At 42.2% G+C, this 57,671-nt stretch carries 26 protein-coding genes and 1 tRNA gene (2 of these 27 cut by a window edge); 15 read left to right on the forward strand and 12 right to left on the reverse strand.

Annotated elements, in window-relative coordinates; all coding sequences use genetic code 11:
- From V7K61_RS19420 to V7K61_RS19445, 6 genes are all read left to right on the forward strand, one after another.
- Nucleotides 1-8: the 3' portion of a PspA/IM30 family protein gene (locus V7K61_RS19420; RefSeq protein ID WP_335055698.1), read on the forward strand. It extends 652 nt beyond the left edge of the window; the window shows 8 of its 660 coding nt (coding positions 653-660); its start codon lies beyond the left edge, outside the window; the stop codon is at nt 6-8.
- A 133-nt stretch (nt 9-141) separates the two neighbouring features.
- Nucleotides 142-1,881, forward strand: coding sequence for a DnaJ domain-containing protein (locus V7K61_RS19425; protein ID WP_335055700.1), 1,740 nt, complete (start codon nt 142-144; stop codon nt 1,879-1,881).
- Nucleotides 1,882-1,938: 57 nt separating this feature from the next.
- On the forward strand, nt 1,939-2,577 hold the full coding sequence (locus V7K61_RS19430; RefSeq protein WP_335055702.1) for a Uma2 family endonuclease: 639 nt from the start codon (nt 1,939-1,941) through the stop codon (nt 2,575-2,577).
- 665 nt (nt 2,578-3,242) lie between these two features.
- Entirely contained in the window at nt 3,243-4,694 is a 1,452-nt protein-coding gene (locus tag V7K61_RS19435; protein ID WP_335055927.1) for a glycoside hydrolase 100 family protein, read from the forward strand.
- Nucleotides 4,695-4,791: 97 nt separating this feature from the next.
- Nucleotides 4,792-6,249: a 16S rRNA (cytosine(967)-C(5))-methyltransferase gene (locus V7K61_RS19440; protein ID WP_335055703.1), complete on the forward strand. Its 1,458-nt coding sequence runs from the start codon at nt 4,792-4,794 to the stop codon at nt 6,247-6,249.
- A gap of 57 nt (nt 6,250-6,306) precedes the next feature.
- Nucleotides 6,307-6,729 (forward strand): tellurite resistance TerB family protein, encoded by a 423-nt coding sequence (locus V7K61_RS19445; RefSeq protein ID WP_334841380.1) that lies wholly within the window; start codon nt 6,307-6,309, stop codon nt 6,727-6,729.
- A gap of 350 nt (nt 6,730-7,079) precedes the next feature.
- On the opposite strand, the gene V7K61_RS19450 is transcribed toward V7K61_RS19445, so the two are convergent.
- Nucleotides 7,080-7,571, reverse strand: coding sequence for a GNAT family N-acetyltransferase (locus V7K61_RS19450; protein ID WP_335055704.1), 492 nt, complete (start codon nt 7,569-7,571; stop codon nt 7,080-7,082).
- A 233-nt stretch (nt 7,572-7,804) separates the two neighbouring features.
- Between V7K61_RS19450 and V7K61_RS19455 the strand changes: the two genes are divergently transcribed.
- Nucleotides 7,805-8,149, forward strand: coding sequence for a hypothetical protein (locus V7K61_RS19455; protein ID WP_335055706.1), 345 nt, complete (start codon nt 7,805-7,807; stop codon nt 8,147-8,149).
- A 165-nt stretch (nt 8,150-8,314) separates the two neighbouring features.
- Here the strand turns inward: V7K61_RS19455 and msrA are convergent, their stop codons facing one another.
- Together msrA and V7K61_RS19465 are read right to left on the reverse strand one after the other, a co-directional pair.
- A complete protein-coding gene (gene msrA, locus V7K61_RS19460) occupies nt 8,315-8,806 on the reverse strand; it encodes a peptide-methionine (S)-S-oxide reductase MsrA (protein WP_335055708.1) in 492 nt (163 codons plus the stop codon).
- Between the two features lie 402 nt (nt 8,807-9,208).
- Nucleotides 9,209-10,663: a cobyrinate a,c-diamide synthase gene (locus tag V7K61_RS19465; RefSeq protein WP_335055710.1), complete on the reverse strand. Its 1,455-nt coding sequence runs from the start codon at nt 10,661-10,663 to the stop codon at nt 9,209-9,211.
- 238 nt (nt 10,664-10,901) lie between these two features.
- Here V7K61_RS19465 and V7K61_RS19470 point away from each other — a divergent pair, with 238 nt between their 5' ends.
- Entirely contained in the window at nt 10,902-11,537 is a 636-nt protein-coding gene (locus V7K61_RS19470) for a glutathione S-transferase family protein (RefSeq protein WP_442936339.1), read from the forward strand.
- A 73-nt stretch (nt 11,538-11,610) separates the two neighbouring features.
- Here the strand turns inward: V7K61_RS19470 and V7K61_RS19475 are convergent, their stop codons facing one another.
- The 7 genes from V7K61_RS19475 to V7K61_RS19505 form a co-directional block, all read right to left on the reverse strand.
- Nucleotides 11,611-11,859 (reverse strand): hypothetical protein, encoded by a 249-nt coding sequence (locus V7K61_RS19475; RefSeq protein ID WP_335055714.1) that lies wholly within the window; start codon nt 11,857-11,859, stop codon nt 11,611-11,613.
- A 242-nt stretch (nt 11,860-12,101) separates the two neighbouring features.
- Nucleotides 12,102-13,478: a glucose-6-phosphate dehydrogenase assembly protein OpcA gene (gene opcA / locus V7K61_RS19480; RefSeq protein ID WP_335055716.1), complete on the reverse strand. Its 1,377-nt coding sequence runs from the start codon at nt 13,476-13,478 to the stop codon at nt 12,102-12,104.
- Nucleotides 13,479-13,654: 176 nt separating this feature from the next.
- Nucleotides 13,655-15,184 (reverse strand): glucose-6-phosphate dehydrogenase, encoded by a 1,530-nt coding sequence (gene zwf / locus V7K61_RS19485; RefSeq protein ID WP_335055718.1) that lies wholly within the window; start codon nt 15,182-15,184, stop codon nt 13,655-13,657.
- Between the two features lie 141 nt (nt 15,185-15,325).
- Nucleotides 15,326-16,471 carry a transaldolase gene (gene tal / locus V7K61_RS19490; RefSeq protein ID WP_335055720.1) on the reverse strand — a complete coding sequence of 382 codons (1,146 nt, stop codon included), beginning with the start codon at nt 16,469-16,471 and terminating at the stop codon, nt 15,326-15,328.
- 299 nt (nt 16,472-16,770) lie between these two features.
- Entirely contained in the window at nt 16,771-17,820 is a 1,050-nt protein-coding gene (gene fbp / locus V7K61_RS19495; protein ID WP_094347243.1) for a class 1 fructose-bisphosphatase, read from the reverse strand.
- Between the two features lie 324 nt (nt 17,821-18,144).
- Nucleotides 18,145-18,408 (reverse strand): hypothetical protein, encoded by a 264-nt coding sequence (locus V7K61_RS19500; RefSeq protein ID WP_335055722.1) that lies wholly within the window; start codon nt 18,406-18,408, stop codon nt 18,145-18,147.
- The gene (locus V7K61_RS19505; RefSeq protein WP_257236454.1) at nt 18,405-18,536 is read right to left on the reverse strand and encodes a hypothetical protein; all 132 of its coding nucleotides are present in this window, start codon (nt 18,534-18,536) and stop codon (nt 18,405-18,407) included. The genes V7K61_RS19500 and V7K61_RS19505 overlap by 4 nt, the downstream gene beginning before the upstream one ends.
- Nucleotides 18,537-18,732: 196 nt before the next feature.
- Here V7K61_RS19505 and V7K61_RS19510 point away from each other — a divergent pair, with 196 nt between their 5' ends.
- Nucleotides 18,733-19,221: a DUF1499 domain-containing protein gene (locus tag V7K61_RS19510; RefSeq protein WP_094347241.1), complete on the forward strand. Its 489-nt coding sequence runs from the start codon at nt 18,733-18,735 to the stop codon at nt 19,219-19,221.
- Between the two features lie 348 nt (nt 19,222-19,569).
- Nucleotides 19,570-19,641, forward strand: a tRNA-Val gene (locus tag V7K61_RS19515).
- Between the two features lie 163 nt (nt 19,642-19,804).
- Here the strand turns inward: V7K61_RS19515 and V7K61_RS19520 are convergent.
- Together V7K61_RS19520 and V7K61_RS19525 are read right to left on the reverse strand one after the other, a co-directional pair.
- Nucleotides 19,805-21,220 (reverse strand): AAA-like domain-containing protein, encoded by a 1,416-nt coding sequence (locus V7K61_RS19520; RefSeq protein WP_335055724.1) that lies wholly within the window; start codon nt 21,218-21,220, stop codon nt 19,805-19,807.
- A gap of 893 nt (nt 21,221-22,113) precedes the next feature.
- Nucleotides 22,114-23,274, reverse strand: a complete 1,161-nt coding sequence (locus V7K61_RS19525) for an AAA-like domain-containing protein (RefSeq protein ID WP_335055726.1) — start codon at nt 23,272-23,274, stop codon at nt 22,114-22,116.
- A gap of 1,415 nt (nt 23,275-24,689) precedes the next feature.
- Here V7K61_RS19525 and V7K61_RS19530 point away from each other — a divergent pair.
- The 5 genes from V7K61_RS19530 to V7K61_RS19550 all read left to right on the forward strand — a co-directional run.
- Nucleotides 24,690-28,925: an SDR family NAD(P)-dependent oxidoreductase gene (locus V7K61_RS19530; RefSeq protein WP_335055728.1), complete on the forward strand. Its 4,236-nt coding sequence runs from the start codon at nt 24,690-24,692 to the stop codon at nt 28,923-28,925.
- Between the two features lie 137 nt (nt 28,926-29,062).
- Entirely contained in the window at nt 29,063-33,811 is a 4,749-nt protein-coding gene (locus V7K61_RS19535) for an amino acid adenylation domain-containing protein (RefSeq protein ID WP_335055730.1), read from the forward strand.
- 2 nt (nt 33,812-33,813) lie between these two features.
- Nucleotides 33,814-43,893, forward strand: a complete 10,080-nt coding sequence (locus tag V7K61_RS19540) for an amino acid adenylation domain-containing protein (protein WP_335055732.1) — start codon at nt 33,814-33,816, stop codon at nt 43,891-43,893.
- Between the two features lie 2 nt (nt 43,894-43,895).
- The gene (locus tag V7K61_RS19545; RefSeq protein ID WP_335055734.1) at nt 43,896-48,185 is read left to right on the forward strand and encodes a beta-ketoacyl synthase N-terminal-like domain-containing protein; all 4,290 of its coding nucleotides are present in this window, start codon (nt 43,896-43,898) and stop codon (nt 48,183-48,185) included.
- Between the two features lie 65 nt (nt 48,186-48,250).
- Nucleotides 48,251-57,671 carry the 5' portion of an amino acid adenylation domain-containing protein gene (locus V7K61_RS19550; protein WP_335055736.1) on the forward strand. It continues 1,034 nt past the right edge of the window, so the window shows 9,421 of its 10,455 coding nt (coding positions 1-9,421); the start codon lies at nt 48,251-48,253; its stop codon lies off the right edge, out of view.

The raw sequence follows: 57,671 nt of genomic DNA on the forward strand, positions 1-57,671 counted from the left end.
CCCTTTAAGCTGTAGTGAATAAAAAAATACAAAATAAAATTGTGCTTATTCTTCTAACTCAGCTTCAACAACAGCAAGCAACAGTAGCTTTGCTCAGACAAAATCTGATGACTCTAGAAAATTTCAAGAAAACATTAGGCAATGACACAGAATTATAAAACAGGCGCAGCATTTATTGCAGGCGGAACCATAACAGGTGTTGGTGTTTCCGCAACGGTAGGCGGGATGGGGCTAGCAGGCGGATTTGGTGCAGTCGGCATTGGTGCGACTCCTGTAGTCGGTGCTGGGGCAGTGGCTGGTGCAGCTGCTTATGGCGCTTTTAAAGCCGTAGCAGAGGGAGATGCAGCTGCGATCGCTACAATGGGAATTGGTGCAGTCGGTGGTGCTGGTGTTTATAGCATCGTCGGTGGTATGGGTTTAGTCGCACCGAAAGTAGGGCTAGCATTTGGCATTGGTGCAGTACCGATGGCAGGAATTGGTGCAGTAGTGGGACTCGCCGCCTATGGTATTGCCAAACTGTTAAACGAATCGGGAATTAGCGAAACTCCAGCACAGCTTTTTGAGCGGATGGAAGAGAAAGTTTTACAGATGGGCTACTATTCCGAAGCAGTGATGGAATTAGATGCATTTTTATCTGGTGACGATCTCAACCAAAAATTTGCTGTTTTGGAAATCGAGGATGAGTTACAAGCGCTTAAAGCTAAATTCAAGAAAAAATCAGAATTTGCTACGCCTAAACCTTCTACTCCCAATATTGAAGCAGAAAAAATATCTCTGACAACCCAGCTACCTGAAACTTGGAAATGTGTACGCACACTCAAGAGTCACCTAGCGGCAGTTAATGCGATCGCAATCAGTCCTGATGGTACTACCTTAATCAGTGGCAGTAATGACAGACAAGTTAATTTGTGGAATTTGAAAACCGGAAAATGGCTTTACACATTCTCTGGACAAGCAGAGGCAGTTTTATCTGTTGCTATCAGCCCTGATGGACAGCAGATTGCAAGTGGTAGTGTCGATCGCAAAATCAGCAGTTGGCAGATAGACACAAAAAAATTTCTCCGCACATTCTTTTATTTAAACTCTGCTTATAGTCATAATGGTTTTGTTAACTCAGTAGTCTACAGTCCTGATGGAACAATTCTTGCTAGTGGTGCTGCCGATAAGACGATTAGAATTTGGGGACGCTCCACGGGAACTTTAAAACGCACCTTGAATGGACACTCAGAGGCAATTTTGTCTGTCACCATCAGTCCCGATGGTAAAATTCTTGCAAGTGGTAGTGCCGATAAAACTATTAGGCTTTGGGATGTCAAAACTTGGGAACAACGCTATATTCTCAGTGAACATTTGGCAGCAGTGAATACAGTTGCTATCAGTTTTAACAATCAAACTCTTATTAGTGGTAGCACAGACGCCACAATTAAACTGTGGAATCTCCCAACTGGAGAATTACTTTCCACTTTGACTGGACACTCAACGGCGGTTTTGTCTGTTGCCATTAGCCCTGATGGAAAAACCCTTGCCAGTGCCAGCCGAGACGGTACAATCAAACTTTGGAACCTCCAAACTGGGGAAATACTACAAAATCTTTCTGGGTGTAATCCTGTTGTTTTCAGCCCTGATGGTAAAACGCTGGTAAGTGGCGGTAATGGCGGAAGCATCAAGATTTGGAATGAATTTACTCTCGATTCTGGATTATCTGGGGAATGGTGGGAAGTCTTGGGCGTAAATCAGAGCGATCGCCCCAATGTTGTTAAAATTGCATACCGCCGATTAGCAAGATTGTATCATCCTGATGTTAATAGTTCTGCGATCGCAAAAGCTTCAATGCAAGCAATTAATCAAGCTTATAAAGAATTCCAGCAGCAGGTAATATAAAGTTAGCAGTTTATCGATGCCAGTCAAAATATGAATAATATTTGAGGAAATAGTGTTATGTTTCAACATTTAGTAGAAGCGATAAATTTTGAAGAATTTGTCGAATGGAAACCGGAGAATGGCAGATATGAATTGCATAAAGGAGTAATAGTTGAAATGCAGCCGACTGGGGAACATGAGTTAGTCAGAGCATTTCTAATTAGAGAACTCAATTTTGAGATTCGCAGGTTTAACCTAGCTTATTCGATTCCTGCTCAAGCATTAATCAAATCTGTTGATAAAAAATCTGGTTATATTCCAGATGTGCTGGTATTGAATCTCCCTAACTTAATTAATGAACCACTTTGGAAAAAATCATCAACAGTTACTCAAGCCGCATCAATTCCATTGGTAATAGAAGTTGTGAGTACAAATTGGCGAGATGATTACTTTCTAAAATTCGCGGAATATGTTCGCGTAGCGTCTCGAAGAGAGGAAATTGGTATTTTAGAATATTGGATTGTTGACTATGCTGCTCTTGGTGGAAAACGGTTTATTGGCAATCTGAAACAACCGACAATATCTGTTTACAGATTAGTGGAAGGTGAGTACCAAGTAACTCAGTTTTGTGGTAATGACCAAATTCAATCACCAACTTTAACAGAGCTAAATCTAACTGCTGAACAAGTGTTTAAGGCTGCTTCGGGAGAACAGTAATGAACATCACTTTGCTAATCTCAGTACCTATATACTTTGTATATTCTCTGTACCTTATGGGCGGTATTTCGACTCAGTACTCTTTATTATTTTTGGCTTTACTCCCATAAATGTCCCGTTTCATCTATCAGTAGGGTAAGATATTTAACCCTTGAGAAGTATTGACATATTAAAATTTATAGCTTTCATCTTGCATATTCAGAAAAAACGTTATAAATTATTAGATAATAGGGGAATAATCTGACTTCTTAGTGTCAAAAACTAATCCTGTTCAAGTAAATATACTGCAACCAGTTTTAACTTCACACAAACCCTAAACAGCACTGAAGATATGTTTTTGTTTGGTAAAGCAAAGATTCTGGACAGACAAGGGAACAATAAATAATCTAAAAGTATATCTTAGGTGACTGTTTTTAGGGATCATGTTACTACTTGCGGTGGAGAACAACAATTATAATTCACCAAAATAGTAATAGATTACAAGCAATTAACTAACAATAAAGTTGCATAAATGTCAGCAAATTTATTTCTTGTTAGTTGATTATTTTTTTGCACAATTATCTTTGCTATTCAAAGAATCGTTTTTGTTATGCTGAGAATAGCAAAAATAATAAATGAAGACACATCTACCACAAATTCACAATCCTTATGGAGTTATTCTGTCAATGCACCTAAACGAATTGGAAACTACTGAAAATCTAAAAGAAGTGGAAGAAGCATGGCTAGCACTAGAAAAATCAATTCTCTATTATCAAGGTCGCCCTGTTGGGACAGTAGCGGCTTATGATGCCTCTGTAGAAGCGCTCAATTACGATCAGTGCTTTGTCCGGGATTTTGTTTCTTCTGCTCTAATTTTTCTGATTAAAGGTAGAACCGATATTGTTCGTAATTTCTTAGAAGAAACCTTAAAGTTACAGCCAAAAGAAAAGGCATTAGATGCCTATAAGCCAGGAAGAGGATTAATCCCAGCTAGCTTTAAAGTAGTATCAGAAAATGGACAAGAATATTTAGAAGCAGACTTTGGTGAACATGCGATCGCTAGAGTTACACCTGTAGATTCTTGCCTATGGTGGATTATTTTATTGCGTGCTTATGTAGTTGCCACAGAAGATTTTTCTCTCGCCTATCAACCTGAATTCCAAAATGGGATCAGGTTAATCATGGAAATCTGCTTGGCGAATCGTTTTGATATGTACCCAACGCTATTGGTTCCAGATGGCGCTTGTATGATTGACCGTCGTATGGGCATTTATGGGCATCCTTTAGAATTACAAGTCCTCTTTTACACGGCATTGCGTGCATCTCGTGAACTGCTAATTTGTAAAGGTAATTCTGATATTGTTGAAGCCATTGATAACCGATTGCCTCTTTTATGCGCTCATATTCGCCAACATTATTGGATAGATATTAATCGTCTGAATGCAATTTATCGCTTCAAAAGTGAAGAATATGGCAAAGCTGCTGTTAATCTGTTCAACATATATGTAGATTCTGTCCCCTATTATGAATTAGATAAGTGGCTGCCAAAAAAAGGTGGTTATCTAGCAGGAAATGTTGGCCCCTCGCAGCTAGATACTCGCTTCTTTTCACTCGGAAACTTAATGGCAATAATTTCAGACTTAGCCACCGAAGAACAGTCACAAGCGATTATGACTCTCATTGAGGAACGATGGGATGATTTGGTGGGAGATATGCCAATGAAAATTTGTTTCCCAGCTTTGGAACATGAAGAATACAGAATTGTAACTGGATGTGACCCCAAAAATATACCTTGGTCGTATCATAATGCTGGTAGTTGGCCAGTTTTAATGTGGATGTTGGCGGCGGCGGCTGTGAAAACTAATAGAACAAGTCTTGCACAAAAGGCGATTGAAACTGCCCAAGGACGCCTCAGTACAGATGAATGGCCAGAGTATTACGACGGTAAGAAAGGGCGACTGATTGGGAAACAAGCTAGGAAATATCAAACTTGGACAATTACTGGGTTCTTATTAGCAAAAGAACTGATGGCAAACCCCACTTATTTACCATTAATCAGCTTTGGAAAATTACCAGCAGAACAGGTTTCTAGAGCGTGTGAGTTTGAAATTGCCAGTGTAGACCCATATATGTCTTGATAGAAAAGTTAGGAGTTAGGAGTTAGGAGTTAGGAGTTAGGAGTTAGGAGTTGGGAGTTAGAATACAAAAGCCTCTTGACTACTGAATCGTGTTTTCATGACAAACCCCCGTCAACTAGCTTTTATCGCCCTGCGAGATGTTCATAAGGGGGCTTATGCTGATGTTGCCCTAGATAGAGTACTGCAAAAATTTAATTTGCCTGATTGCGATCGCCGCTTAGTGACAGAATTGGTTTATGGGAGTGTCAGAAGGCAGCGCACTCTTGATACTCTCATCGATCAACTCGCTAAAAAGAAATCTCATCAACAACCGCAAGACCTCCGCACCATCTTACATCTGGGCTTTTACCAACTGCGTTATCAAGAGCGTATTCCCGCCTCAGCTGCTGTTAATACCACAGTCCAACTCGCTAAAGAAAACGGTTTTTCTGGACTCACGGGTTTTGTTAACGGTCTATTACGCCAGTATTTAAGACAAGCAGGGGGGCAGAGGGGCAGGGGGGCAGAGGGGCAGGGGGGCAGAGGGGCAGAGGAGAAAGATTCTTTGTTACTTCCCCAGTCCTCAATTCCCAGTTCCCAATCCCTTGTTCCCGATTTTGATCCGTTAGAACTTCCAGAAAACCCTGTGGAACGCTTGGGGATTTTACACAGTTTTCCTGACTGGATTATTCAAGTTTGGTTAGAACAACTGGGTTTGGCCGACACAGAACAACTGTGTAAATGGATGAACCAATCACCAACAATTGACTTACGCATCAACCCACTTCGCACTTCAATTGAGGAAGTTGAGGCGGCTTTGCAATCTGCTGGTGTTTTGGTGAGACGGATTCCTCATTTACCCCAAGCTTTACGATTTATTGGTAATACTGGATCAATTCAAAAACTACCGGGTTTTAAAGAAGGTTGGTGGACTGTACAAGATGCTAGCGCTCAATTGGTAGGTCATTTGCTCGACCCCCAACCAGGTGAGGTGATAATTGATGCCTGTGCAGCACCAGGGGGGAAAACAACCCACATTGCTGAATTAATGGCAGATGAGGGTAAAATTTGGGCTTGCGATCGCACTCCTTCTCGTCTTCGCAAACTCCAAGAAAATTCTCAACGGCTAAATTTACAATCTATTCAAATTTACACTGGCGACAGTCGCCACTTCAAGCAATTTCAAAACACCGCAGACCGCGTATTACTCGATGCTCCATGTTCTGGTTTGGGAACCATGCACCGTCATGCTGATGCGCGTTGGCGACAGACACCAGAATCCGTCCGAGAACTTTCGGTACTGCAACGAGAATTGTTGACACATACATCAACTTTTGTCAAACCGGGTGGTGTATTAGTTTATGCCACCTGTACATTGCATCCAGCGGAAAACGAACAAGTAATTTCGGCGTTTTTAGCGGAGTCACCTCAGTGGCAAATTGAGTTTCCCAGTGGCGTGGAGTTACCTGATTCTACTGAGAGGACACCTCAAGGTTGGTTTAAACTTTGGCCCCATCGACAGGACATGGATGGTTTTTTTATGGTGCGCTTAAGAAAAACCAATAATTCCGAGTGAATACTGTTTAGGATTGTACGATTTGGTGGAGGCCTGAATCTACCAGAGGAGGCAGCAATGGTTTCCCCTTCCAATGTAAAAAATTTAGTTAAAATCCTGATTGGAGCCGCCTGGATCGATGGCAGAATCCAGCCAGAAGAACGGCAATATCTCCGCGAAATAGCTCAAGCAAAAGGTTTGGCTAACGACCCAGAAATTAAGCCTTGGCTGTACGAATTAGTTCCTGTGCAGCCAAAAGAGTGCTACGACTGGGTGCGGGAGTATCTAGGCGATCGCCCCAGTCTTGAAGATTGCGAAAATCTGATTGAAGCCATCAGTGGCTTAATTTATAGCGATGGTGAAGTTGCCGTTGAAGAAGCCAGACTCCTGACAGAATTGCAGGATATAGTGAAGCCGAATGAGTCAACTCAACCAGCTCACACTACGCTTCTCAAACAAATTCAAAAGCTTTACCGCCGTTGGGTTGAAGTCCAAAACTAACATGGAGTTATAAGTTGATCCAAGAGGAGGCGGTGAATTATCTCACTGCCTTTTTATGTCTCTTCGTCCCTACTGGAGTTTAGACTAAAAGCGATATGAGAGAACGCAAATCAAATGGAATTAGAGATTAAAAATATTATCTTGTCAGCCTCAAAGCGTGCGCGGTCTTTGACAATTCTGTAGTATATTTGCTCCAAATAATAATACAAAAATCTTATAATCTGCTGTTCGAGTAATTCTGTTGTCAATTAACTCTGCTGCGATGGCGTACCCGCCCGCCGTAGGCGATCGCAAATTAACGCTTGTGTTAGTCCCAAACCATCGGCTAAAATCCTTATTCTTCCGTTAACTTACCAAAGTTTTCGATCTACTGAAATATGCCGCACCAGTATAATAAATAGTTCCTTATTGTCTAGTGCTTGAAATAACTGTACCGGTTGGAATCCGGCTTTTTTCCATGCTTTGAGCGCACGTTCATTAAATGCTGCCACTGTAATGCGAAAGAGGATGGGATTAAACTTTGAACGTGCAAAATTGAGGACATCTGCAATATACATCTGTCCCCTTCCCTGACTCGTGAGGTCGGGGCGCACTCCCAAACCAATGTCGAGTGAGTCCTTTCCATAATTACCTCCTGGGACTTGAGCCTCCTTACCAAAGCAGCAAAAACCAACCAGTTCCCCATTGTCGAGAATGCTATAGTAAGCGTTTTCAGGGTCTACAAACGACCTAATTAGTGTTTCATTAGATGTAATGTTATACATTTGGTAAGGTGGCTGATAATGCCAGCGAGTAAGTTTTTCTGCCTCAGCCGCATTCATCGGTTCAAAGCAAAAGTGCATTGACATACTCCCAACCGCTCACCCTGTAACTTCTGCTAAAAGTATACTTCTTCTCGTTATTGACCAATAACCTCTCGCCATCAGGAAAAGTTACAATCTGCTGTCAAACGTCGTTGAATTGCCCAAGTGCAATCGCTCTCCTCTAACAATGACAGCAGGCGCATCGCCTGTATGTGAGTCTTGCGTATAAAGTTATGTTAAAGTGTGTGCGAGTCTGAAGTGCGTTTTCCTAAATGCGAATGCTATTAATAGCCAATACTGTTTTTGAAATAGGAATTGGTTGCGTATTTCTCTTGTTTCCAACTTTGCTTACCCTGGATAGCCAACTGTCTATTTCTTTACTGCGGGTAATTGGATGCGGTGCTTTATCTTTGGGGACTTTGAGTTTTTTAATGCTGGATTTGACTGATAAAAAAGAACTAAAACCGGGATTAATCACTTTGTCTATTTTTCATAGTCTGGTAGCGATCGCCCAAATTTACAGTTTTGTTGACAGCATGATTAATACACTTGTAATCATTGTACATTCAGTGTTTGCAGTGTTATTTATCAGTGTTTTCTGGCAGCGAATTAAATAATTAAAAGCGCTTCAGTTCATAGCACATCCGTGTAGAAGCGATCGCTATGTGATACTGAAGACTTGCCGCCCTGGGCTAAACTTCAAGCAAAGTTCCCTGAGATGTATAGCAAGTAAAGGGATTTACAACATTCGACTTTTAACATCTCCTCAATCCAGTGAAAGATTAGCCTATCCTGTAAGACGCTCGTCCATGCTTCTCCAGATATTGCTGATGATACTCTTCTGCTCTGTAGAATTGCGATGCAGGTACAATCTCCGTCACAATTGGATTTTTGTGATCACGAGAACTATTTTCAAGCTGCTCCTTGGAGGCTCTTGCTAATAATTCCTGCTCTGGAGTGTGGAAAAATATTACTGACCGATATTGATAACCAACATCTGGCCTCTGGTGGTTTGATTCTGTGGGATTGTGCTTATTCCAAAACACATTTAGCAGTTCATCATAAGATACTATTGCTGGATCGTATTCCACTTCCACTGCCTCAGCATGTCCAGTTTTGCCTCTACAGACATCTTCATAGGTTGGATTCCCAAAGTGCCCGCCACTGTAACCAACTGCTGTAGAATTTACTCCCTTTACTTGACGAAATGCTGCTTCAACTCCCCAGAAACAGCCTGCTCCAAATGTCGCTTTTTCTAGATTAGCGTTTTGCATATTTTTGACAACTCTTTTGCGATTATTTTAAATGAAACTCATCAAATCAGACAGGTAATTGAAAATAAAATATTTTCTAAATCTGAATCTTCGTTTTTTGCTACTTAGTCTAAACTCCAGTCCCTATGCTCCGCGATAAATCAAGATACGTTGAAGAAGAATTCAGGAGTCAGAATCAAGATGTAACACCAAGCTAAAACACATCTAATTTGCAGATGAAAATTTTCTCAATATCTTGTGGGGTGCGCATCTTGCCCGCCTTGATTATGCAACTGAATACTGATTAGCTTATCCGCTTTTTCGGTCAAAATTCATTCTGACTCCTGACTCCTGACTCCTGAATTCTGTTCGAGAAATCGCGTCTCTACATGAGGGTTTTGGGGTTATCTCAACTGTATTGGCTTAAATCCACGTTGCTGAAGATGCTACTTTTAGACATTGTTTAAGAAACTGCTGGGGAATTTCTCTACTTTCTCCCCAATGCAGATGAACATAAGAAGCATGAATATTTGCAGGTAAACCCCATCCTTCGCGTCCCATATTTTCTTCGCAATCGTAGCGAGAGGTTTCAAATAGGGGCTGAGTGGGAGTTAAGGTTAAATGGGAACGATGAAACTCATGTCCGTAAACAGTTGTATTTGCCTTAACTAACAAATTATCTTGCAAAGCGACTGCACGACGATAGCCCAAAGTTAAACGTCCACCCATCACAGCAGATGTTGGTAGCACTCCCGCCATCGACCAAGATTTACCTTCAAAATCGATAATTTGCTCACACAAATACATCAATCCTCCGCATTCGGCAACCGTAGGCATTCCTTTAAGTATTGCCGTTTTCACTGCATCACGAACGTTAGAATTTTCTGCGAGTTGCTGGGCAAAAACTTCCGGGAAACCACCGCCAAAATACATTCCCTGGATATCTTTTGGTATGTCAGCATCTTCTAAAGGACTCCAGAAAACCAATTCTGCACCAAGCTGTTGCAGCAAATCGAGATTGTCTTGGTAGTAAAAATTAAAAGCGCGATCGCGGGCTACTGCAATCCTAACTGGGAATGAGGGAGATAAGGAGGGTGAAGCAGAGGGAGAAAGGCTTTCTGATTTTAACAGAGGTAATAAGCGTTGCCAATCGAAGCAAGTATCTCCTAAATCCGCGAGGCGATCGATTAAAGCATTGAGTTCGGGAAGTTCGGCTGTGGGTACTAAACCCAAGTGGCGATCGGGAATTGTGATATTATCTTGACGGCGCAGTACGCCAAGAATAGGTAATTGTAAGGGTTCTAGAGAATCTTTGAGAAGAGAGAGATGGCGATCGCTGCCGACGCGATTTAATATTACCCCAGCTATTTTAATCCGGGGATCAAAAGATCGATAGCCGTGAGCGATCGCAGCTACAGAACCAGATAAACGACTGCAATCAATCACCAACACCACAGGCAAATCTAACAGCCGCGCAATGTGTGCCGTACTTGCAAAATCAGTAATTTGTCCTTTGTCATTAGTCATTAGTCCTTTGTCATTAGTCCTTTGTCCTTTGTCCTTTGCAAATGACGAATGACTAATGACCAATGACGAAACACCATCAAACAACCCCATCACCCCTTCTACTAGGGCATATTCACTCAGTTGACTATGACGGGCAAAACATTGCTGAACGTAGGCTTCAGAAGTCAATACGGGGTCTAAATTGCGACAAGCGCGACCAGTTACGTGTCGATGAAACATCGGATCGATGTAATCTGGCCCCACCTTAAAAGATTGCACCAAGCGATCGCGACGGCGTAAAGATGCTAAAAGGGTGAGCGTGACTGTTGTCTTACCCACCCCACTACGTTCCCCGGCAATGACTAAAGCCATAAATGAAACAAATTAGGTTTTTATGCAGCAACTATTTCGATTCTTGTCTGTGTGTCTATCGTTACTTTTTGCAAAAGCAGATGCACCAGTTTCTCAAACCGACTAACTCAAACTTATACCAATTAGAAACAAGAAAACCACCCAATTAGGGGAGTTAGGCTGGAAACATCTGTTTAATAATACAGTTGGAGATTAGGTGAGATCGGATAATAATCAGCTACCACAAGAGGAACGTTTTATGATAGTAGTGCATCATCTTAACAACTCGCGATCGCAGCGTGTGCTGTGGCTGCTTGAAGAATTAGGTATCGAATACGAGATCAAATTCTATGAACGCGATGCCAAGACGATGATGGCACCGGAGTCGCTGCGACAAGTTCATCCCCTCGGCAAGTCACCAGTAATCACAGATGCAGACTTGGCGATCGCTGAGTCGGGTGCAATTATCGAATACCTAATCGAGCGCTATGGTAATGGTCGGTTAGTCCCAGCATCCGGTACGCCAGAGTATCTGCGCTACAAGTATTGGCTGCATTACGCCGAAGGCTCTGCAATGCTACCACTGGTAATGCGGGTGATATTGAACAATTTCGGAGCAGGCGACGGCAGCGTGGTTAGCGGATTCGTTGCGCCCCAAATTAAACTTCACTTTGACTACATAGAAAGCGAACTCCGTAAAAATACGTGGTTTGCGGGCAATGAATTTACCGCTGCCGATATCCAAATGAGCTTTCCTCTAGAAGTGGTGGCTGCGCTTCCCGAAGAGATCAACAACCGACCAAAACTGAAAGAATTTGTCGAGCGCATTCATGGACGACCTGCTTATAAACGCGCCCTGGAGCGTGGAGGTAAATACGAGGTATCCTTTCAATAGATTTCTTGCATGAATCGAAACCCTCACCCTAAATCCCTCTCTCAAGCAAGGCTACGGTGTACACAAAAGTCTTCTATAGCTGTCCCACATCTTGACCTGTAATGCCAATGCATCGACCTGCTATGCCAATGCATCGACTTGCTATGTTAATACATCGACCTGTTATGCCAATACATCGACTTGCTATGTTAATACATCGACCTGTTATGCCAATGCATCGACTTGCTATGCCAATGCAATACGGTTCGGTTAAGATTTTTTGATGAAAATTATTGATCGCCAAAGACGTGATAAATCGCCGTATATAGCGTTTCCTAATCATACAAGGTACATCTTAGCCGCCTCCTTGCTTGCGGGGAGGGGGTTGGGGGTGGGGTTCTTGTACCTCACTCAACCGAGAACCGCTATATACAAAGGATTGATTCTTGTAGAGACGGCGATTCATCGCGTCTCTTGCCTCCAAGGAAAATAGAAAAACCCTCCAGATTATTGAAATATCCAAAAATCTGAAGAGTTTGTGTTTGATTTTCGCAATTTTGGTAACTTTATTGTTTCCAGGCGCAACTAACCATTTGTTGTCAACTTGAAAATATTCGCTGTCACTCCCAGACTTTCTTCAAAAAGTGACTCACGACCCCAGCGTTGTACCTGCTGACTCAGCAAAGCTTCCGCCTTTTGTTCTGAAAGTGAAGTCACCTGTTGAAACAGACCGGCAGATTGGGCACCACCGTGGGTTTCCATCCGCATACAACCACCAGTTTCCGAGCAAATTACCGTACCACAGTCTGCCTTCGGATTGGTCGAACTGAGGCGCAAAGCAATCAAGTCGCCAGCAATATCACCCACATCAGCAAGGGGAACGCCCGCTAATTCGGTTTCTATTTCCCGTTGGTCTTGGGCAATAAAATGAATGCGAGTGATGTCATAATCTCCGGTTTCCTTTTTATACGAAACTGGCTGCCATGCTAGACGACTTGCCAACCAACCCAAAAACAGCAATGCTTGTCCGGGATTGCCTTTTTCGTAATCAATAGTTACTCGGTCAACTTCCCGCAGGGCAGCCCGACGGTGAGGTGAGTCGTAAGCTTCAGCTGTCAATTCCTGCCATGCTGAGAGACGACGCCAGTTGAGGTCAGCTAGGGGAACACCACTGTCCACCAATTCTTGCAGGCGGAGTAAGTCACTTTCTGGCTCGTTAAAGCGGCAAGAATCCACAATCACATTATTGCAGACGGCTGCCAACCGCTTGAATAGACTGTTATTGGGGTCTGGTGTTGCTTTCCACCAGAGAAACTTTGGTAAACCGCCAATCAACAATGCTGGAATCATACCACCGATGCGTTCTAGGGCAGCAGCAGTACCACTGAGAGTGATGTATTCGCAGCAAATTAGTGTACTTGAAGATTGCTTTTGGATGGGGCAATAGGCAGAAACCTGAGCTTTGACCCCTTCATCTTCGCCAGTAATGGGAAATAGCGCGATGATGCGGCAAGGGTTGCGGAGGGCGATTTCATCAGCAATTCTAGGGCTTGGGGCATTTAAGCTGGGAAGTTCAATAGAAGCATTGTCTCCCGCAGCACCGTTTCCTTGACGTTTGATGAATTCTTCTCTCAAGATAGCCAGAGTTTGAGGTGTTGCGGTTCCAGTATCTGGTAGTGCATATTTTCTCTGCACTTGCCGCAAGGCAGCTACCATCTGAGGCCCTAAAATCCCGTCAAGCGGGCCGTTGTAAAATCCCAAAGTAGCCAAAAGATATTGGGTTTCTTCGGGTTCGTAAACCACTAAGGTAAATGTTGTGGCGCGAGTAGCAGCAGGAAGCCCACCGTCCTCGCCAGTAATGCCGTAACTTTGCCAAATTTGATGAAGTTCCGCTTCTATTTCGTTAAGCGAAATATCTTTTGGCGCCTGAAGTGAATAAATTGTAGAAGCTTGGGGAGCCATAGTAGTTTTGAGTTGTCAGCTTTGTTTGGTGAATCAGTTAGGAGTTAGAAGTGAGAAGTTGGGAGTTAGGAGTTAGGAGTTGGGAGTTAGGAGTTAGGAGTTAGAATAACTGAAATTATTAACTCAAAAACTCATAATTTATTACTCCTAACTATTAACTCATCACTCCTAACTTTCTACAGTCTGCGCCAGCGACGGCCATCTTGGTTAATTAAGAATTCTGCTTCTGTTGGTTCCCAGGTTCCAGCTTCATATTGGGGAATAGTATTGGCGTCGGCGGGTGCATCCCAAACGGAAAGGGCTGGCGTTACTACCTGCCAAGCGGCTTCTACTTCATCCGCGCGGGTGAACAATGTTTGATCGCCCATCATACAATCAAGGAATAAGCGATCGTAGGCATCAGATGTGGCTTGGATGCCAAAGGAACCATAACTAAAGTCCATGTCAACGGAACGGGTACGGAATTCTGCCCCCGGCATTTTCACATCAAAACGCAGGGAAATACCTTCATTCGGCTGAATCCGCATCGTCAAAATGTTGGCGTTTGTTTGTTGGGCGGCAGATTGGAACATCCGAGATGGAACTTCGCGGAAGTGGATGGAAATCTCACTGACTTTTTTCGGCATCCGCTTCCCGGTACGCAAGTAGAAAGGAACACCTTTCCAGCGCCAGTTATCTACCAAAAACTTCATGGCGACGTAGGTCGGTGTGGTGGAGTTGGGAGCAACGCCTGGTTCTGTCCGATACCCTGGCACTGCTTGGCCCTTCATCCAGCCAGCACTATACTGACCGCGAACTGCTGACCGCGACAGATTGTGAACATCAGCTAAACGAGTAGCTTGGAGTACCTTCACTTTTTCTGTGCGGATGCTGTCGGCATCCATTGCGTTGGGTGCTTCCATCGCCGTTAGACAGTAAAGTTGCATTAAATGGTTTTGCAACATATCCCGTAGTGCGCCGGCACTTTCATAGTAACCAGCCCGGTCTTCCACTCCCACGGTTTCTGCCACGGTAATTTGCACGTGGTCAACAAATTGACGATTCCACAACGGTTCAAAAATTGCATTGGCAAAGCGAAACACCAGCAAATTCTGGACTGTTTCTTTACCCAAGTAGTGGTCAATGCGGTATACTTGGTTTTCTTTACAATATTTCTGTACCACTTGGTTAAGACTTTGGGCAGAAGCCAAGTCTCGACCAAAGGGTTTTTCAACTACTAGACGATGTTTGTAGGGATCTTCTAGCATCCCGGCGCTTCCTAGCTGCTTAATAGCTTCAGGAAAGAATGAGGGGGCAACCGAGAGGTAGAACATTCGATTCCCTCGCGTGCCCCGTTTTTCGTCTAATTCACTCAATAAGTTTTTTAGTTTCTGGTAGCCTTCGGGGTTGTCTATATCCCCAGGACTGTAGAACAGACCTTGAGAGAAATCTTGCCATAGTTCCCCTAAATCGACATCAGAATGTGCCTCTTCCATGCCCTTTTGCATTTGTTCGCGGAAGTACTCATGGCTCCATTCTCGACGTGCTACACCGACAATGGTCGTTTCTGGGGGAATACGCCGTTCTCGCCGCAATTTGTAAAGTGCTGGCACTAGTTTGCGCCAGGTGAGATCGCCAGAAGCGCCAAAAATGACTATAATCTGGGGTTCGGGCATCCCTTGTTGTTGCAGACCAACGCGCAAGGGATTTTCTAGCAGACTAACCATAACAATTTTGGGTTTTGGATTTTGGGTTTTGGATTGGGGATTAGGGATGGGAAACGATTTTAGATTTTAGATTTTGGATTTTAGATTGAAGTCCAATCCAAAATTGCAAATCCAAAATCCAAAATTCCCAATCCCCAGTCCCTACACTGGTGACAATACCTTGATCTTGTCTTCTAAAGAGTTCATCAAGGACTGGAAGGGCTGGATAAACTTGTCAATACCATCGACTAACAGTTCATCCATGACGTTATCGAGATCGATGTTGATGTCGGGATCTTTGAGGTTTTCGATCAGCGTGTAAGCTTTGTCTACATCTGTTTCTAAGCGATCGCCTACGTTACAATGATCGGCACAAGCTTTAATTGTCGCTGGTGGTACGGTGTTGACGGTATCACGGCCAATCAACTCTTCGATATACATCACATCTCTGTAGTTGGGGTCTTTGGTGCTGGTGCTAGCCCAAAGTAGCCGTTGTACTGTGGCCCCTTTTGCTGCCAAATCTTGCCAACGCTCGCTTCTAATGATTTTCTTGTATTCCTGGTACGCAATCTTAGCGTTAGCGATCGCTACTTTCCCTTTTACAGCTCTTAGCTTTGCTTCCACAGCAATATCATCAACGCCTTTTTTCAACTTAGCATCAATCTTGCCATCAATGTTGCTATCGATCCGGCTGAGGAAGAAACTAGCGACTGAAGCAATTTTACTAATGTCCTTACCTTCAGCCAGCCGTTTTTCTAAGCCCCGAATATAAGCCATTGCTGTGTTTATATAGCTTTCTACAGAAAACAGCAGCGTAATATTAACATTCATCCCTTCGGCTATTACCTGTTCCACTGCTGGCAAACCAGGTTCTGTACCAGGAATTTTAATCATCAGATTTTCCCGACCAATTTCTTGGAAATAGCGGCGGGCTTCGGTTATGGTTGCTTCAGTATCATGGGCAATGGTTGGCGGTACTTCAATACTCACATAACCATCTAGTCTATTGGAGGCTTCATAAACAGGGCGTAAAATATCACAGGCATTACGGATATCTGCAAAAACGAGGGATTCGTAAATTTTGTCTATGGGTAAGCCAGCCCGAACTCCGGCTTCGATATCGGCATCATAAATAACGTTACCAGCGATCGCTTTTTCAAAGATCGCTGGGTTAGAGGTAATCCCAGAAATTCCTTGATTTTCCACCTGGTCTTTAAGTTCACCTGATTGAATGATGTCACGAGTCAAATTATCCATCCAGATACTTTGACCGTATTGGTTAATTTCTAGTAGATGATTGGTAGACATAGCTAGTTTATTTCACTCCTGTATAGTGATGCTTCTAAGTAAATTTGGCAAAACGCATCAAATATTGATGGTTACTTTTGAATTGTGGCGTTGCCAGTTACTTATTGCATCGGCCAGCTGAGATAATCCTTAATTGATCTTCAAAAAGCGCTATTTTGCATTCCCAATCCTAAGTCACCATGATTAACGTTTAATTAATGGCAGATGAGAGTACGGCACAGAGGAAATAAGTCACCTTTATAAAACGTCTAAAACCCTTACGTAACAGTAATTACGAATTACGAATTACGAATTGTCTTCTAGTGTCCGTTTTGAATAAAAGACTCCACCTTTGCTACATCCTCTTTGCTACCAATAATTAAAGGTGTGCGTTGATGCAGTTTTTTTGGCACCACATCCAAGATATTTACCAGTCCTGTAGTAGCACGGCCGCCTGCTTGCTCAATCAAAAAGGCGAGAGGAGCCGTTTCATAAAGCAAGCGTAATTTCCCTTCTGGGTTTTGAATTGTGCCTGGGTAGAGAAACACGCCGCCTTGAACCAAAATTCGATGGATGTCGCTCACCATTGCGCCGCTATAACGAGCGCTGTAGCCTTCTGTGCGGTGAACGTAGCGAATGTATTCTCGGATTGATTCTTCCCACTGCCAAAAGTTACCCTCGTTCACGCTGTAAACAGACCCGTGGTTAGGAATGCGGATATTTTCTTCTGTGAGAATAAACTCTCCTAAGCTGGGGTCAAGAACAAAGGAATGAACCCCCTTACCTATAGTATAAACCAGCATTGTGCAGGGCCCATATAGGATGTATCCGGCAGCGAGTTGCTTACGTCCGTTGGTGAGCAGGTCAGTTGCCTTACCATCGCTATCAGTTCCTTCTTGTTGGCGAATGGCGAAAATGGAACCCAAGCTGAGATTATTATCAGTATTGGATGAGCCATCAATTGGGTCATATAGCAAGGTATAGCGCCCAATGGGGCAATTTTCCGGGATGTAGTAAGGATTTTCCATTTCCTCAGAAGCGAGGCGACAGACTAAGCCGCTTTGCTTAAACACTGAGATAAATACATCATTGGCATAGACATCCATCTTTTTAACGGATTCGCCTTGGACATTAACTTCCCCAGTAAATCCCAGAACACCTTCCATTAAACCAGCGCGACTCATGCGACGAGCAACCAGTTTTCCGGCCAGGGCGATGCGATTCATCAGCGCACTTAAATCCTGTGCATCTGGCGAAAAACTCTGAAGTTGTTGCAGGACGTGACGGGATAAGGTTGTACAGTCACGATCTAAGGCTCTGTCTGTAGCATCGTAGGCAGATAAGTCTAAAGATTCCGGCGCTTTAGTCATTTTTATGTTCTCCGCAGCCACTAGCTGTTAATTGGGTTTTAGTCATCTATAGCAACTTATAGTTGCTGCTTCTATCTTAGAAAGGTAATTTGATAACTTAGATGCGACTTTAGATAAACTAAAGAAATGAATCTTCTGTTACCCCTACATCCAGAGCCTAGCTACTTCGACTTAAGACGACTTTCTGAAGCGGGCGGGTATGGCTACACATCCTATCAACAAACTAAAATCCCCACATTTGCGGCAGGGACTATAGCTTTACTCTGAAACATTAATACGAAACTACTATCAGATTTGCCCAAGGCAAGCAATCTGCCTGGTTAACTAAGATACTTTTGGTTGCTGCCAGATGATGAGTTTCAATTCAGAGCAGTAGTAAACCTCATCACTGATTTGATGTTCGTGATCAGCTATCCAATCATAAATTTGTGTTGCTTTTGCTAATGCCACTTTTTCTGAACGATAAAGCTGAGGAGTAGGGCAGTAGGCTTGGCCATTGATGTGTATAGCTGCAATCTGCCAATAATCGCTCTCTGGTACAACTTCTAAAAACCCGTTACTGTAAGGCTGGATTATTCCTATGTTCATCTACAACCATCAAACTTTCTAATATTGGCCACAACAAAGCCGATACCAGCCAATTCTTCCGAGTCAAAGCTGGAATCACCAGGGAATGCAGTCGCAACCCCTGCTAATGATTTTGGGTTCGTAGTCAATGGAAATCTGAATTATTGGTCACTTTTTAGGCTTGATTCCCTTATTGGCAGCAACAATAGCACAAGGGACTGGTCGGCGCGGCTATATTGTGATTGCCTAAACTCAGAGTGTGGCTGGATAGATGATAATCTGTAGAGCGAACCAGCAATTCGCATTACTCATTCAAAATAACCGCACAACAGGAGTAAATTTATCATGTCCCGTCTGCTAACAGCATTCCGGCAGCGATTCTTGCGGAGTATCGCTTTTGCAATACTTTTAACTTTGATTAGTAGTTTAATACTTCCTGGGGCTACTTGGGCTGCCTCTAGCTTGGGAGTTGATAATGGTCATCTTAGTTCTTGTCCGGCTTCAGACAACTGTGTTGTCAGCCAAAACGCAGATGAAAAACACGCCATCGACCCGATTCCTTATCATGTAGACCGTAATGCAGCTAGAGAAATCTTACTAAAAGTTATCGGTGTTGTTCCGCGTACAGAAATTGTAGAACAAACAGATAATTACATCCACGCTCTTTCTAAAAGCCGCATCTTCCAATTTGTTGATGATGTCGAATTTTATTTACCTCCTAATGAGTCAGTAATTCATCTGCGCTCGGCTTCTCGCGTGGGAGAATCCGATCTTGGTGTCAACCGCAGACGAGCCGAGCAAATTCGTCTGGCTCTACGCGATTTAAATATTTGATTTTGTCGCTACTTATTCTCATTTAACTGATAGAAGTGCGATCGCAATACCATTTAAATAATTTATACTTATATACTTAGTGGAGAAATGTCCGACTATCTGCAATGATTGTGCTTTCCATACCTTAGTAGAAGAAGCGATAAAGTGCATTCACCCTGACGAATTTGGGGTTAATTGTTCTACCGTAGTTTTCTGCAATTCATTTGAGCCAGCACTCATAATTGACAGTCCTTGCGTGACATACGGCAATGATGAAGAATCACTTCAATTGCGTAGGCGCAGCAAGTAAGCCTTTGGCATTTCAACTTATGTTGCTATTTAGTAAATTATGGTAATATAAAAGGTCTTGGGCGATTAGCACAGGGGTAGCGCACATCCTTCACACGGATGGGGTCACTGGTTCAAATCCAGTATCGCCCACTTATTGACAACTTGGTATTAAGAGTGATTAGCAATTTGTACTCAATGGGTTAGAACTAGCGAAGATAGCGTAGTCAATTATCAAGTCCAAATTAAACAGTTTAGAAAAGCGAGAAAATTTGACTTGAGTAATTCAGGTTAAAAGTAATAAATAATACTAAATTCAAACAATTGTCGATAGCTGTTTTGCAAAATAGGCCTGGTAGAGTCCGTAACGAGGTAAGACGCGATCGCCCTCAAAGCGAATTAATCCCAAACTTTCAAGTTTGTAAGTCTCAATAGGATTAAGAGAAATACCTTGCTTTGCTGACAGAATTTCAGCATAATTCTTTGCAAGTCTAGGATTTTCTTGCAGTTTGATCAACTGTCGCCATAAATGATCGCGGTAGATGCCACCATTGGCGATCGCTTGCTCTATTATTTCTTGTAGGGTCATTTCTTGAGACCTAAGATAGTACAAACTAATCTGAATTAGTGCTGGATGTCCTCCTACTAATGACATTAATTGGGCAAAATCTTTAGCTTTCAACGAGTCTAAACTATACCGCCTAGCTAAATCTTCTACTTGTGGTTGAGTAAAATCGTTCAGACGAATAGGTAGACCAATATTAAAAGGAGAGAGGTTGATATCCATAGAGATGTACTCTTCCGTTGAGTAAACCATTACTAACCTCAGCTTTTGCCACTTGGGATTGTGTCGTGCTTCCTCACACCATGACCGCAACAAAGCAAAAAACTCTTGACAAATGTGAGGATATTCAAAAAAACGGTCAACTTCATTCAACACTAAAACCACTGGGCTTTGACATTGTTCGAGCAAATAGTTTTCTAAATAGAAGCCGCTACTCAAGTTGTAGCCAATTTCTTCATTCCATTTTTCTTTGAGGTTGGGGTCAATACCTAATTGAGTTGCAATTTTCCAGCAAAGACGACGCAACAGTTTATTTAAATCAGTTAGACACTCACTATCGAATTGGTAGCAATTCAGATTCACAGTCTGATACCCAAGTTTCTGTGCAAACGCACAAAGCCGCAACACAAGAGAACTTTTACCCATCTGTTTGGGGGACTTAATCCGAATCACGCAGCCACTAGTAGTTACTTCTCGATAAACTTTTCTCTCTAGTGGAGGACGTTCAATATAAAAGTGAGAATCTAAAGGTACGGGGCCATCCGGGTATGACCAAAGATTTTCTATCTGTTCAGTTTGTGTGTCATGTTCTTCGACAAATGAGGTCAATTCGGAACGTTGAGATAAATCTTCTTCTATATTTGCAATAGACAATAACTCAGATGTTTCAGTCTCATTTGCTTTGTTGACTATGGTGTAGTCTTCGCTGTGTAATTCTAGATTAAAAGCGCTAAAGCAGAGTTTTATAGTTTTTTGATCTACATTTTCACTTAAAGACCATAATTTACTCAAAGTTCTAGTAGAAACATGAATGCGCGAGCTTATTTCTTCTAAACTCAAGTGTTCGCCTTTATTTTCTACTATCTCTACAGAAAGAATTGCTGATTGCAACCGTTGAATTCCTATGGAAGTTAGTACAACTCCTCGCTGACGTTTAGTTTTATACATTGCTGTCCCAGGTATTTATGAAATATGAGTGTCACGAGCAACAATTTTTTCTATTCATATACTGAAACTATAATTTAGTGTAGCAATTTTTTATACAGTGTTATCTCATTTTTTCTGAAACTCCTTGGATCTCTAATAAACTAAGTTACATTATACTAGCTTGATAATAAACACTGACCTCAATTGTATATTTTTCCTACTTTTCCTACCTTTCCTACCTTTCCTACTTTTTCACTTGATGTTTTGATGGTTGTCTTGCAAAAACTCTCTGAAGAAATGAAGTTCTTGTATTTACCTGAATTTGTACAAATATGATTGAATAAACAATGTAATATTTTTAACTTATATAATTTATGACTTTTTTGTTGGTGTGTTGCAAAAATATTACTGCTTTAGTAGAACTCTAAATACTGAGTATTAAGTAAGCAGGTGCAATTAAATATAAGATGTCATTGCGTACTCCTTTGGAGAACCCGTAGGGTACGGAACGAAGTGAAGCGTGGCAATCTCAGTCTTTGCGATTGCTTCACTTCGTACCCTTCGGGTTCTCCAAAGGAGTACGCAATGATGAACTATCTTATATTTATTTAGATCCACCTACTTAATAATTACGGACTACTTGTAATCAAGACTTGGTTGAAAACTTGGCATAATTTCTGCACAAGCAAAGTCCAAAGATATACGACTAGATTGATATATTATTAAATAACAATTTATACTTATTAGACCTCTTCCAAAACCCCACCCCAACCCTCCCCGCTCTTCGGGAGGGGAGACAAAGCGTGGCTTTGGCGGGGTTGGGTTCTTTCTTATTTTTGATTTATGCAAGAGGTCTATTGTTCGGGCAAGCAATGCAGAACTTATCTAAATAGATGTATTTTGATTACTAGCTCCTACCAAGAAAAGGGAAGATTTTCTAACTGTCTTGATACCCATTGAGGAGTGAAAACACTCCGGTAAATCGGATTTTTAACCCTCAGATAGCCGTTAGAATTTTCCACTAAACCAGATAGCAATAGTTCTTTCTGTTCTTTACTATTATTGGCTGGTATCAAGTTATCTATCGGGTTCCTATTCCTTAGTTCTTCTACTTGTAACACCTGTTGATAAATGTTTAATAAGTTTCCTGCTTTATGTTCGTCAAAAAGTAAGCGATCTCTTATGGTACGGAGATGTTCAGGTTCATCTTGGAATTCCCAATGTTGAATAATGCGCGATCGCACCAATTGTTCTACCCAATATCCTTCAGTACCATTCGGTATAGTAATCGTTCCTTTATAACTTTCCAAAGCAACTTGCACAACTAACTGACAAAGCTTTTGGGTGAGAAACGGCTGTCCTCTTGTCCAATGAATAATATACTGCAATATTGCCTGTGGCTGGCTGACTACTTCTTCTAAACCTTCAAGCAGGGGCATAGCTTCATGTAATTGAAAGTCACATAATTTAATTGCTTGACCAATCTTAAAGGGGGTTTGATGTCGATCGGCAATTAGGTTAGATGGACTGGCTACACCAAACAAAGCAAAACCCAAGCGTTGAAAACTTGGATTGTGTGCTTGCTGCTCATAACAGTAACGAATCCAGATAAAAAAATCGTTAACCGGAAAATTCAAACTTAGCAGGCTATTAATATTATCGATAAAGATGAAAATGCGATTGTTTGGAACTTCTCTCAGCAACACCTGTTCAACAAATTGATACAGTTGTTGTATAGGATCAAGCTCTGATTGTTGCTCCCACCAACTTTCAAAGTTGAGCCGCTCTGTCAAATTTAACTTGTGAAACAAGCTGACAATAATGCCCTTATACCATTGTATAAGTGTAATTTGATTAGTACCTAATAGGACTGAATTCAGAAAAACACATATATAATTTTCTTTTTCTAAGCGATGAATAGTCCGGTGTAGTAGAGATGATTTACCTGTTTGGTGGCAGTTGAAAACGTAACAAAAATCTCCTGTTTTTAATCCAGTATAAAGTTGTTCGTCTGCTTGACGGACAATATATGTAGAATCATCATACTTCAGGCTACCACCGACTTGATATCTCATAGTCAAGTCAATTATTATAAATAGTGATACTTGTAATTTTGTAACCGATACTATAATAAAATGAAGACAGGTCAGGTGAGACGTTTACCTCATACCCCATAAGAGGTTAATTGTTTTTGTGAGGTGGGCATTATGGTTGCATAGTCAATAAAAAAGCATTTTATATTTAATTAAGTTCATCTACTTATTGCCAATGTAAACGAGAATATAAATCAATATAGTTCATAATTTTTCACAGCAGATGTGTAGTGGAAAATGACAACTAAATTAGCCTATCAAGAAAGCAAATTATTTGAGAAAAAATTATATATTTTTAGATAACTAAAGAATAATCGATCAAGAGATAGTGCCAAAGTCGATCGCTCTATCATGTGCAGAGTTATCTTCTCTTAGCTAAAAATAAAAATCAAGGAAAGTTAAGACATTTAAGTAAATTCTTGAGATGTTAAGACAGCAGCACTGCTCAGGTAAGGAAAAAAGTAAGCTGAAACCCTTGAAATATCGTTGTCTATAATGCCCAAAAGAGGCTTAACCGAGCAGTATTAGTTAAGACAGTAATTCAGAGGGTGTAGGGAACCCACATTTAAAAACGTGAGATTGAAAACTTGGATGCAATGCAAGTTGCGCTACGCGTCTCGATACAATTCTTTTTTAAACTGAGCTTTGAACTCAGCAACAATAGGTTTTTTATTTCTTCTTTTCTACACCCGAACCTGCAACCCTTTTTTTGTAAGTTGTGTTATTAACTAAAAAATTCTTACAATAATGACACAACCATTCTAAATCAAGAAAATGTGATTGTTCTCTGGTAATAAAAAGCCTGAGCTTACTCAAATTTATAACTGGTCTTGAAATTTTCTTTTTGACGCTTTGCTTTAGTAACTACTACACTTTTTAATTCATTAAGTGATTTTAAAATTAAATCTCTCAACCATAGGCTCATCGCTACCACCAGACAGAAATCCAAGGGGTGTCGGCTTCCGTCCCGTAGAACTGGCGTTAGCGAGTCTGCATACTCCTGCGGAGAAGCTACACATAGCACAATACGGTTCAGTTAAGCATTTTTTCTCTTCTCTCTGTTTCCTCTGAGCCTCTGCGGTAGCCTGCGGCAAGCCGTTCGCGTAGCGTCTCGTAGAGAAGCGTCTACCTTCAAAATTGACTTTGGTAAAGAGTTTTAGCCTTAACTGGTAAATATTTTAAATATCTATCTTCTTAACCTTCTTAACTTTCTTAACTTTCTTAACTGGTTTCTTGACTGGTTTCTTAAATGTCTTAACTGCTATTGCGTTTTATTTAAAAAGCTGGGATTATCTACTTGATATATCTACTGGATAATTACAAAAATATTATGATTCCGCTTCCAAATTAGTAATAATTTTAATTAATAGTAAGATTGAAGTTGAAAATAGAAGCTAATGCAGTTAGATAATTATAATAAAGTTTTAGCAAATTTAAGTAATAAAAGTTTTACATACAGAGAAATAGAAGTTGCTATTCGATCGAGTTTAAGTGTAGATGACTGTGTAGTTATAAAGAGAGAAACAGAAAAGCTAAAACAGGAATTAGTTGCCTACATAGTTCCATCAAGCTTATTTGTGCCAGAACAATTGTTGTCTCACCTGCAAACAATTCTACCTAGCAATTTTATACCCACAGCACTAGTACCAGTCTCTACCATACCCCTAACAAATACAGGGCAGGTAGACGAAGCTGCTCTAGCCAGTTTAGAAATTATTGACTCTGACTTAATCGATCGCATAGAGGAGCAATTAAAGTCATTGTCAGAAATTGAACGTGTTGCGGTGGTTGTTGAACCCTTGATTACAAGTATTCCTCCTGTCCACTTACAAGATTTGCTAGACAACACTCAAGCGAACGCCTCTGAAGATAGCCAGCAAAAGGTACAAGCAACTATACTCAGTCATAAAATAGAAGACAAGAAGCTGTCCTCGTCGAAAAAGTTAGCTATTAGTCACGGAGAATCACTGCAATACTCCGAAGACACTCCTAAAACTTTAAAGGAACTATTACAAAGAACTGCTAAACATTCAACTCAAGGTATCATCTACATTCAGTCTGATGGTAGTGAAAAAGTCCAATCTTATGGAGAATTGTGGCAAGATGCTCAACGGATTTTAGCTGGATTCAGAAAGCTAGGACTCAAGCCGCAAGATAAAGTAATTTTTCAACTAGAAAACAACCAAGATTTCTTATGTGCTTTTTGGGGTTGTGTGCTGGGGGGCTTTGTTCCAGTGCCAATATCCATCGCCCCGACATACGAACTAGCTAATAGTATCGCCAGCAAATTTCACAACACTTGGCAGATGCTGGGTAAACCCCTTGTACTAACCAATGCTTCTTTAGCTGACAATATTGATGACTTATCAAAGTTTCTGAATTTAGAAAACTTTCAAATTGCAACTGTTGAGAAATTGCGTGAGTGCGAAGCGGATTTCAACTTGCATCAAAGTCAACCAGAAGATTTAGCGATTTTGTTTTTGACTTCTGGCAGCACTGGTATACCCAAGTCTGTGATGTTAAATCATCGCAATTTATTGAGTATGACGGGTGGCTTAGTTTTGATGGGCAATTTTTCCAATCAGGAAAGCATTTTAAACTGGATGCCTCTGGATCATGTGGGTGCGCTAGTTTCCTTGAGCATTATGGCTGTTGACTTAGGTTGTCAGCAAATTCATGTACCCACTAACTTGATTGTGCAAAATCCGTTGTTGTGGCTAGATTTGATTGATAAACACCAAGCTACGATTAGTTGGGCACCTAATTTTGCCTTTTCGCTAATCTGCGATGTCCTTGGCAACCTGCGGTATCGCAGCATCGAGATTAACCAAAAACTGTGGGATCTATCTTCGATGCGTTTTATAATCAACGCTGGAGAACCCATTGTCACTAAGATAGCCAGGAGTTTTTTAAGGCTGCTTCGCCGTTATGGTTTACCAACGAATGCGATTCATCCAGCCTTTGGAATGAGCGAAACTTCTTCTGGTATTACTTACTCTGATAGCTTTTCTCTAGAAACTTCATCAGATGATGCTTTATTTGTAGAACTTGGACTTCCAATTGCTGGTGCTTCACTGCGGATTGTTGATGAAAACGAACAAATAGTTACAGAAAATACGATTTGTCGTTTACAAGTAAAAGGTGCATCTGTGACTAGTGGTTACTATCAGAATCCACAGGCAAACCAAGAAGTTTTTACCCCCGATGGTTGGTTTAATACAGGAGATTTAGGATTTCTTGCTCAAGGGCGTTTAACTATTACTGGACGGCAGAAAGATGTAATTATCATCAATGGACTCAACTACTACTGTCACGAAATCGAAGCCGCCGTTGAAGAAGTTAAAGGAGTAGAAGTTTCTTATACAGCTGCCTGTGCAGTGAGACAACCAGGAATCAATACTGATAAACTAGCTATCTTTTTCAATACTTCCCTTTCTGATGATACCAGCTTAGTAGTTCTGCTTAAAGAAATTCGCACTTCTGTTGTCAACAAGGTGGGAATAAACCCAGATTATCTAATTCCAGTAGACCAAGAAAATATTCCTAAAACTGCTATTGGTAAAATTCAGCGATCGCAACTGAGTCAGCGCTTCAAAATAGGTGAATTTCAATCCATTATAAAACGAATTGATATATTACTGGGTAACGCCAATACTATTCCCGACTGGTTTTACCGTCAAGTATGGCAGCCTAAAAATCCGATTACTTATAATTCTTCTTTAACTGTTATTAATTCCACTCTAGTATTTATAGATTCATTCGGCTTAGGAGCATATTTATGTCAGATATTATCAGAGCATAACCTGTCATATATAACTGTTTCACCCGGAGAAGATTTTCGTAAAATTAATCGTTCAAGCTACACAATACCTCCAGGACAATCCAAGGACTACCAACTATTATTCCAATCCTTGGCGGCAGATAAGATTATTATTGGACAAATACTTCACCTATGGACTTATGACCGATATAACGGCGAAGTCAAAAGTTTGGATGCTCTCGAACAAGCACAAGAAAATGGAATATTTAGTCTATTGTTCCTGGTTCAAGCTTTAGCCAAAGTTCAAGGTTTTGACCATTCGGTGCAATTATCATTTATTTCCAGTCATATCCAGTCCATTTCCTCATCTGACCCAATAGCTTACGAGAAATCAGCAGTATTAGGGCTTCTGAAAACCATTCCTCAAGAATTACCTTGGTTAAACTGTTGTCATATTGATTTGCCTTTCACTGAAGTTGAAACTAATGGAGCTTATATCTTACAAGAGATGCAAGTTTCCTCTAAAGAACGAGAGGTAGCTTACAGGAATGGGCAGCGTTTAGTTCCTCGCCTAGAAAAAGTTGATTGGACTAACAAACCTAAATCTCCAGTCAGCTTCAAGCAAGGAGGAACTTATTTAATCACCGGAGGACTCGGTGGTATAGGTATTGAAATTGCCCGGTATTTGCTGAAATATTACCGAGCTAGACTACTGTTGGTCGGCAAAACTCCTCTACCAGAGAAAAGTACTTGGAATGAGTATCCAGAACGCCTGAAAGCTTATCAGGAACTAGAACAGCTTGGAGGAGAAGTAATTTACGAAGCTGTTGATATTTGTGACTGGAAACAATTGCAGATAATAGTTGAAAAAGCTAAATCTCAATGGGGTAAGAACCTAGATGGAATAATCCATTTAGCCGGAACTTTCCACGAGCAGATTGTACTTGAAGAGACTCAAGAAAACTTAGCAGCAATACTGCGTCCCAAGGTGTTGGGTGCTTGGGTACTGCATCAATTGGTGAAAGACAATAAAGGCAGTATTTTTATCAACTTTTCTTCAGCACACGGTTTTTTTGGTAGCACTGCTGTTGGAGCTTATGCTGCTGCGAATAGTTTTCTCGATCGCTTTTCTGATTACCAAAATTCCCAGAGTAAATTAGCAAGCTATTGTTTTGCTTGGAGTATGTGGGATGAGACAGGGATGAGTCAAGGATATCAGATGAAAAATCTGATCCGTGCCAAAGGTTTCTATGTGATGTCTTCTTCTCAAGCAATATCTTCAATGCTTGCCAGCTTACAACATCAGCAAACACATCTATTAATAGGTTTAGATGGCAGCAACCAAAACATTCAAAGTTGGCAGTCATCAGCTTTTAATTTGCAGAAGTTAACTGCTTATTTCACTGCCAGTAGTAACGAGGTGCAATTACCAGATTTGCGAGTGCAAGACTACTTTGGAAATTCCTGCACTTGCAAATTAGTAAAGCTTAAAGAAATGCCCTTAACTCTAAGCGGTGCAATTGATAAAGACAAATTAGTTCGACAATTTACCTATCAGGAAGTAAACACTCATGTACCACCTCGGAACGAGTTAGAACAACATATTACTAAAATTTGGCAACAAATTTTGGGAAGACCAATTTTTAGCATTCACAACAACTTCTTTGAATTGGGAGGAAACTCCCTCTTGGGGACGCAGGTAATTTCTCGGTTACGCGATGCTTTCTCTCTTGATTTGTCTTTACAGAGTTTATTTAAATTTCCTACTGTGGCTGAATTGGCTCGTAACATTGCGGTACTGCAAATCTTAACAGCAAATGAAGATGCACTTATTACTGACACAGAAGAAGATTATGAAGAGGGGTGTTTATAAAGTGACAACATTTGAATTTTTGACTTCGTATATCTTTAACTTTATATAAAATTTTCTGTACAACAGCAATAACGTAGTAAATACAATCCTGTGAACAATGCACTCTATTCTTGATACAGAAAAAGGATATTTATAAAATGACAGTATTTGAATTTTTATCTTCATTAAACAATTTAGATATAAAAATTTGGATTGAAGATGACCAGCTACGATATCGCGCTCCCAAGGGAGTAATGACTCCAGACATCAAGCAGGAGTTGATGAAGCGAAAGCAAGAAATCTTGAGTTGTCTTCAACAAGCAATAACTACCAAAAAAATAGCCTTTGAACCTATTTCATCTATTGAGCGAGATTGCTATTTACCTTTATCTTTCAGTCAAGAAAGGATTTGGTTTTTGCATAAGTTAGAAGGTGAAAGTGGTGCCTACACAATAGCTTTTGCTGTAGGACTTGAAGGAAATCTCAATATCAAAGCTTTGGAACAAGCACTTGGGGAGATAGTGCAACGCCATGAAGTTTTACGTACTCGCTTTGAGATTAAGAATGACAAACCAGTACAAGTAATAGACCCCAACACAACCATAAGGTTGCCAGTAGTGGATCTACAAAATATGGCAAATCCTTGGAAACAAGTGGAGCAACTGGCAATAAAAGAAGCCTACAAACCATTTGATTTAGCGTGTGATTCTGTGTTGCGGGTCAAGATGTGGCGAGTTTCTCAAGACGAGTACGTACTACTATTTACCATTCACCATATTGCTGCTGATGGTTGGTCAAAAGGTGTTTTAATCCGCGAACTTTCTGCTTATTATCGAACCATTACCACGGGGAGTTCTGTTGCATTACCAAAGTTACCTATACAGTATGCCGACTTTGCCATTTGGCAACGCAAATGGCTAACAAATCAGGTATTAGAGCAACAATTAAGCTACTGGAAGCAACACTTAACAAAAGCGCCACCTTTATTAGAACTACCTACAGACCGCCGCCGCCCGGCTATACAGACTTTTCGAGGGGGTATAGAGCGATTTCAAGTAGATGTTGGGCTGAGGCAACAGCTTAAGCAACTGGGCCAAGATTCAGGAAGCACGTTGTTTATGACACTGCTAGCGGGTTTTGTCGTATTACTGTCTCGCTACAGTGGACAAACGGATCTTGTAGTTGGCTCTCCAATTGCGAATCGCAACCGCCAAGAAATTGAAGGTTTAATTGGATTTTTTGTCAATACTTTGGCATTAAGGTTCAATCTGTCTCAAGAACAATCCTTTAAAGCGTTACTAGAGCAGGTGCAGCAGGTTACTCAAAACGCTTATGAGAATCAGGATTTGCCCTTCGAGATGTTAATCGAAGAGTTACACCTTGAGCGAAACTTAGACCGTAACCCACTGATCCAAGTGATGTTTGCCCTTCAGAATGCTCCGACCAATCCCTGGGATCTGCCTGGTTTAAAGGTTGAGGAAATGTCTTGGGGGTTGGATGCAGTGAGATTTGACCTGGAAGTTCACTTCTGGGAGGTTCCCCAAGGTCTTGAGGGCATTTGCTATTACAGCAGTGATTTATTTGATGCGGCAACGATCGCCCGCATGATGAAGCATTTCCAGAATTTGCTAGCGGCCATTGTCACTAACTCAGAACAACCAGTCAGCCAATTACCTCTACTGACAGCACAAGAAAGGCAGCAATTGTTAGTAGAGTGGAATGCCACCCAAACGGATTATCCAGCAGACCAATGTATCCATCATTTGTTTGCAGATCGAGTAGAGCAGTTTTCTGGTGCAGTCGCCGTGGTTTTTGGACAACAAAAGCTCACTTATCAGGAGTTGAATGCACAGGCAAATCAATTGGCACATTATCTGCAAAAACTGGGCGTGAAACCAGGTGTGCTAGTGGGCATTTGTGTGGAGCGTTCTGTATCTATGGTTGTCGGCTTGTTGGCAATTCTCAAGGCAGGTGGGGCGTATGTACCTTTAGATACAGAATATCCTCAAGAGCGTTTGGCTTTCATCATAGAAGACACCCAGATATCGGTGCTGTTGACAACACATAAATTAGCTGATGTTGTTCCCAAACACCAAGCGCGTGTTGTCTGCTTTGATACTGATGCAGCAGCGATCGCTCTAGAGAGTGAGCAAAACCCCACGACGGAAGTGACATCTGATAATCTCGCTTATGTCATCTACACTTCAGGTTCAACAGGGAAACCCAAAGGAGTCGCTGTCGATCACCGAGCCGTGAACCGCTTGGTAATGAACACAAACTACATCAACATAGAACCAAAAGATGTAATTGCCCAAGCCGCAAATTACGCCTTCGACGCTGCTACCTTTGAAATTTGGGGTGCGTTACTTCACGGAGCGCGATTGGTAGGGGTGAGCAAAGAGTTGGCACTTTCGCCCAAAGATTTCGCGGGCTTTATGCGATCGCAAGAAATCAGCGTGTTATTCTTGACGACTGCCTTGTTCAATCAAATTGCTCAGGAAGTCCCCTCTGCTTTCAATTCACTACAGCATCTTCTATTTGGAGGCGAAGCTGTCGATCCTAAATGGGTGAAAGAAGTACTGAAAAATGGTTCGCCGCAGCGACTTTTGCACGTTTATGGGCCGACAGAGAATACAACATTTACTTCCTGGTACTTGGTACAGGATGTTCCCGAAGACGCTACAACTATTCCCATCGGGCGACCAATTTCCAACACGCAAATCTATTTGTTAGATCCCCAACTACAGCCAGTTGGCGTTGGTGTACCAGGAGAAATTTATATTGGGGGTGATGGTTTAGCAAGAGAATACCTCAACCAATCAGAGTTAACTGCCCAAAAATTTATTCTCCATCCCTTTCAAGGAAGCAGGGGAGCAGGGGAGCAGGGGAGCAGAGGAGCAGAAATTCTTCCTAATTCCCAGTCCCTAATTCTCAGTCCCCGCCTCTACAAAACTGGAGATAAGGCACGTTACCTAAGTGATGGGAATATTGAATTTCTCGGTCGGATCGATTATCAGGTAAAGATTCGCGGTTTTCGCATCGAACTGGGAGAAATTGAAGCAGTTTTGAGTCAACACTCCTTGGTGCAAGAGAGTGTTGTGGTTGTAAGAGAAGACATCCCTGGTGATAAACGTCTGGTAGCTTACTTAGTACCCGCTCTTCATCGTCAAACATTACCCCAACAGGTTGCTCAATGGCAGAGTGAGTATGTTAGTGATTGGCAAACGCTCTATGAACAACTCTACAGCCAAAATCAAGCATCCACAGATGACCTGACGTTTAATATTGCTGGTTGGAACAGCAGTTATACCAGACAGCCCATCCCAGATCGGGAAATGCAGGAGTGGGTTGAGAGTACAGTTAGCCGCATTCAAGCTAACTCTCCCCAGCGCATATTAGAAATTGGTTGTGGAACAGGGTTACTGCTATCTCGTCTTGCCAAGCACTGTCAACAGTATTGGGGAACCGATTATTCCATCGCCGCCATACAGCACGTTAAGCAAGTATGCGGCACGGTTGAGGGTCTAGAAGATGTGCGGCTGCTGCACCAAATGGCAGATAACTTTGAAGGTATCCCTCAAGGAGAATTCGACACTGTAGTTTTGAACTCAATCGTCCAGTATTTCCCCAGTATTGAATATCTGTTACAGGCGATCGAAGGAGCGATGTCTACGACGGGCTACGCCAACGCCACAATTACTCAACAAGGTACAATCTTTGTGGGCGATGTCCGCAGCTTGCCATTATTGGAGCCATACCATGCAGCCGTGCAATTGTCCCAAGCTGCTGAGGATAAAACTATTGAGCAATGGCAGCAGCAGGTACATCAGAGTATGGCCGCCGAGGAAGAATTGGTCATCGATCCCAGTTTCTTCATTGCCCTTCAGACACGTTTTCCCCAAATTGGTTGGGTGGAGATTCAGCCCAAACGCGGTTACGCTCAAAATGAGCTAACCCAATTCCGCTATGACGTTACCCTCCATATCGGCACTAGTGTCCAAGCAAATACCGTTCCTTGGTTGAATTGGCAACTAGACCAGATATCGTTCACACAAATTCAAAATCAACTGCAAAAAGAACAGCCAGAACTGTTGGGAATCAGGCGCGTGCCGAATCAACGGGTGCAACAAGCATTACAGATTTGGCAGTGGTTGGAAAATCCCCCGGCTGTAGAAACAATCAAGGAACTGCGGCAGATATTAGCACAACAGCCAACAGTTGGGATCAACCCAGAACAGTTTTACCAGTTGGGGCACCAACTCGGTTACACTGTCCACTTAAGTTGGTGGGAGAGTAGCCAGGATGGTTGCTATGATGTGGTGTTCTGCCGCAATAGTTCAACGCAGACATCCCATGCACAAGGCACAATCGCCTTCTGGGATAGTTCAGCCGTCACTACCAAACCCTGGACTGAATACACAAATAATCCCCTATATGGCAAATTAGTCCAAAAACTAGTGCCGCAGGTACGCGAATATATCCAGCAGAAGCTACCTGAATACATGGTTCCGCAAGCTTTTGTTGTTCTCAATTCCCTGCCCTTAACCCCCAATGGCAAAGTAGATCGTCGCGCTTTACCAACACCTGATACAGTCACGAGAAATCTTTCCACTGGCATTGTTTTACCGCGATCGCCAATTGAAGCTCAACTCGCCAAAATCTGGAGTGAAGTCTTAGGAGTTGAACGCATTGGCGTTAATGACAACTTCTTTGAACTAGGGGGACATTCCCTACTAGCTACCCAAGTCCTGTCAAAAATCAACTCAACATTTGGACTCGATTTATCTATACAGATGATGTTTGAGTCACCCACAGTAGGGGGAATAGCAGCCTACATAGAAGTAGTGAATTTGGTAACACAAAATTTATCAAATAAAGAAGTGAGTAGCGAGGTAGTGGAGTTTTGAGCATGACTAACAGCATTGTTGAATTCGTTCGTCACCTGACAAACTTAAGTATAGAACTAGAGGTCGATGGCGATCGCTTGCGTTGTCATGCACCTGAAGGGGTATTAACTCCATCGCTACGTCAGGAAATAGCGGCTCGAAAAACAGAAATTATTCTATTCTTACAGCAAGCGAAGCAGGTTAAAACTGCTCATCAGTTGACGATTCAACCTGTGTCACGGGATGGTGAGCTACCACTATCTTTCGCCCAACAGCGACTCTGGTTTTTGCACCAACTCTCCCCCGACAGTCGTTCTTATAATGTATTACTGATTCTGCGGCTGAATGGGTCGTTGGATATAGTTGCACTAGAACAGAGTTTGAGTGAACTTGTTGGCCGCCATGAGGTCTTAAGAACTACTTTTTCCACATTAGATGGAAAACCTACCCAGGTAATTGCTTCTCCTACTGCCTTAACTTTGCCCTGCTATGATTTGCAGGGTTTGTCAGCCGAAGAGCAAACTGACCAGATTCAGCAAATAGCCAATTCTCAAGCATCCCAGCCCTTCGATCTGGCTGTTGGGCCATTAGTAAAATTCACTCTACTCCAATTGAGTAACCAGGAGTACGTACTGCTGTTGAAGATGCACCACATCATCTATGATGGCTGGTCTTTGAACATCTTCTTTGATGAGTTATCTCAGCTATATGCAGCTTTCACTCAAGGATTACCCAACCCACTACCGGAATTACCCATCCAATACGCTGACTTTGCTTTTTGGCAACGCCAGTGGCTAACAGGCGTTGTCCTTGAGCGCCAACTGGCTTATTGGGAAAAACAGTTAGCGGATGCCCCTGTTGTACTAGAATTGCCTACTGATAAACCACGACCCCTAGTTCAGACCTTCCGGGGTGGAGTTGAGCGTTTTCAACTAGATCGCGACCTCACACAACGCCTTAAACAACTCAGCCAAGAGTCAAACGCAACTTTGTTTATGACTCTACTGGCAGCTTTTTTGGTCTTACTTGATCGTTATAGTGGTCAGTCAGATATTATTGTTGGCTCTCCCATTGCCAACCGCAACAGCCCTCAACTAGAGAAATTAATGGGGTTTTTTGCTAACACCTTAGCATTAAGGGGCGATCTCTCTGGCAACCCCAGCTTTGTTGACTTTTTAGCGCAAGTACGGCAAACAACCTTGTCAGCTTATGCTCATCAAGACTTGCCTTTTGAAATGTTGGTGGAAAAACTACAGCCAGAACGAGATTTGAGTCGGAATCCTCTGGTACAGGTGATGTTTTCCCTCCAGAATGACGCGCAGTCTTCTTGGGATTTGCCTGGTTTAACTATTCAGAACATCTCTTTACCACTAGATGAGACAGTCAAATTTGACCTGGAAGTGAACTACTGGGAAGTTTATGGAGGGCTGGAGGGTGTTTGGAGTTACAGTGCTGATTTATTTGATGCAGCAACTATTGTTCGCATAGCCCAACATTTTCAAACTTTACTCCAAGCAATTGTTGCTAATCCCAAAGCGCCAATTGCAGAATTACCACTGTTGAGTCAAGCAGAACGTCAGCAATTGTTGGTGGAGTGGAACAACACTCAAGTAGACTATTCTCATGACAAGTGTATCCATCAGTTATTTGAGCAGCAGGTAGAACGTACACCAGATGCGATCGCTCTCATCTTTGAAAATCAAAAACTTACTTACCGAGAGTTAAATCAACGCGCTAACAAAATCGCCCATTATCTCAAAACTCTAGATGCAAAACCAGACGTATTAATTGGCATTTGCATGGAACGCTCTTTAGAGATGGTAATTGGGATATTGGCAATTATCAAAGCAGGTGGTGCTTATGTACCTTTAGATCCTACTTATCCCAAAGAACGTTTAGCATTCATGTTGGCAGATGCTCAAGTGTTGGTGCTGTTAGTGCAACCACATTTAGTCCAAGAACTACCCCCACACCAAGCGCAAGTAGTATGCATTAACTCCGACTGTCAAGAATTTGCTGCTTATAGCCCTGAAAACCCAACTAGTGAAGTTATACCAGAAAACTTAGCTTATGTAATTTACACCTCTGGTTCCACAGGAAAGCCCAAAGGTGCAATGAACACTCATAAAGGCTTGTGTAACCGTCTATTATGGATGCAAGATACATATCAACTAACAGCAACCGAAAAAGTTTTACAGAAAACACCATTCAGCTTTGATGTCTCAGTTTGGGAATTTTTCTGGCCTTTATTAACAGGTGCGAGCTTAATTATAGCCAAACCAGGTGGACATCAAGATAGCCGTTATCTAGTTCAACTAATTGCCCAAGAAAAAATTACTACACTTCATTTTGTTCCCTCAATGTTGCAAGTGTTTCTAGAAGAAACAGAACTAGATAAATGTGGTAGTATCAAACGGGTAATTTGTAGTGGTGAAGCGCTATCTTTTGATCTACAACAACGCTGCTTTGAACGATTAAACGCCGAGCTACACAACCTTTATGGCCCAACTGAAGCGGCAATTGACGTAACTTTTTGGGCTTGTCAACCCAATAGTAATGAGAAAATTGTTCCGATTGGTCGTCCAATTGCCAATATACAGATATATATCTTAGATAAACATTTACAACCTGTTCCCATTGGAGTAAGTGGTGAGTTACACATTGGTGGTGTGGGATTAGCGCGTGGTTATTGGAATAAACCTGAATTGACTCAAGAAAAGTTTATTTCTAACCCCTTTGAAGCCGGAAAATATTTATACAAAACGGGTGATTTAGCACGTTATCGTGATGATGGCAATATTGAATATTTAGGCAGAATTGACCACCAAGTTAAAATTCGTGGTTTCCGCATTGAATTGGGAGAAATTGAGGCATTACTGGTTTCTCACCCAACAGTATGGGAAAATGTGGTAGTGGAGCGAGAAGATGAACCAGGCGACAAACGTTTAGTTGCTTATGTAGTACCGCAAGTAGAAGAATCTCCCACAGTCCCAGAACTGCGACAGTTTCTCAAGGCAAAGCTACCAGAGTACATGGTGCCAAGTGCTTTTGTATTGCTGGAATCCTTACCCCTGACTCCCAACGGCAAAGTAGACCGCCGCGCCCTGCCAAAACCAGATTTAGACAGCACACTGCGAGAATTGTATGTCGCCCCACGCACTCCCACTGAGGAAATGCTGACACAAATTTGGGTGCAAGTGCTGAAACTAGAGCAAGTGGGGATTCATGATAACTTTTTTGAACTGGGGGGACACTCCCTACTAGCAACGCAATTGCTTTCACGCATCCGCAACATTTTCAAAATAGAATTACCATTGCGTGAGTTGTTTGTCGCAGCAACCGTTGCCGAATTAGCAAAAGAAATTGAGCAGTTGCAGCAACAAGACATAGAACTCTCCGCACCACCAATCTTACCAAGGACAGAGAACGCAGAGTTACCACTGTCTTATGCTCAACAGCGTTTGTGGTTTTTAGACCAGTTAAACCCAAACAGTGCCTTCTACAACATACCTACAGCTTTGCGTCTAGTCGGAACTCTCAATATACCCGCCCTAGAAGAAAGCTTACAAGAAATTATTCATCGCCACGAAGCCTTGCAGACCAATTTCATTGCAATTGATGGACAACCAACTCAAATCATTCAACAACAGACGAATTGGACAGTCTCTGTTGTTGAGTTGCAACATCTGCCAAGCAGCGAACAAGAAATCGCCACACAGCAATTAGCGAAACAACAAGCTATTCAACCCTTTGACCTGGCAACACAAGCATTGGTCAGGGCAACATTAGTAGTGCTATCCGAGACAGAACACGTTTTATTACTGTGTATGCACCATATTGTCTCAGATGGTTGGTCAATTGGTGTGTTTGTTCAAGAACTAGCAGCGTTGTACAATACTTATTCTCAAGGTCAGCCTTCTCTACGAGACGCTACGCGTAGCTTGCTTCCCCAAAGGGGTACACCGTTAGCACCACTGCCAATTCAGTACGCAGATTTCGCCTTATGGCAAAGACAGTGGTTGCAAGGGGATGTATTGCAAAGCCAACTAAGTTACTGGCAGCAACAACTAAAAGATGCACCAGCTTTATTGCCTCTACCCACAGACCGACCCAGACCTGCTGTGCAGACAGACAATGGGGCATATCAAGAGTTTGCACTGTCAGTTGAGTTAACCCAGAGATTGGTAAAACTGAGCCAGAAGCAAGGTTGCACTCTCTTCATGACACTGTTGGCAGCGTTTGATACCCTGCTTTATCGCTACACATATACAGAAGACATTTTGGTAGGTTCGCCAATTGCTAACCGCGATCGCAGTGAAATAGAAGGGTTAATTGGCTTTTTTGTCAATACCTTAGTCATGCGTACCAATTTGGCAGGCAACCCCAGTTTTAGCGAATTATTGACTCGTGTCCGTGAAATCGCAATGGATGCCTACGCTCATCAGCATTTGCCTTTTGAGATGCTGGTGGAAGCATTGCAGCAAGAACGGGATCTCAGTCATACACCATTGTTTCAAGTAATGTTTGCTCTCCAGAATGCGCCCACATCACAAGTAGAATTGACTGGGCTAACTGTCAGTTCATTTCCAATAAAAGGCGCAAATGCCAGGTTTGATTTAACTTTAATCATGCAGAACACTGCTACTGGACTAGTAGGGATATGGGAGTATAACACTGACTTGTTTGATGCCAGCACTATTGAGCGCATGACTGGTCATTTTGTCACATTGCTTGAAGGTATTATTACTAACCCAGAGGAGCGAATTTCCCAATTACCACTGCTGACAAAACCCGAACAACAAAAGTTACTTATCGAGTGGAACGATACAGGAGTGGATTATCCACAAGATTTGTGCATCCATCAGTTGTTTGAGTTGCAGGTAGATAGTACACCCGATGCGATCGCAGTTGTGTTTGAAAATCAACAACTTACTTACTATGAATTAAACTACCGTGCTAACCAGTTGGCACACTACTTGCGGTCTTTAGGTATAAAACCAGATGTCCTGGTCGGTCTGTGTGTAGAGCGTTCTTTAGAGATGGTCATCGGATTACTGGGGATTCTTAAAGCTGGTGGGGCTTATGTGCCACTTGACCCAGAGTATCCTACCGATCGGTTGAGCTTTATTTTAGAAGACGCTCAAGTTTCAGTGTTGCTGACCCAGCAGCAACTCGTTGACAGATTGCCCCCAAGTGAAAAAGCAGGGGAGCAGGGAGCAGGGAGCAGAGGAGAAAAGCCACACACAAGGGATGGAGCTTCAACCAAAGGGAAAGAGGAGGTTTTGAGTCCCCCTGCTTCTTATCAAGCACAGCTTATTTGTTTGGATACTGACGCTGGATTGATTTCCCAGTGCAGCCAAGACAATCCCATCTCCGGCGTACAAACAAATAACTTAGCTTATATAATTTATACTTCTGGTTCTACAGGTCAACCTAAAGGTGTAGCTATGAATCAGCTTGCCCTTGGCAATCTGATCTTGTGGCACCGAGAAAATCTGAAAATTGCGCGTGGAGCAAAAACCCTACAATTTGCTTCTATTAGCTTTGATGTCTCCTTCCAAGAAATATTCACTACGTGGTGTTCTGGAGGCACATTATTCTTAATTGGCGAGGAATTACGCAGAGATGTCTCAGCTTTATTAGGTTTTCTCCAACACAAAGCAATTGAGAGAATGTTTCTCCCCTTTGTTGCCTTGCAGCAACTAGCTGAAGTCGCTGTTGGTAGTGAATCAGTTAATAGTCATTTGAGAGAAATCATTACTGCTGGTGAAAAGTTGCAGATTACTCCCGCTATTTCTCAATGGTTTAGCAAACTCACTGATTGTACTTTGCACAATCATTATGGGCCATCAGAGAGCCATTTAGCCACCAGTTTTACTCTGAATAATTTAGTAGAAACTTGGCCGCTAATTCCTCCCATTGGTCGCCCCATTGCCAACACCCAAATATACATCCTAGACAGGTTCTTACAGCCTGTACCCATTGGTATACCAGGAGAAGTGTATATTTCTGGTGTCCTTTTAGCGCCAGGCTACTTCAACCGACCAGAGTTAACCCAAGAGAAATTCATATCTAATCCGTTTAGCACTGACCTCGATTCTCGCCTTTACAAAACTGGGGATAAGGCACGCTATTTACCCGATGGCAACATTGAATATATAGAACGCATAGACAATCAAGTTAAAATTCGCGGTTTCCGCATCGAATTGGGCGAAATCGAAACAGTTCTGAGCCAATATCCCCAAGTACAGACATCTTGTGTCATTGCCCGCGAAGACATTCCTGGAAACAAAAGCCTAGTCGCTTACATTGTGCCTCAAAAAGGGCAGACTTGTACTGAGCGGAGTCGAAGTACGCTCACAGTAAGCGTTGTGCGTAGCTTCCTGAAGGAAAAGTTACCAGAATATATGGTGCCAAGTGCGATCGTGATCTTAGAAGCTCTACCGCTTACCCCCAACGGTAAACTAGACCGCCGCGCTTTGCCCATACCTGATTTACACAGCCAATTATCGGACAAATACGTTGCTCCACGTAGCCCAATCGAAGAAATCCTGTCAATAATTTGGGCGCAAGTGCTAAAAGTAGAGCAAGTGGGCATTCATGATAACTTCTTTGAACTGGGAGGACACTCACTACTAGCAACGCAACTGATTTCCCGCGTGCGTACCAGCTTGAAAGTAGAATTACCATTGCGTAGCTTATTCGCTGCACCAACAGTTGCCCAATTGTCCCAAAAAGTTCAACAGTTGCAGCAACAAGATTTAGAACTAACAGCATCAGCCATCTTACCGAGGGCAAAGGATACAGAATTGCCACTGTCGTTTGCTCAAACGCGGCTATGGTTTTTAGACAAGTTAAACCCGAACAGCGCCTTCTACAACATACCCTTAGCTTTGCGCCTAGTCGGAAATCTTGAAGTTGCTGCCTTAGAACAAAGCTTACAAGAAATTATTCATCGCCACGAAGCGTTACGCACCAATATCGTCACTGTTGATGGACAACCAACTCAAATTATTCAAACAGAGACTAATTGGAAAGTTTCAGTTGTTGACTGGCAGCATTTATCCACAACCAAACAAGAAATTGCTTTGCAGCAATTAGCCCAACAACAAGCGCAACGACCCTTTGACCTGGGAACTGAAGCATTAATCAGGGCAACATTAGTAGTGTTGTCCGAGACAGAACACGCCTTATTAGTGTGTATACATCACATTGTGTTTGATGGTTGGTCAATGGGTGTGTTTGTTCAAGAATTAGCAGTGCTGTACAATGCTTATTCTCAAGGTCAACCCCCATCGTTAATGCCACTGCCGATTCAGTACGCAGATTTCGCAATTTGGCAGCGACAGTGGTTGCAAGGAGATGTATTACAAAGCCAACTGAATTACTGGCAACAACAACTAAAAGATGCACCAGCTTTGTTGTCGCTGCCCACAGACCGACCAAGACCTGCTGTGCAGACTTTCGCTGGAGCGTATCAAGAATTTGCACTCTCAGTTGAGTTAACCCAGAGATTGGAAAAACTGAGCCAGGAGCAAGGTTGTACTCTCTTTATGACGCTGTTGGCAGCTTATGATACATTGCTTTACCGCTACACAGGTGTGGCAGATATTTTGGTGGGTTCGCCCATTGCAAACCGCGATCGCAGTGAAATAGAAGGGTTAATTGGCTTTTTTGTCAACAATTTAGTGATGCGTACCAACTTGGCAGGCAATCCGAGCTTTAGCGAATTGCTGAGTCGTGTTCGAGAAGTCGCGTTATCCGCCTATGCCCATCAGAATTTGCCTTTTGAAATGCTGGTGGAAGCATTGCAGCCAGAACGGGATCTCAGTCATACACCAATATTTCAGGTAATGTTTGCCCTCCAGAATGCGCCCATATCTGAAGTAGAGTTGACTGGGTTAACTGTCAGTCCATTGATAAGTGAAGGGATAACGGCAAAGTTTGATTTAACTTTAATAATGCAAAACACTACTACTGGACTGGTAGGGGTGTGGGAGTACAACACTGATTTGTTTGATGCCAGCACAATTAAGCGGATGAGTAATCATTTTGTAACTTTGCTCTCTGCAATTGTTGCTAACCCTCAAGAGCAAATCTCACAATTGTCCCTGCTGACAGAAGTTGAGCAACAACAGTTATTAGTGGAATGGAACAACACTCAGGTAGATTATCCCTCTGATAAATGTATCCATCAGTTGTTTGAGGAGCAGTGTTTGAGTACCCCCGATGCTGTGGCTGTGGTGTTTGACAATCAACAACTGACTTATTACCAATTAAATTGTCGTGCTAACCAATTGGCTCATTACTTAGGCTCATTGGGTGTAAAACCAGATGTGCTGGTGGGTATTTGTGTAGAACGTTCTTTAGATATGGTGGTCGGACTTTTAGGGATTCTCAAAGCAGGTGGAGCATACCTACCACTTGACCCAGAGTATCCCCAAGAACGCTTGAGTTTCATGCTAGAAGATGCTCAAGTTTCGGTGATGCTGACTCAACAGCGACTTATTCAAAGACTTCCTGAGTATCAAGTAAAACAAGTCTGTTTAGATCAAGTCTGGGAACAAATTGCCCAAAACAATCGAGAAAACCCAACCAGTGGAGTCAAAGCTTTTCATCTCGCTAATGTGATTTACACTTCAGGATCTACAGGTAGACCTAAAGGTGTCATGGTTGAGCATAAGGGACTATGCAACTTAGCTCAAGCTCAGATTCAGACTTTTGGCTTAGACTCTAATAGTCGCGTTCTCCAATTTGCTTCCTTCAGTTTTGATGCTTCTATTTGGGAAGTCGTAATGGCGCTCAGGTCAGGTGGAACGCTTTACGTGGGAACAAAAGACTCACTATTGCCAGGGAAACCATTAATTGACCAATTACGCGATCGCTGCATTACCCATATCACCCTACCACCATCGGCGTTAGCAGTTATGCCTGTGGAGGAACTTCCGGCACTGCAAACAATAATTGTAGCTGGAGAAGCTTGTGCCGCTGAATTAATTAGGCAATGGTCTGCTGACAGAAACTTCTTTAACGCCTACGGGCCAACAGAAGCTACTGTCTGTGCCACGATTGCAAAATGCACTCAAGATGACGAGAAAATATCTATTGGTAGAGCGATCGCCAACACACAGGTTTACATCTTAGACGAAAACTTGCAACCAGTGCCGATTGGTGTGCCAGGAGAGTTGCACATCGGTGGTGTGGGGTTAGCAAGAGGCTATCTCAACCGTCCCGAACTAACTCAGGAAAAATTTATTAGCAACCCCTTTCAAAGAGGCAGGGGGCAGGGAGCAGGGAGCAGGGGGGAAACAGAAGACCAATCCTTTAATTCCGAGCGGCTTTATAAAACTGGGGATTTAGCACGTTATTTACCTGATGGCAATATTGAATACCTGGGACGCATTGACAATCAAGTAAAAATTCGGGGCTTCCGCATTGAATTGGCAGAAATAGAAACACTATTAGGGCAACATGGTGATGTGCAGAATTGTTGTGTCATCGCACATGAAGGAACTCCGAGTAATACTTGTACTGAGCGAAGTCGAAGTAAGCGGCTAGTCGCCTACATAGTGCCACAAAAAGATGTGACACCGACAACAGACGAACTGCGTCAGTTTCTTGCCAATAAACTCCCTGGCTATATGCTGCCAACTGCTTTTGTGATATTGGAGTCTTTACCCTTGACACCTAATGGGAAAGTAAACCGTCGCGCTTTACCTGACCCAGATTTGCATCAGGAACTATCAGATTATGTAATGCCAAATACAGAACTAGAAAGAATCATTGCTGGCATTTGGCAAAAGGCATTAGCAGTAGAAAAGGTAGGAATTTATAATAATTTCTTTGAGCTAGGAGGTCATTCGTTATTACTAGTAAAAATTAATCAGCAATTGCAAGAAGAATTGGGGTTAGAATTGTCAATACTTGATATGTTTAATTACCCAACCATACATAGCTTAAGTCAATACTTAAGTCCTAAGACTCACAAAGAAGATCCAATCAAGCAAAATACTACTCGGACTCAATCTCATAGTGAAATCAAATCTTTAAGAAGTCAACAATTGGAATCCAGACAACAATATCGCTCTCAGAGAAAAAGGTAAAAATGACCATAAATTCAGTGCATAACAATAATGAATTTAATAATTCTGAAATAGCAATAATTGCTGTTACTGGTAGATTTCCAGGCGCAAAAGATATTGAATCATTTTGGCAGATTTTACGAGATGGTGTAGAATCAATATCCTGGCTGACAGATGAAGAATTGATAAATTCTGGCATTTCTCTAGATTTACTACATAATTCTAATTATGTAAAAGCTAGCGCTGCTTTATCAGACATTGAATTGTTTGATGCGAATTTCTTTGCTTATAGTGCCAAAGAAGCTGAGTTAATAGATCCACAACAACGCCTATTTTTAGAATTAGCTTGGGAAGCTGTAGAAAAAGCTGGTTATGACCCGCAAAGCTACAATGGTTTAATCGGGGTTTATGGTGGTGTAGGGATGAGTAGATATTTGCTGAATAATCTCTATCCTAATCATCAATTATTAGCAACAATTGACCCGATCCAATTAGGAATCTCCAACGATAAAGATTTTTTACCGACAAGAGTTGCATATAAATTAAACTTGACTGGCCCCGCAGTAAATGTGCAAACAGCCTGTTCTACTTCTTTGGTTGCTGTTCATGTAGCTTGTCAAAGTCTCTTAAATGGTGAATGTGACATAGCTTTAACTGGTGGAGTAACTCTGGCCATTCCCCAAAAAATAGGTTATTTACATCAAGAGGGAATGATTCTTTCTCCTGATGGACACTGCCGTACTTTTGATGCTAAAGCACAAGGAACAATTGGCGGTAGCGGTGCTGGGATTGTGGTATTGAAAAGATTAAAGGATGCAATAAGCGATCGCGACCACATCCATGCAATCATTAAAGGTTCGGCAATTAATAATGATGGTGCAATGAAAGTCGGCTACACTGCTCCTAGTGTTAGCGGTCAAGCAGCCGTGATTGGCGAGGCTCAAGCTTTAGCTGGTGTAGATGCTGAAACAATTTCCTACATCGAAGCTCATGGTACAGCTACACCTTTAGGCGACCCGATTGAAATTGCAGCTTTAACTCAAGCTTTTAATCAAACTACCGATAAAAAAGGTTTCTGCGCGATTGGTTCGGTAAAAACCAACTTTGGACATTTGGATACAGCAGCAGGTGTGGCAGGTTTGATTAAAACTGTCTTAGCACTGCAAAATAAAATGCTGCCTCCTAGTTTGCATTTCGAGACACCTAATCCCAAAATTGATTTTGCTAACAGTCCTTTTTATGTCAATACAACCCTGACTGAATGGAAAACAAATAATACCCCTCGCCGTGCTGGAGTTAGTTCTTTTGGTATGGGAGGGACTAATGCTCATGTAATTTTAGAAGAAGCTCCTGTTTTTGAGCAGGGGAGCAGGGGAGCAGAGGGGCAGGGGAGCAGGGGAGCAGGGGGGCAGGGGAGAAATTATCAACTGTTGGTACTTTCGGCTAAAACTGCAAATGCTCTTGAGCAGGGAACGGCTAATTTAATCACGCATTTAAAAGAGTATCCAGAACTGAATTTGGGTGATGTAGCTTATACCCTCAATAGTGGTCGCCGGGGTTTTAATTACCGACGGATGTTAATTTGTCAAGACTTAGAAGATGCTGTTAACGTTCTAAGTAGCTTAGAACCAAAACAAGTTTTTACCAATTATACAGAGATTACAGAACGGCCTGTTGTCTTTATGTTTCCCGGTCAAGGTTCTCAGTACGTCAACATGGCGCGGGAAATTTACGAAACTGAAACAGTATTTAAAGAACAAGTTGATTATTGCTCAGAAGTTCTTAAACCTCTACTAGGGCTAGATTTACGTCATATTATTTACCCCAGCGAAGAAAATATTGATGAAGCATCGCAGCAACTTCAACAGACAGAAATTGCTCAACCTGCTATTTTTGTAATTGAGTACGCCCTGGCTAGATTATGGCAGTCTTATGGAGTGGAGCCACAAGCTGCGATCGGTCATAGTATTGGCGAGTATGTCGCAGCAACTCTAGCAGAAGTTTTTTCTCTAGAAGATGCCTTATCTCTGGTAGCTGCACGCGGACAAATGATGCAGCAACTTCGCAGTGGAGCAATGCTTTCTGTTCCCTTGCCCGCAGACAAGATAAAATTCCTGTTAGGTGAAGAACTTTCTGTTGCCGCAATTAATCAACCCTCGCAGTGTGTAGTTTCCGGTTCCATAGCAGCAGTAGAGACATTACAAAATCAGCTTGCTGCTCAAGGGATTGAATGCCGACGTTTGCATACTTCCCATGCCTTCCATTCGCAAATGATGGAACCAATCTTAGAAGCATTTGCAGAACGAGTCAAAAAAGTTACTTTAAATCCCCCAAAACTTCCTTATATCTCCAACCTTACTGGTACTTGGATTACAGTCACCCAAGCTACAAATCCCGATTACTACGCTCAACATCTGCGTTCCACAGTGCTGTTTGCCCAAGGTATCGAGAAATTATTAGCAACACCTGAACAAGTATTACTAGAGGTGGGGCCAGGACACACATTAACTACATTAGTCAAGAGACATCCAGACAAAGCATCTACACAAACAATCTTGACTTCGGTACGTCATCCTCAAGAAAAGCAATCCGATAGTCGTATTTTATTCACCACATTCGGTCAACTCTGGCTGGCTGGGGTGAAAGTAGATTGGTTTGGATTCTATAGTCAGGATGAATATTATCGCCTTCCCTTACCGACTTATCCCTTTGAACGCCAACGTTATTGGATTGACCCCCCACAAAAAGCAGCTTGGGAACAGTTGCAAACCTTACCCACAACATCACAATTATGGACATCGCTTACACAAGCAGGTCAAAACCAAGCAAATACTAGAAATGTAGAACTTAACGAGTTAACATATCTAGAGAATAGACAGTGGTTGGATCGTTTATGTACAGCCTACATCAACTCTGCATTTAAGCAATTAGGGGTTTTTAGCAATCCTGAAAACAAGTATTCTTTAGAGAATTTGTTGGAGCAATGCCATATTTCTCCCCGCTATCAGCAATTGTTATCTAGATGGTTGCAAATATTAGTAGAACAAGGACAACTACAGCAACATGAAGGGTTATTTTCTGGGCTAGTGCCATGTTCGCAAGATTATATTCATGAACATTTAGAACAAGTCAGAGCGAGGTTCGCTGCTTCATCTGTAGTAGATTTAGATTTAGTGCAACGCTGTGGTGAAAATTTAGCTGCTGTTGTTATTGGGGAACAAGAACCACTAGAGATTTTCAATGAACTAGTTTACCAAAAAGAAAACAATGGTTCATATACAGAATCTCCTTTAATTATTTACTACAACTCTATCTTGCGCTCAAGTTTGGAACAGGTGGTCAAATCATTGCCATCATCTGTTCAGCTAAGAGTTTTAGAAATTGGCGCGGGTACTGGTGTTTCTACGCAAGCATTATTACCTGTGTTGAAACCCAAACAAACCAACTATACTTTTACTGATATTGGTAGCGGTTTCTTAACTCAAGCCGAACAGAAGTTTAACGATTATCCATTTGTTGAATATCGATTACTAGACATAGACAAGTCGCCAATTGAGCAAGGGTTTGAGAAGTATAGCTTTGATGTAATCATAGCCTCTAATGTGTTGCACGCCACTCGGAACATAGATCAAACACTCCACCATGTGCGCTCTTTATTAGCTCCTGGTGGCTTCCTCTTAGTATGGGAAATAACTCAACCGAAAATAGACTTTGATATTAGTTGGGGTCTGCTATTGAAACCTTTAGACGATAAAAGACGCAACCCAGGTCAACCTTTTATCATCAAAAAACAGTGGTTTGAAGCATTACACACTCAGGATTTTGTTCAAGTTGCTGCGTTTCCCGAAACCGAAGCATTTGAGCATCAAATTATTATGGCTCAAGCTTCTGCATCAGCCGCATTTAGCGCAAAATCTGGGCAAAAAGATACTGACCCAAACTCAGAGATGGCATTACAAACAAAGCCGGATATTTTTCAGCCAGAAAAAATATCTGCACTCCACTCCAGACCTGATTTACCCAATTATTATGTAGCTCCCCGTGATGAGATTGAGCAAAAAATTGCTGATATCTGGCAAGAGTTATTAGGAATTAAGCAAGTAGGAATCCATGATAACTTTTTTCAATTAGGAGGAGATTCCCTAATAGCTGTTCAGGTTCTATCCAGATTACGGAATACTTTTTCTATTAAATTAACTGTAGCAAGTTTGTTTGAGTCTCTCACAATAGCTGAAATAGCAGTAAAGCTAGAGAAAGAACCAAAATCAGACACTAGTTTAGGTGGAATTGAGAGAGAAGAAATAGCATTTTAAAGAACAAATAATTTTAAATTACGAATTACGAATTACGAATTAGCTGACGTGAAGGTAATAATTCTATGAATATCCAACAATTGGTAGTCGATCTTAGTAAACAGGGTGTAAAGTTGTGGGTTGAAGGTGAGCAGTTGCGTGCTAATGCCCCCAAGGGAGTATTGACGCTAGAAACTCGTGACTTATTAGCAAAGAATAAAGCAGAACTTATCTTGTTGCTACACGATAAAAATGCGGACACTGATACAGATTTACCCCTCATCAAAACCGAGCGTCCTCAGAACTTACCTCTGTCTTTTGCCCAAGAACGACTCTGGTTATTAAACCAGTTGGAACCAGATAATCCCTTCTACAACGAACAAGCAACTCTAAAACTTCACGGGAAGTTGAACGTTGTGGCACTAGAGCAAAGCCTCAACAAAATTATCTCTCGCCACGAAGCCTTACGTACTAACTTACGAACCTTCAACGAGCAGCCAGTCCAGATAATTGCTGACAGCTTAACCTTAAGTGTGCCAATAGTAGACCTCACAGAACTACCTGCAAGTGAAAGAGAAATCGCTTGCCAACAATTAGCCACAACTGAAGCTAATCGACCCTTTGACCTCGCTAACTCTCCTTTAATTCGAGCCTCTGTGGTTAAACTCACAGAGGTAGAACACGCTTTGGTATTAACAATACACCACATCATCTTTGATGGTTGGTCAATGGGCGTATTGATGGGCGAGTTAGCAACCATTTACTCAGCCCTCTGCAATAACTCGTCGCCAAAGCTACCTGAGCTACCAATTCAGTATGCCGACTTTGCTATTTGGCAACGGCAATGGTTACAAGCAGAAGTACTCCAAACGCAGCTTGATTACTGGAAGCAACTACTCAAAAACGCTCCTACCTTACTAGAACTACCCACAGACAGACCAAGACCAGCCATTCAAACTTTCCGGGGCGCAATTCAATATAGAGAATTTTCAAATGAACTGAGTCAAGCCCTTGCCAATTTCAGTAGGCAAGAGGGAGCTACCCTATTCATGACGCTGTTCTCTGCTTATGTTACCTTGCTTTATCGCTACACAGGCTCCGATGACATTGTAGTGGGTACGCCCCTTGCTAACCGCGATCGCTTGGAACTTGAAGGGTTAATCGGCTTTTTTGTCAATACTTTAGTATTACGTACCGATTTGTCAGGTAACCCCAGTTTTCAGCAGTTGCTAAGTCGAGTCCGGCAACTGACACTGCAAGCTTATACTCATCCAGACCTGCCCTTTGAGGAGTTGGTAAAAACCTTACAGCCACAACGAGACCTCAGCCATACACCACTGTTTCAGGTGATGTTTGTCCTCGAAAATGCGCCCATATCTGAGATAGAACTGACTGGGCTAACTCTCAGTCCATTAGCGACAGAAAAGACAACTGCCAAGTTTGATTTAACTTTATTCATTAAAAATACTCCCTCTGGGCTGATAGCTATATGGCAATACAACACAGATTTGTTTGACCCTAGCACCATAGAACGGATGGCGGGTCATTTTGTGACGTTGCTCGAAAGCATTGTTACCAACCCACAGCAGCAAATTTCCCAATTGCCCCTGCTGACACAAGTTGAACAACAGCAGTTGTTAGTATGGAATAATACTCAGGTGGATTATCCCCGCGATAAATCTATCCATCAGTTGTTTGAGGAACAGGTTAGGCGTACACCCGATGCAGTGGTGGTGGAGTTTGGCAATCAACAACTGACTTACCACCAATTAAACTGCCGCGCTAACCAATTGGCGCACTACCTCAAGTCTTTGGGTGTGAAAGCCGATGTGTTAGTTGGGTTATGTGTTGAGCGTTCCTTAGAAATGGTTGTGGGACTATTAGGGATTCTTAAAGCAGGTGGGGCATACCTGCCACTTGACCCAGAGTATCCGACTGAACGCCTGAGTTTCATGTTAGAAGATGCTCAAGTTTCAGTGTTGTTGATTCAGCAGTCACTTGTTGACCGATTACCCCAGCATCAAGCAAAACTTGTCTGCTTAGATACTGACGCTCAACTGATTTCCCAGTGCAGTCAGGACAATCTCATCTCTGGCGTACAAGCCAATAACTTAGCTTATATAATTTATACCTCTGGTTCTACAGGTCAACCTAAAGGTATAGCCATGAATCAGCTTGCCCTTGGCAATCTGATTTTATGGCATCGGGAAAACCTGAGAATTTCTCGTAGAGCAAAAACGCTGCAATTTGCTCCCATCAGCTTTGATGTCTCCTTCCAAGAAATATTCTCTACCTGGTGTTCTGGAGGCACATTGCTGTTAATTACAGAGGAATTGCGTCGTGATGCAGTGGCTTTATTAGGTTTTATTCAAGAAAAAGCTGTTGAAAGACTGTTTGTTCCCTTTGTTGCTTTGCAGCAACTAGCTGAAGTAGCTGTTGATAGTAAATTAGTTACTACTCACCTACGGGAAATCATCACTGCTGGCGAACAGTTGCAAATTACTCCCGCAATTTCTCAATGGTTGTGCAAATTGACTGATTGTACTTTGCACAACCATTATGGGCCATCGGAAAGCCATGTAGCCACCAGTTTTACCCTGACTAATTCAGTAGAGACATGGCCGCTACTGCCTCCAATTGGGCAACCAATTGCCAATACACAGATATACATCTTAGATAAATATTTACAGCCTGTACCTATCGGTGTGCCTGGAGAATTGCACATTGGTGGTGTTGGATTAACAAAAGGCTACTTCAACCGTCCCGAATTGACACAAGAAAAATTTATCTCTAATCCCTTTAACAATTCAAAATTATATAAAACTGGGGATTTAGCACGTTATTTACCAGATGGCAATATTGAATACTTAGGACGTATTGACAATCAAGTTAAAATACGTGGTTTCCGCATTGAATTGGGCGAGGTGGAAGCAGTTCTAAGCCAACATAGTGATGTGCAAGCATCTTGTGTAATCGCCCGCGAAGATACTCCTGGTGATAAGCGCCTAGTTGCTTATGTGGTAGCACATCAGAATTCTACACCCACAACCAGTAAACTCCGGCAATTCCTGAAAGCAAAGCTGCCAGAGTATATGGTGCCAAATGCTTTTGTCATCTTGGGGTCTTTGCCGATAACTCCTAGCGGCAAGCTAGACCGCCGCGCTTTACCCGCACCAGATTTATATAGCGATTGCACAGACAAATATGTAGCTCCACGGACTCCAATCGAAGAACTGTTGGCACAAATTTGGGTGCAAGTGCTGAAACTAGAGTTTGTAGGTATACATGATAACTTCTTTGAACTTGGGGGACACTCGCTACTAGCAACGCAATTGGTTTCACGTATCCGCAATATTTTTAAAGTGGAACTACCATTGCGTGAGTTGTTTGCAAGAGCAACAGTAGCCGAATTAGCACTCTTCATTGAGCAGTTACAGCAACAGAACTTACAACTGTCTGCACCACCCATTTTACCAAGAACCAAGAATACAGACTTACCACTGTCTTATGCTCAACAGCGTTTGTGGTTTTTAGACCAGTTTGAGCCGAACAGCCCCTCTTACAACATTCCTGTGGCTTTGCGTCTAGTCGGAACTCTTAATGTTGCAGCGCTACAGCAAAGCTTACAAGAAATTATTCATCGCCACGAAGCGTTACGTACCAATATCGTCACTGTTGATGGACAACCAACACAAATCATTCAAACACAAACGAATTGGACAGTTGCAGTTGTTGACTGCGAATATCTGCCACTAGGCGAACAAGAAATCGTTACACAACAATTAGCGCAACAACAAGCCATTCAACTGTTTGACTTGGACAATGAAGCATTGTTCCGGGCGACATTAGTAGTGCTGTCCCCGACAGAACACGTTTTGTTAGTGTGTATGCACCACATTGTCTCTGATGGTTGGTCAATGGGTGTGTTTATCCAAGAACTAGCAGCACTGTACAATGCTTATTCTCAAGGTCAGCCGTCACCTTTAACACCACTGCCGATTCAGTACGCAGATTTTACCATCTGGCAAAGAGACTGGTTGCAAGGCGATGTACTGCAAACTCAACTAAGTTACTGGCAACAACAACTAAAAGATGCACCAGCTTTATTGTCGCTGCCCACAGACAGACCAAGACCTGCTGTGCAGACTTTTGTGGGGGCGTATGAAAAGTTTGCACTGTCAGTTGAGTTAACTGATAGGTTGATAAAACTGAGCCAACAGCAAGGAGTGACGTTGTTCATGACGCTGTTAGCAGCCTATGATACCCTGCTTTACCGCTACACAGGACAAACAGACATTTTGGTGGGTTCGCCAATTGCTAACCGCGATCGCTTGGAGACTGAAGGGTTAATTGGCTTTTTTGTCAACAATCTAGTTATACGTACTAACTTGGCAGATAATCCGAGCTTTAGTGAATTACTCACTCGTGTTCGAGAAGTAGCTTTAGGAGCTTACGCTCATCAGGACTTGCCTTTTGAAATGCTGGTGGAAGCATTGCAGCCAGAACGGGATCTCAGCCATACACCTCTGTTCCAGGTAATGTTTGTTCTGCAAAATACGCCCATGTCTCAAGTAGATTTGACTGGGTTAACTGTTACTCCATTGATCGGTGAAGGGACAACGGCAAAGTTTGATTTAACTTTATCAATGCAGAACACTGCTACGGGGCTGGTGGGTGCGTGGGAGTACAACACTGACTTATTTGATGCCAGCACGATCGCCCGGATGACTGGTCATTTTGTGACATTGCTGGAAAGTATTATTACTAATCCGCAGCAGCAAATTTCCCAATTGTCCCTGCTGACAGAAGTTGAGCAACATCAACTGTTAGTAGAGTGGAACGATACTCAGGTTGATTATCTACAAGATTTGTGTATCCATCAGTTGTTTGAAGAACAGGTTGGGCACACCCCGGATGCTGTGGCGGTGGTGTATGAAAATCAACAACTAACTTACCAGCAATTGAATTGTCGCGCTAACCAGTTGGCACATTACTTGCAGTCCTTGGGTGTAAAACCAGATGTGCTAGTGGGGTTGTGTGTAGAGCGTTCTTTAGAAATGATAGTAGGACTACTGGGTATTCTCAAGGCTGGTGGGGCATACCTGCCACTCGATCCAGACTATCCTCAAGAACGCTTGAGCTTTATGCTTGAAGATGCTCAAGTTCCAGTTCTGCTGACACAACAGCAACATCTTGAAAACTTGCCTCAGCATCAAGCGGAGGTTGTATGTTTAGATACTGACTGGCAATTTATTTCTCAGTCAAGTCAGGAGAATGTCAGCGCTCCTGTGCAAGCAACTAATTTGGCTTATGTGATTTATACCTCTGGTTCTACAGGCAGACCCAAAGGGGTTACGATCCCACATAGCGCGATCGCCAACCACTGCGGTATTATTCAACAAGCTTACGAACTTGTAGAGAGCGATCGTGTACTCCAGTTTGCCTCAATCAACTTCGATGCCTCATTAGAACAGATATTTCCGACACTAATAGCTGGCGCTACCTTGGTACTCCGAGGTTCGGATGTATGGACTCCGACAAACTTCCAAAAAATAATTTCGGATTTTGGACTTACGGTCGTTAATCTCCCAACAGCCTACTGGCAACAATTGGCTCAAGAGTGGGCCAAAACACAAATGTTAGATACCAACAGCCAACTGAGACTTGTGATTGTTGGTGGAGATGTAATGTTGCCCGAATATGTTGCCATTTGGCAACGAAGCGCAATGTCTTGTGTTCGTCTGGTCAACGCCTATGGCCCCACAGAGACGACCATCACCGCAACCCTGTTTGAAATTCTTCCCCAGTTGAGTGAAGACATCAATCTGACAAAAATACCTATTGGTCGTCCTTTACCTAACAGGACTGTATATATTCTAGACAGCTATTTACAACCTGTTCCCATTGGTGTACCAGGAGAATTGTACATTGGTGGTGTGTGCTTGGCTAAAGGCTACCTCAACCGACTTGAACTAACTCAGGAAAGATTTATCAGTAACCCCTTTGGTTCTGGTCGCCTCTACAAAACAGGGGATTTAGTACGCTCTTTACCAGATGGTAATATCGAATACCTTGGTCGCATCGATAACCAAGTGAAGATTCGCGGTTTCCGCATCGAACTTGGAGAAATCGAAGCAGCCCTCAACACCCATCCCCAAATCCAACAAGCTGTAGCTATTGTCACAGAGGATATTCCAGGTAACACTTGTACTGAGCGGAGTCGAAGTAAACGCTTAGTTGCTTATGTAGTCAAGAGTGATGAATCACTTACTACCAACCAACTGCGTCAATTCCTCAAGCAACAGCTACCAGAATACATGGTTCCCAGTGGCTTTGTCACCTTAGACAACCTACCGTTAACACCAAACGGCAAACTAGACCGCAAAGCACTACCAACACCTGATGGGGAAATTAGCCGGGAACATGAGTATGTAGCACCACGTACAGCCATAGAACAAATATTAACTAATATCTGGCAAGAACTGCTGCTCAAAGAAAAAGTCAGCATCCACGACAACTTCTTTGAAATTGGTGGCGACTCCATCTTGAGTATTCAAATAGTTTCTCGTGCCAAAAACTCAGGAATACAAATCACTCCCAAACAAATATTCCAAAACCAAACCATTGCCGAACTTGCCAGAGTTGCCAATACAACAGTGAGTGTTGAGTCTAAACAAGGGATAGTGACTGGAGTTGCATCCCTAACACCGATTCAACAAAGGTTCTTTGCACAAAATAGACAAGAGCAACACCACTATAACCAATCAGTTTTATTGCAGATTCCTAATCATCTGCAAAGTGAATTAATTGCAATAGCCTTGAAACAATTATTAGAACATCACGATGCTTTGCGTTTAAAATTCACATCAGTTGCATCTGAACACAAGCAAATAAACCAAGGGTTAGATGATAACGTACCATTCGCCGTAGTAGATTTATCATCAACACCTAAAAGCGAACAACCACTAGCTCTAGAAAAAATCGCCGCAGGATATCAAGCAAGTTTAAACTTGTCAACAGGGCCGATAATAAAAGTGGTGATGTTTAACTTGGGTGATGAAAGTGATGCCAGGTTACTAATTATTATTCATCACCTAGCAGTAGATGGTGTAAGTTGGCGAATTTTATTATCAGACCTACAAAGAATTTATCAACAATTAGTTACTCAGAAACCGATTGCTCTAAGTGCGAAAACAACAGCATTTATTGATTGGGCGGAGAAATTAAACAATTATGCCCAGTCAGAAATTATCAAACTGGAGTTAGACTATTGGCTGAACCATCCTTGGTCGAAGATAACACCACTACCATCAGATGGTGCTGACATTCAATCAGAAAATACAGTAGGTAGTGGTGCTTGTGTGTCAGTGAAATTAACTCAAGAAGAAACTCAGACTCTCCTACTATCAGTAAACGAAGCTTACAACACACAAATTAACGATATACTCCTAAGTGCATTAGTACTTTCAATAGCAGAGTGGACGGGAAATTCAACAGTACTAATTGATTTAGAGGGACATGGCAGAGAAGAACTATTTCCAGATATAGACTTATCACGAACTGTAGGTTGGTTTACTAGTTTGTTCCCCGTATTATTGCAACTACCTTCATTAAACCAACCAGGAGAAATAATCAAATCGATCAAAGAACAATTACGAGTGATTCCTAATCGGGGAATTGGCTACGGGATATTGCGTTACTTGTGTAAAGAGCCGACTGTTAATGAACAAATCGAGATAATTCCCGCTTCCGAAATTAGTTTTAACTACCTGGGACAATTTGACCAAGTACAATCAGAAACCGGTTGGAAATTTGCGCCTGAATCTGCTGGCGCTAGCCAAAGTTTAAAGCAAACTCGCGACCATATATTTGATATTAATGCTCTGATCGTAGAAGGTAAACTAGGAATTGATTGGACTTACGATAGTTATATTCACACTCGTTCCACAGTGGAGAATTTGGCACAGAGCTATATTCAATCAATCAGGTCAATAATAGAACATTGCCAGTTAAAAGAGAATAGAGAATATACACCGAGCGATTTTCCAGATGCACAGTTAAATCAATTACAACTGGATGAGTTATTAACTCGATTCCAAACTAAAAACATTGAATCAATTTATCCCCTTTCTCCTTCACAACTGGGAATGCTCTTTGAGACTCTATCTGCTTCTGAATCAGGGATACATCTTGAACAGTGCATTTTAAACTTCCAAGAAGACCTAGACTCGTTAGCTTTTGAAAAAGCTTGGCAGCGTCTTATCGAGCGGCACTCGATCCTCAGAACAGCCTTTATTTGGGAAGCTCAAAATGAGCCACTGCAAGTTGTGCTGAAGGGAGTGAAAATTTCACTAGAACAGGAAGATTGGCGCGGACTTTCTCTGTCCCAGCAGCAAGAAAAATTAGAAACCTATCTCAGTGCAGACCGACTGCGTGGTTTGGAGATGACTAAACCACCGCTAATGCGTTTGGCGCTTTTCCAAGTAGATTCAAATGCCTATCAATTCGTCTGGACTTCTCATCACATTCTTACAGATGGCTGGTGCGTGCCTCTGATCTTCAAGGAGGTTTTCGCATTCTACGAGGCATTCAGCAAAGGTCAAGATTTATTACTGGAACCCAGTCATCCCTACAGAAATTATATTACCTGGCTAAAACAGCAGGATTTGTCACAGGCAGAGGCATTCTGGCGGAACAAACTTCAAGGTTTCAAAAGTCCAACCCCATTAGGAATAGAAGCTGAACCTGTTAATTTTTCTGCCCAAGAAGAGCGCTATGGCGAACAAACAGCCTGCTTAACACCTGCGGCCACAGCAGCTTTACAGTCTTTGGTGCGGCAACATCACTTGACCTTAAATATTCTAGTTCAAGGAGTTTGGGGCTTGCTCTTGAGTCGCTATAGCGGTCTGGAAGATGTGGTATTCGGCGCGACTGTCTCTGGTCGTCCCTCGGAATTGGTAGGGGCCGAATCTATGTTAGGTCTATTCATTAATACTTTACCGATGCGGCTTTTGGTTTCTCCCCAAGCATCACTTTGGTCTTGGCTTAGAGATATCCAAAATCAAAGCTTCACGCAAGGCGATTATGAATATTGCTCTGAAGGACAAATTCACGAATGGAGTGAAGTACCCGGATCGTTACCCCTTTACGAGAGTCTTCTGGTTTTCCAAAACCATCCAGTCGGTTCATCAGTAAAACAGTCGGTGAACGATGACAAGAATCAACCTCAGACTCGTTCTATAGGCGCACAAACGAAATATACCCTCACCATTCTAGTTAGTCCAAGTTCAGAGCTAGAGTTTCGCGTCATCTACAACCGATACCGTTATGACAATCCGGCTATAACCCAGATTTTGGAACATTTTCAGACTTTATTGAACAGTATTGTTGACCTTCCAGAGCAGCACCTGGGAACACTGATAGAAAGGATTTTGGCAGAGCAAATTCCGCCAGTTAGACCGCCTCAAAAACTTGTTCAAAAGAAACAGCGAAAAGGCTTTGATGCAC

This window comes from Nostoc sp., assembly GCF_036918015.1.
Classification (GTDB): domain Bacteria; phylum Cyanobacteriota; class Cyanobacteriia; order Cyanobacteriales; family Nostocaceae; genus Nostoc.

What these genes read in the sequence shown, in the direction of transcription:
- V7K61_RS19425 (WP_335055700.1), top strand. Translation starts at nt 142, where the DNA reads ATGACACAGAATTATAAAACAGGCGCAGCATTTATTGCAGGCGGAACC.
- V7K61_RS19430 (WP_335055702.1), top strand. Translation starts at nt 1,939, where the DNA reads ATGTTTCAACATTTAGTAGAAGCGATAAATTTTGAAGAATTTGTCGAA.
- V7K61_RS19435 (WP_335055927.1), top strand. Translation starts at nt 3,243, where the DNA reads ATGCACCTAAACGAATTGGAAACTACTGAAAATCTAAAAGAAGTGGAA.
- V7K61_RS19440 (WP_335055703.1), top strand. Translation starts at nt 4,792, where the DNA reads ATGACAAACCCCCGTCAACTAGCTTTTATCGCCCTGCGAGATGTTCAT.
- V7K61_RS19445 (WP_334841380.1), top strand. Translation starts at nt 6,307, where the DNA reads ATGGTTTCCCCTTCCAATGTAAAAAATTTAGTTAAAATCCTGATTGGA.
- V7K61_RS19450 (WP_335055704.1), bottom strand. Translation starts at nt 7,571, where the DNA reads ATGCACTTTTGCTTTGAACCGATGAATGCGGCTGAGGCAGAAAAACTT.
- V7K61_RS19455 (WP_335055706.1), top strand. Translation starts at nt 7,805, where the DNA reads ATGCGAATGCTATTAATAGCCAATACTGTTTTTGAAATAGGAATTGGT.
- msrA (WP_335055708.1), bottom strand. Translation starts at nt 8,806, where the DNA reads ATGCAAAACGCTAATCTAGAAAAAGCGACATTTGGAGCAGGCTGTTTC.
- V7K61_RS19465 (WP_335055710.1), bottom strand. Translation starts at nt 10,663, where the DNA reads ATGGCTTTAGTCATTGCCGGGGAACGTAGTGGGGTGGGTAAGACAACA.
- V7K61_RS19470 (WP_442936339.1), top strand. Translation starts at nt 10,902, where the DNA reads ATGATAGTAGTGCATCATCTTAACAACTCGCGATCGCAGCGTGTGCTG.
- V7K61_RS19475 (WP_335055714.1), bottom strand. Translation starts at nt 11,859, where the DNA reads ATGATTAGGAAACGCTATATACGGCGATTTATCACGTCTTTGGCGATC.
- opcA (WP_335055716.1), bottom strand. Translation starts at nt 13,478, where the DNA reads ATGGCTCCCCAAGCTTCTACAATTTATTCACTTCAGGCGCCAAAAGAT.
- zwf (WP_335055718.1), bottom strand. Translation starts at nt 15,184, where the DNA reads ATGGTTAGTCTGCTAGAAAATCCCTTGCGCGTTGGTCTGCAACAACAA.
- tal (WP_335055720.1), bottom strand. Translation starts at nt 16,471, where the DNA reads ATGTCTACCAATCATCTACTAGAAATTAACCAATACGGTCAAAGTATC.
- fbp (WP_094347243.1), bottom strand. Translation starts at nt 17,820, where the DNA reads ATGACTAAAGCGCCGGAATCTTTAGACTTATCTGCCTACGATGCTACA.
- V7K61_RS19500 (WP_335055722.1), bottom strand. Translation starts at nt 18,408, where the DNA reads ATGAACATAGGAATAATCCAGCCTTACAGTAACGGGTTTTTAGAAGTT.
- V7K61_RS19510 (WP_094347241.1), top strand. Translation starts at nt 18,733, where the DNA reads ATGTCCCGTCTGCTAACAGCATTCCGGCAGCGATTCTTGCGGAGTATC.
- V7K61_RS19520 (WP_335055724.1), bottom strand. Translation starts at nt 21,220, where the DNA reads ATGTATAAAACTAAACGTCAGCGAGGAGTTGTACTAACTTCCATAGGA.
- V7K61_RS19525 (WP_335055726.1), bottom strand. Translation starts at nt 23,274, where the DNA reads ATGAGATATCAAGTCGGTGGTAGCCTGAAGTATGATGATTCTACATAT.
- V7K61_RS19530 (WP_335055728.1), top strand. Translation starts at nt 24,690, where the DNA reads ATGCAGTTAGATAATTATAATAAAGTTTTAGCAAATTTAAGTAATAAA.
- V7K61_RS19535 (WP_335055730.1), top strand. Translation starts at nt 29,063, where the DNA reads ATGACAGTATTTGAATTTTTATCTTCATTAAACAATTTAGATATAAAA.
- V7K61_RS19540 (WP_335055732.1), top strand. Translation starts at nt 33,814, where the DNA reads ATGACTAACAGCATTGTTGAATTCGTTCGTCACCTGACAAACTTAAGT.
- V7K61_RS19545 (WP_335055734.1), top strand. Translation starts at nt 43,896, where the DNA reads ATGACCATAAATTCAGTGCATAACAATAATGAATTTAATAATTCTGAA.